The sequence below is a fragment of the Cellulosimicrobium cellulans genome, assembly GCF_016921195.1.
Lineage (GTDB): Bacteria > Actinomycetota > Actinomycetes > Actinomycetales > Cellulomonadaceae > Cellulosimicrobium > Cellulosimicrobium cellulans_F.
Map to the genome: position 1 here is coordinate 1 of NZ_JAFGYF010000009.1, position 55,115 is coordinate 55,115.

The 55,115-nt window shown below is 75.0% G+C and carries 56 protein-coding genes and 1 riboswitch; of the genes, 24 read left to right on the forward strand and 32 right to left on the reverse strand.

What is annotated here, in order from left to right; translation table 11 throughout:
• Positions 1-243: 243 nt before the first annotated feature.
• From JN535_RS16315 to JN535_RS16335, 5 genes are all read right to left on the reverse strand, one after another.
• Positions 244-2,028 carry an AMP-binding protein gene (locus tag JN535_RS16315; RefSeq protein WP_205206663.1) on the reverse strand — a complete coding sequence of 595 codons (1,785 nt, stop codon included), beginning with the start codon at positions 2,026-2,028 and terminating at the stop codon, positions 244-246.
• Between the two features lie 127 nt (positions 2,029-2,155).
• Positions 2,156-3,058: a phosphotransferase gene (locus JN535_RS16320; protein WP_205206664.1), complete on the reverse strand. Its 903-nt coding sequence runs from the start codon at positions 3,056-3,058 to the stop codon at positions 2,156-2,158.
• A gap of 15 nt (positions 3,059-3,073) precedes the next feature.
• Positions 3,074-4,570 carry an amino acid permease gene (locus tag JN535_RS16325; protein WP_205206665.1) on the reverse strand — a complete coding sequence of 499 codons (1,497 nt, stop codon included), beginning with the start codon at positions 4,568-4,570 and terminating at the stop codon, positions 3,074-3,076.
• A gap of 82 nt (positions 4,571-4,652) precedes the next feature.
• Positions 4,653-4,940 carry a hypothetical protein gene (locus tag JN535_RS16330; protein WP_205206666.1) on the reverse strand — a complete coding sequence of 96 codons (288 nt, stop codon included), beginning with the start codon at positions 4,938-4,940 and terminating at the stop codon, positions 4,653-4,655.
• Positions 4,941-4,943: 3 nt separating this feature from the next.
• A complete protein-coding gene (locus JN535_RS16335) occupies positions 4,944-5,489 on the reverse strand; it encodes a hypothetical protein (protein ID WP_205206667.1) in 546 nt (181 codons plus the stop codon).
• Between the two features lie 161 nt (positions 5,490-5,650).
• Here JN535_RS16335 and JN535_RS16340 point away from each other — a divergent pair, with 161 nt between their 5' ends.
• On the forward strand, positions 5,651-6,715 hold the full coding sequence (locus JN535_RS16340) for a C2 family cysteine protease (protein WP_205206669.1): 1,065 nt from the start codon (positions 5,651-5,653) through the stop codon (positions 6,713-6,715).
• A 3-nt stretch (positions 6,716-6,718) separates the two neighbouring features.
• On the forward strand, positions 6,719-6,994 hold the full coding sequence (locus JN535_RS16345; RefSeq protein WP_205206671.1) for a hypothetical protein: 276 nt from the start codon (positions 6,719-6,721) through the stop codon (positions 6,992-6,994).
• A gap of 22 nt (positions 6,995-7,016) precedes the next feature.
• Here the strand turns inward: JN535_RS16345 and JN535_RS16350 are convergent, their stop codons facing one another.
• On the reverse strand, positions 7,017-7,634 hold the full coding sequence (locus JN535_RS16350; RefSeq protein ID WP_205206673.1) for a class I SAM-dependent methyltransferase: 618 nt from the start codon (positions 7,632-7,634) through the stop codon (positions 7,017-7,019).
• 96 nt (positions 7,635-7,730) lie between these two features.
• Between JN535_RS16350 and JN535_RS16355 the strand changes: the two genes are divergently transcribed.
• Entirely contained in the window at positions 7,731-8,495 is a 765-nt protein-coding gene (locus JN535_RS16355; protein ID WP_205206675.1) for an MOSC domain-containing protein, read from the forward strand.
• 4 nt (positions 8,496-8,499) lie between these two features.
• Here the strand turns inward: JN535_RS16355 and JN535_RS16360 are convergent, their stop codons facing one another.
• Both JN535_RS16360 and JN535_RS16365 read right to left on the reverse strand, forming a co-directional pair.
• On the reverse strand, positions 8,500-9,057 hold the full coding sequence (locus JN535_RS16360) for a PH domain-containing protein (protein ID WP_205206676.1): 558 nt from the start codon (positions 9,055-9,057) through the stop codon (positions 8,500-8,502).
• Positions 9,058-9,166: 109 nt separating this feature from the next.
• Positions 9,167-9,814 carry a histidine phosphatase family protein gene (locus JN535_RS16365; protein ID WP_205206677.1) on the reverse strand — a complete coding sequence of 216 codons (648 nt, stop codon included), beginning with the start codon at positions 9,812-9,814 and terminating at the stop codon, positions 9,167-9,169.
• A 306-nt stretch (positions 9,815-10,120) separates the two neighbouring features.
• Between JN535_RS16365 and JN535_RS16370 the strand changes: the two genes are divergently transcribed.
• From JN535_RS16370 to JN535_RS16380, 3 genes are all read left to right on the forward strand, one after another.
• On the forward strand, positions 10,121-10,747 hold the full coding sequence (locus JN535_RS16370; RefSeq protein WP_205206679.1) for a DinB family protein: 627 nt from the start codon (positions 10,121-10,123) through the stop codon (positions 10,745-10,747).
• A gap of 50 nt (positions 10,748-10,797) precedes the next feature.
• The gene (locus JN535_RS16375; protein WP_205206680.1) at positions 10,798-11,496 is read left to right on the forward strand and encodes a DsbA family oxidoreductase; all 699 of its coding nucleotides are present in this window, start codon (positions 10,798-10,800) and stop codon (positions 11,494-11,496) included.
• Positions 11,497-11,652: 156 nt separating this feature from the next.
• Positions 11,653-11,832 (forward strand): hypothetical protein, encoded by a 180-nt coding sequence (locus JN535_RS16380; protein ID WP_205206682.1) that lies wholly within the window; start codon positions 11,653-11,655, stop codon positions 11,830-11,832.
• 77 nt (positions 11,833-11,909) lie between these two features.
• Here JN535_RS16380 and JN535_RS16385 read toward each other — a convergent pair whose 3' ends face one another.
• On the reverse strand, positions 11,910-12,884 hold the full coding sequence (locus JN535_RS16385; protein WP_307868840.1) for a DNA-3-methyladenine glycosylase family protein: 975 nt from the start codon (positions 12,882-12,884) through the stop codon (positions 11,910-11,912).
• A gap of 119 nt (positions 12,885-13,003) precedes the next feature.
• Complete coding sequence (locus tag JN535_RS16390; protein WP_205206684.1) at positions 13,004-13,591, reverse strand: ribonuclease H family protein; 588 nt, start codon at positions 13,589-13,591, stop codon at positions 13,004-13,006.
• A 192-nt stretch (positions 13,592-13,783) separates the two neighbouring features.
• On the opposite strand from JN535_RS16390, the gene JN535_RS16395 reads away from it, so the two are divergent.
• Positions 13,784-14,515, forward strand: coding sequence for a DedA family protein (locus tag JN535_RS16395; RefSeq protein WP_205206686.1), 732 nt, complete (start codon positions 13,784-13,786; stop codon positions 14,513-14,515).
• 84 nt (positions 14,516-14,599) lie between these two features.
• Here JN535_RS16395 and JN535_RS16400 read toward each other — a convergent pair whose 3' ends face one another.
• Entirely contained in the window at positions 14,600-14,980 is a 381-nt protein-coding gene (locus JN535_RS16400; RefSeq protein WP_087470098.1) for an FKBP-type peptidyl-prolyl cis-trans isomerase, read from the reverse strand.
• Positions 14,981-15,117: 137 nt separating this feature from the next.
• Between JN535_RS16400 and JN535_RS16405 the strand changes: the two genes are divergently transcribed.
• From JN535_RS16405 to JN535_RS20910, 3 genes are all read left to right on the forward strand, one after another.
• Positions 15,118-16,284 carry a VIT1/CCC1 transporter family protein gene (locus JN535_RS16405; protein ID WP_205206688.1) on the forward strand — a complete coding sequence of 389 codons (1,167 nt, stop codon included), beginning with the start codon at positions 15,118-15,120 and terminating at the stop codon, positions 16,282-16,284.
• A 104-nt stretch (positions 16,285-16,388) separates the two neighbouring features.
• Complete coding sequence (locus tag JN535_RS16410; RefSeq protein WP_205206690.1) at positions 16,389-17,552, forward strand: hypothetical protein; 1,164 nt, start codon at positions 16,389-16,391, stop codon at positions 17,550-17,552.
• Positions 17,553-17,636: 84 nt separating this feature from the next.
• The gene (locus JN535_RS20910; RefSeq protein ID WP_240201324.1) at positions 17,637-19,100 is read left to right on the forward strand and encodes a hypothetical protein; all 1,464 of its coding nucleotides are present in this window, start codon (positions 17,637-17,639) and stop codon (positions 19,098-19,100) included.
• Positions 19,101-19,165: 65 nt separating this feature from the next.
• On the opposite strand, the gene JN535_RS16420 is transcribed toward JN535_RS20910, so the two are convergent.
• Positions 19,166-20,548: a GntP family permease gene (locus JN535_RS16420; protein WP_205206692.1), complete on the reverse strand. Its 1,383-nt coding sequence runs from the start codon at positions 20,546-20,548 to the stop codon at positions 19,166-19,168.
• A gap of 50 nt (positions 20,549-20,598) precedes the next feature.
• Positions 20,599-21,174, reverse strand: coding sequence for a gluconokinase (locus JN535_RS16425; protein ID WP_205206694.1), 576 nt, complete (start codon positions 21,172-21,174; stop codon positions 20,599-20,601).
• A 165-nt stretch (positions 21,175-21,339) separates the two neighbouring features.
• Here JN535_RS16425 and JN535_RS16430 point away from each other — a divergent pair, with 165 nt between their 5' ends.
• Complete coding sequence (locus JN535_RS16430) at positions 21,340-22,038, forward strand: FadR/GntR family transcriptional regulator (protein WP_205206696.1); 699 nt, start codon at positions 21,340-21,342, stop codon at positions 22,036-22,038.
• Positions 22,039-22,079: 41 nt separating this feature from the next.
• Here JN535_RS16430 and JN535_RS21605 read toward each other — a convergent pair whose 3' ends face one another.
• The 3 genes from JN535_RS21605 to JN535_RS16445 are packed head-to-tail and all read right to left on the reverse strand — an operon-like array spanning position 22,080 to position 25,589.
• Positions 22,080-24,281, reverse strand: a complete 2,202-nt coding sequence (locus JN535_RS21605; RefSeq protein WP_205206703.1) for an ABC transporter permease — start codon at positions 24,279-24,281, stop codon at positions 22,080-22,082.
• A 25-nt stretch (positions 24,282-24,306) separates the two neighbouring features.
• The gene (gene modA / locus JN535_RS16440; protein WP_205206705.1) at positions 24,307-25,188 is read right to left on the reverse strand and encodes a molybdate ABC transporter substrate-binding protein; all 882 of its coding nucleotides are present in this window, start codon (positions 25,186-25,188) and stop codon (positions 24,307-24,309) included.
• A complete protein-coding gene (locus tag JN535_RS16445; protein WP_205206707.1) occupies positions 25,185-25,589 on the reverse strand; it encodes a TOBE domain-containing protein in 405 nt (134 codons plus the stop codon). The genes modA and JN535_RS16445 overlap by 4 nt, the downstream gene beginning before the upstream one ends.
• Before the next feature lie 114 nt (positions 25,590-25,703).
• Here JN535_RS16445 and JN535_RS16450 point away from each other — a divergent pair, with 114 nt between their 5' ends.
• Both JN535_RS16450 and JN535_RS16455 read left to right on the forward strand, forming a co-directional pair.
• Positions 25,704-26,678: an alpha/beta hydrolase family protein gene (locus JN535_RS16450; RefSeq protein WP_205206709.1), complete on the forward strand. Its 975-nt coding sequence runs from the start codon at positions 25,704-25,706 to the stop codon at positions 26,676-26,678.
• 29 nt (positions 26,679-26,707) lie between these two features.
• Positions 26,708-27,196, forward strand: a complete 489-nt coding sequence (locus JN535_RS16455; protein ID WP_307868845.1) for a GNAT family N-acetyltransferase — start codon at positions 26,708-26,710, stop codon at positions 27,194-27,196.
• 118 nt (positions 27,197-27,314) lie between these two features.
• Here the strand turns inward: JN535_RS16455 and JN535_RS16460 are convergent, their stop codons facing one another.
• The 5 genes from JN535_RS16460 to JN535_RS16480 form a co-directional block, all read right to left on the reverse strand.
• Positions 27,315-27,881 carry a DoxX family membrane protein gene (locus JN535_RS16460; protein ID WP_205206711.1) on the reverse strand — a complete coding sequence of 189 codons (567 nt, stop codon included), beginning with the start codon at positions 27,879-27,881 and terminating at the stop codon, positions 27,315-27,317.
• Between the two features lie 150 nt (positions 27,882-28,031).
• Entirely contained in the window at positions 28,032-28,790 is a 759-nt protein-coding gene (narI, locus tag JN535_RS16465; protein WP_205206713.1) for a respiratory nitrate reductase subunit gamma, read from the reverse strand.
• Complete coding sequence (narJ, locus tag JN535_RS16470; RefSeq protein WP_205206715.1) at positions 28,787-29,542, reverse strand: nitrate reductase molybdenum cofactor assembly chaperone; 756 nt, start codon at positions 29,540-29,542, stop codon at positions 28,787-28,789. The genes narI and narJ overlap by 4 nt, the downstream gene beginning before the upstream one ends.
• The gene (gene narH, locus JN535_RS16475; protein WP_307868846.1) at positions 29,539-31,395 is read right to left on the reverse strand and encodes a nitrate reductase subunit beta; all 1,857 of its coding nucleotides are present in this window, start codon (positions 31,393-31,395) and stop codon (positions 29,539-29,541) included. The genes narJ and narH overlap by 4 nt, the downstream gene beginning before the upstream one ends.
• A gap of 67 nt (positions 31,396-31,462) precedes the next feature.
• Positions 31,463-35,398, reverse strand: coding sequence for a nitrate reductase subunit alpha (locus JN535_RS16480; RefSeq protein WP_240201325.1), 3,936 nt, complete (start codon positions 35,396-35,398; stop codon positions 31,463-31,465).
• Positions 35,399-35,619: 221 nt separating this feature from the next.
• Between JN535_RS16480 and JN535_RS16485 the strand changes: the two genes are divergently transcribed.
• Positions 35,620-36,129: a MogA/MoaB family molybdenum cofactor biosynthesis protein gene (locus JN535_RS16485; protein ID WP_205206717.1), complete on the forward strand. Its 510-nt coding sequence runs from the start codon at positions 35,620-35,622 to the stop codon at positions 36,127-36,129.
• Between the two features lie 10 nt (positions 36,130-36,139).
• On the opposite strand, the gene JN535_RS16490 is transcribed toward JN535_RS16485, so the two are convergent.
• Genes JN535_RS16490 through JN535_RS16510 form a run of 5 tightly spaced genes read right to left on the reverse strand, consistent with a single transcriptional unit; the run spans position 36,140 to position 39,251 of the window.
• Entirely contained in the window at positions 36,140-36,376 is a 237-nt protein-coding gene (locus JN535_RS16490; protein WP_205206719.1) for a MoaD/ThiS family protein, read from the reverse strand.
• Between the two features lie 3 nt (positions 36,377-36,379).
• Positions 36,380-36,673, reverse strand: a complete 294-nt coding sequence (locus tag JN535_RS16495) for a DUF6457 domain-containing protein (RefSeq protein ID WP_205206721.1) — start codon at positions 36,671-36,673, stop codon at positions 36,380-36,382.
• A complete protein-coding gene (gene mobA / locus JN535_RS16500; protein WP_307868848.1) occupies positions 36,670-37,395 on the reverse strand; it encodes a molybdenum cofactor guanylyltransferase in 726 nt (241 codons plus the stop codon). Before mobA ends, JN535_RS16495 begins: the two co-directional genes overlap by 4 nt.
• Positions 37,392-37,862: a cyclic pyranopterin monophosphate synthase MoaC gene (moaC, locus tag JN535_RS16505; protein ID WP_205206723.1), complete on the reverse strand. Its 471-nt coding sequence runs from the start codon at positions 37,860-37,862 to the stop codon at positions 37,392-37,394. The genes mobA and moaC overlap by 4 nt, the downstream gene beginning before the upstream one ends.
• Positions 37,863-37,919: 57 nt before the next feature.
• Positions 37,920-39,251: a molybdopterin molybdotransferase MoeA gene (locus tag JN535_RS16510; protein ID WP_205206724.1), complete on the reverse strand. Its 1,332-nt coding sequence runs from the start codon at positions 39,249-39,251 to the stop codon at positions 37,920-37,922.
• Positions 39,252-39,356: 105 nt separating this feature from the next.
• Between JN535_RS16510 and JN535_RS16515 the strand changes: the two genes are divergently transcribed.
• The 3 genes from JN535_RS16515 to JN535_RS16525 all read left to right on the forward strand — a co-directional run bounded on the left by JN535_RS16515 (position 39,357) and on the right by JN535_RS16525 (position 42,129).
• A complete protein-coding gene (locus JN535_RS16515; RefSeq protein ID WP_205206726.1) occupies positions 39,357-40,115 on the forward strand; it encodes a PAS and ANTAR domain-containing protein in 759 nt (252 codons plus the stop codon).
• 28 nt (positions 40,116-40,143) lie between these two features.
• Complete coding sequence (locus JN535_RS16520) at positions 40,144-41,004, forward strand: SDR family oxidoreductase (protein ID WP_205206728.1); 861 nt, start codon at positions 40,144-40,146, stop codon at positions 41,002-41,004.
• 303 nt (positions 41,005-41,307) lie between these two features.
• Entirely contained in the window at positions 41,308-42,129 is an 822-nt protein-coding gene (locus JN535_RS16525; protein ID WP_240201326.1) for a GAF and ANTAR domain-containing protein, read from the forward strand.
• Between the two features lie 24 nt (positions 42,130-42,153).
• On the opposite strand, the gene JN535_RS16530 is transcribed toward JN535_RS16525, so the two are convergent.
• Positions 42,154-42,894: a PAS and ANTAR domain-containing protein gene (locus JN535_RS16530; RefSeq protein WP_205206730.1), complete on the reverse strand. Its 741-nt coding sequence runs from the start codon at positions 42,892-42,894 to the stop codon at positions 42,154-42,156.
• 92 nt (positions 42,895-42,986) lie between these two features.
• Between JN535_RS16530 and JN535_RS16535 the strand changes: the two genes are divergently transcribed.
• On the forward strand, positions 42,987-43,478 hold the full coding sequence (locus tag JN535_RS16535; protein WP_205206732.1) for a DUF6328 family protein: 492 nt from the start codon (positions 42,987-42,989) through the stop codon (positions 43,476-43,478).
• Between the two features lie 631 nt (positions 43,479-44,109).
• On the opposite strand, the gene JN535_RS16540 is transcribed toward JN535_RS16535, so the two are convergent.
• Positions 44,110-45,354 (reverse strand): MFS transporter, encoded by a 1,245-nt coding sequence (locus JN535_RS16540; RefSeq protein WP_205206734.1) that lies wholly within the window; start codon positions 45,352-45,354, stop codon positions 44,110-44,112.
• 118 nt (positions 45,355-45,472) lie between these two features.
• On the opposite strand from JN535_RS16540, the gene JN535_RS16545 reads away from it, so the two are divergent.
• The 6 genes from JN535_RS16545 (at position 45,473) to JN535_RS21615 (ending at position 49,584) form a co-directional block, all read left to right on the forward strand.
• On the forward strand, positions 45,473-46,177 hold the full coding sequence (locus JN535_RS16545; protein ID WP_205206736.1) for a DUF1361 domain-containing protein: 705 nt from the start codon (positions 45,473-45,475) through the stop codon (positions 46,175-46,177).
• Between the two features lie 33 nt (positions 46,178-46,210).
• Positions 46,211-46,909 carry a hypothetical protein gene (locus JN535_RS16550; RefSeq protein ID WP_205206738.1) on the forward strand — a complete coding sequence of 233 codons (699 nt, stop codon included), beginning with the start codon at positions 46,211-46,213 and terminating at the stop codon, positions 46,907-46,909.
• Positions 46,906-47,574 carry a hypothetical protein gene (locus tag JN535_RS16555; RefSeq protein ID WP_205206740.1) on the forward strand — a complete coding sequence of 223 codons (669 nt, stop codon included), beginning with the start codon at positions 46,906-46,908 and terminating at the stop codon, positions 47,572-47,574. Before JN535_RS16550 ends, JN535_RS16555 begins: the two co-directional genes overlap by 4 nt.
• A complete protein-coding gene (locus JN535_RS16560; RefSeq protein WP_205206742.1) occupies positions 47,571-48,137 on the forward strand; it encodes a hypothetical protein in 567 nt (188 codons plus the stop codon). Before JN535_RS16555 ends, JN535_RS16560 begins: the two co-directional genes overlap by 4 nt.
• A gap of 80 nt (positions 48,138-48,217) precedes the next feature.
• Complete coding sequence (locus JN535_RS21610) at positions 48,218-49,177, forward strand: hypothetical protein (protein ID WP_205206743.1); 960 nt, start codon at positions 48,218-48,220, stop codon at positions 49,175-49,177.
• On the forward strand, positions 49,174-49,584 hold the full coding sequence (locus tag JN535_RS21615) for a GntR family transcriptional regulator (RefSeq protein WP_205206745.1): 411 nt from the start codon (positions 49,174-49,176) through the stop codon (positions 49,582-49,584). The genes JN535_RS21610 and JN535_RS21615 overlap by 4 nt, the downstream gene beginning before the upstream one ends.
• On the opposite strand, the gene JN535_RS16575 is transcribed toward JN535_RS21615, so the two are convergent.
• From JN535_RS16575 to JN535_RS16590, 4 genes are all read right to left on the reverse strand, one after another.
• Positions 49,573-51,009, reverse strand: a complete 1,437-nt coding sequence (locus JN535_RS16575) for a hypothetical protein (protein WP_205206747.1) — start codon at positions 51,007-51,009, stop codon at positions 49,573-49,575. The two genes, JN535_RS21615 and JN535_RS16575, sit on opposite strands and share 12 nt — an antisense overlap.
• Positions 51,010-51,041: 32 nt before the next feature.
• Positions 51,042-51,317, reverse strand: a complete 276-nt coding sequence (locus tag JN535_RS16580; RefSeq protein WP_205206749.1) for a DUF4235 domain-containing protein — start codon at positions 51,315-51,317, stop codon at positions 51,042-51,044.
• A gap of 110 nt (positions 51,318-51,427) precedes the next feature.
• Positions 51,428-53,965 (reverse strand): ABC transporter permease, encoded by a 2,538-nt coding sequence (locus JN535_RS16585; RefSeq protein ID WP_307868850.1) that lies wholly within the window; start codon positions 53,963-53,965, stop codon positions 51,428-51,430.
• On the reverse strand, positions 53,962-54,822 hold the full coding sequence (locus JN535_RS16590; protein WP_205206751.1) for an ABC transporter ATP-binding protein: 861 nt from the start codon (positions 54,820-54,822) through the stop codon (positions 53,962-53,964). Before JN535_RS16590 ends, JN535_RS16585 begins: the two co-directional genes overlap by 4 nt.
• Before the next feature lie 176 nt (positions 54,823-54,998).
• Positions 54,999-55,103: riboswitch (TPP riboswitch) on the forward strand.
• Positions 55,104-55,115: the final 12 nt, after the last annotated feature.

A 55,115-nucleotide genomic window follows, 5' to 3' on the forward strand; every position in this document is an offset into this window, starting at 1 on the left:
TACCATCCGCCGCTCGTTCCTCGCGGCTCCCGCCAGGCCCGCCACGACGCGGCACCACCACCCACCCCGCCCGGCGTCGTCTCGCCCTGGTCCTCACTCACCCGGGTGACCGCAGGTCCCGCATGACCAGGGTTCTACCTCGTGTGACCAGGGTTCTATCTCGCGTGGCCGCAGTTCTACTTCGACCGACCAGGGTTCTATCTCGCGTGGCCGCGGTCCCCTGGGGGCGGGGGGGCGGGGCGGTCAGGCGCAGTGGTGCTCGACGTCGTCGCGACCGAGGAGGTCCTCGCGGACGACGCGGCGCAGGACCTTGCCGATCTGGGAGCGCGGCAGCTCCGGCACGACGGCGAGGGTGCGCGGCAGGGCGTAGCGGGCGAGGCGCTTCTCGCCCCACTCGCGCACGGCGGCGAGGTCGACGCGTGGCGGCGAGGCGGCGTCGTCCGTGTCGTCGAGCACGACGACGGCGGCGACGTGCTCGTCCGAGCCGCTGCCCGGCACGCCCACGACGGCGACGTCCCGGACGCCCGGCATCGCGCGCAGGTGGTCCTCCACCTGGGACGGGTACACCTTGAACCCGCCCGTGACGATCATCTCCTTGATGCGGTCGACGAGCGTGACGAGGCCGGCGTCGGGACCGTCGAGCGCGACGCGCACGACGTCGCCGGTGCGCAGCCAGCCGTCGTCGAGCAGCTGGTGCGCGGTCTCCTCGGGCCGGTTCCAGTAGCCGCGGAACACCTGCGGGCCGCGCACGAGCAGCTCCCCGCGCACGGTGCGCGCGCCGTCGTCGGACGGCTCGGCGTCGCGGAGCGCGCCCGCGTCGAGCGCGTCCGCGTCGACGACGCGGATGTCCGTGCTGGGGAAGGGCAGCCCGAGGGTTCCGGGCCTCCGGTCGTCGGAGCACGGGTTGCCGAGCGAGATCGGCGACGTCTCGGTCATGCCGTAGCCCTCGATGAGCAGCCCGCCGGTGGCGTCCTCCCAGCGCTGCGCGGTCTCGGCGGTGATGGGCATGGCGCCCGCGAACGCGAGGCGGATCGAGGTGAGGTCGGAGCCCGCCCCGGGCGCGTCCGCGGCGGCGGTGACGATGCGGTCGAACATGGGCGCGACACCCGGGAGGAACGTGGCGGGACGGCGCGCCTGCGCGGCGACGAACGCCTGCGGGTCGAACTTGGGGAACGCGACGAGCGTCGCGCCGATGCGCGCGGGCAGCGTGAGGCAGAACGTCAACCCGAACGCGTGGAAGAAGGGCAGCACGCCGTAGACCGTCTCGGCGCCCTCGGCGAAGCCCGCCCAGGCCTGGCCCTGCACGACGTTCGCGACGAGGTTGCGGTGCGTCAGCACGGCACCCTTGGGCGTGCCCGTGGTGCCGCCGGTGTACTGCAGGAGCGCGACGTCGTCGGCCCCCGGGTGGGGGAGCGCCGGCGGGAGGGCTCGGGCGCGCCGGACGAGGTCGTGCCAGTCGGGCACGCCGGCGGGGACGCGGCCGCGCAGCGCGTCGCGCTGGGCCCGCGCGCGGGCCACGGGCAGGCGGAGCGCGAGGCGGCTCCCGCGGGGCAGGTCGCGCGCGATGTCGAGCCCGACGACGGAGCGCAGGCCGGTCGCGTGCGCGCGGGCCTCGAGCACGGCGGGGACGGTCTTGGTCCACACCACGGCGACGCTCGCGCCGGAGTCGGCGAGCTGGTGGGCGAGCTCGTCGGCGGTGTACGTGGGGTTGTGCTCGACGACGACCGCGCCGAGGCGCTGGACGGCGTAGAACGCGACGACGTGCGACGTGCCGTTGGGCAGCACGAGCGCGACGCGGTCGCCGCGGCGCACGCCCAGGTCGTGCAGGGCGCTCGCGGCACGCTCGACCTGCGCGACGAGCCGGGCGTAGGTCGTGGTCGCGCCGAAGAAGTCGACCGCGACGCGGTCCGGCCAGCGCTCGGCAGCGCGGTAGAGGGCGGCCGTGACCGGCTCGTCGGGGACCTCGACGTCCGTCGGGACGCCGGGGGCGTAACGGCCGGTCCACGGCCTCGTCGCCAGAGTGTTCACTACGCCACCGTAACCTACGGTTGCGTAGGTTCTGTGCGACCCGGGTGCCGAGCCCGGAGAGCCGCGGCAGCGGACGTCGCCCGCGACGCGGCGGGTCACGCACGGGCAGGCGCCGCCTGCGGAGTCGTCAGCCTGCCAGGACGCGGTCGAGCGCCGCCCGGCCCGCGGGCCCCCAGTGGGCCTTGCCGCCGGGCAGGCCGCGGTCGCCGTTCTGCCCCATGAGCAGGAGGAAGAGGGCCTTGAGCGCCGCCAGCCCACGGGCGCGCCGGACCGTCGCGTCGTCGGCGCGCGCGTAGGCGCCAAAGAACCGCGCTGCCGTGCCGGCAGGCAGGAGCACCCAGGCGGCGGCGAGGTCCCACGCCGGGTCGCCCGCGAACAGGTCGCCGAAGTCGACGACGCCCGCGAGCGTGCCGTCCGCGACGACGACGTTCGCGGGGTGGAGGTCGCCGTGCACCCACACGGGCGGTCCCTCCCACGCGTCGGCCGCGACGGCGTCTGCCCAGACGGACCGGACGGCGGCCGCGTCACCGGGCGCGACCGCGCGGAGGAATCCCTCGAAGCCGTCCGTGCTGTCCCGGGGATGGGCGCCCCGGTCCGCCGACGCCGGCGCGTCGGCCGGTGCCGGGACGTGCAGCGACCGGAGGAAGCCCGCCAGCGCCTCGGCGGCGTGCGCGCCCCGCGTGATGGCGCCGTGGTCCAGCGGCTCGCCGGGCACCCACGTCATCACCGTCCAGTGCCGGGGGAGGCGCGCGGACGGCTCCCCGTGCCGCACGGGCGTGGGGACGGGGAGCGGCAGGCGCGGGGCGAGCACGGGCAGCCACCGTCGCTCCTTGAGCTGGAGCTCCGGCGTCGGGTCCATGCGCTGCACCCGCACGGCCAGGTCGTCACCGAGCCGCCACATCTGGTTGCCCCAGCCGCCCGCGACCGCGCGGACCGGCAACCCGGCGAGGTCGGGGTGCTGCTCCGCCAGCGCCTCGCGGACGAGGTCGGCGGTGATCTCGGTGCCGGTTCCTGTGCCGGTGGCGCTCATGCGCGCCCACTGTACCTACGCGGCGACGTCGCCCTTCAGGGTGTCGCGGGCCGCGACCGAGTGCCGGTAGCCGTAGGACGCGTAGATGACGAGGCCCACGACGACCCACCCGAGGAACCGGAGCCACGTGAGCGTCGTGAGGTTGGCCATGAGCCACAGGCACGCGACGCCGGACACGATCGGCAGCACGGGCGACCACGGCACCCTGAACGAGCGCTGCAGGTCCGGCCGCGAGCGGCGCAGGATCGGGATGCCGAAGCTCACGAGCACGAACGCGGAGAGCGTCCCGATGTTGATCATCTCCTCGAGCAGCTCCACCTGGGAGAGCCCGGCGATGAGCGCCACGACGACGCCCACCCCCACCTGGAGACGGACCGGTGTGTGGTACCGGTGCGAGGTCCGGGAGATGCCGCGCGGGAGGAGCCCGTCGCGGCTCATCGCGAACACGACCCGCGTGAGGCCGAGGAGCAGCACCATGATCACCGTCGTCAGCCCGACGAGGATGCCCACGGAGATCACGCGCCCGGCCCAGTCGGCGCCCACGAGGACGAACGCGGTCGTGAGCGACGGCGCGTCGGACTCCGCGAGCTCGGTGTACGACACCATGCCCGTCACGACGAGCGTCACGAGGATGTACAGGACCGTGACGATCGCGAGGCCGCCGAGGATGCCGCGCGGGAGCGTGCGCTGCGGGTCCTTGGCCTCCTCGGCCGTCGTCGCGACGACGTCGAACCCGATGAACGCGAAGAACACGAGCGCCGCGCCCGCGAGCAGGCCCATGACGCCGTACGTCGTCGGCTCGAGCCCCGTGAGGAAGCCGACGAGCGGCTGCTCGAGCGCCGACCGCTCCGGCGCGGGCCGGGCGGGCGGCAGGAACGGCGAGTAGTTCGACGCGTCGACGAAGAAGAAGCCGACGACGATGACGAACAGCGTGATGCCCACCTTGATGACCGTGAACACGCTGTTGACGCGCGTGCTGAGCTTGGTGCCGATCGCCAGCAGCGTGGTGAACACCGCGACGATGAACACCGGTCCCCACTCGAGGTCGACGGGCCCGAGCGGGATGCTCAGCGGCAGGTCGAGGCCGAAGAGCCCGAACGCGTCGCCCAGGTACACGCCCCAGAACTTCGCGATGACGGCCGATGCGAGCAGCATCTCGAGGATGAGGTCCCACCCGATGATCCACGCGACGAGCTCGCCCATGGTCGCGTAGGAGAAGGTGTACGCCGACCCGGCGACGGGGATCGCCGACGCGAACTCGGCGTAGCACATGACGGCCAGCGCGCACACGATCGACGCGATGACGAACGAGACGATGACGCTCGGTCCGGCATAGTTGGCGGCGGCCGTCGCGCCGACGGAGAAGATGCCCGCGCCGACCGCGACCGCGACCCCCAGGACCGCGAGGTCCCACGACGTCAGGCTGCGCTTGAGCGAGCGCTCGGGGTCGTCGATCGCCGCGAGCGAGTCCTCCACGGACTTGCGGCGGAACAGCCCGGTCCTCGTGGCCACGGGTGCGCCTCCCCGGCGTCGACGACAGGTCCGTCCATTGAACCGGTCCCGCGCCCACGTCGCGCGGCGGGAGGTGCCTCGGTCAGGCCGGGTGCCAGCGCGCTCCCCACCGGCGGGTCAGCCGGCCGCCCGACGTCGCGGCGAGCGCGCGCACGCCGGCCTCCACCGCGTCGGCGACCGTGTGCGCGGCGGCGTCCGTGTCGGCGAGGAAGCGGACCGTGACGCGGGCCTCGCCGCGCACCACGCCGACGTCGTACGCCTCCACCGTGGTGAGGGCCCGCGCCGCCGCCGCGGCGGCGGGCAGCACGGCCTCGGGGTCGACGCCCGGGCGCAGCAGTCCCACGGCGAGGGTCACGCGGTACGACGGCACGGCTCAGCCGAGCTCCGGCAGCCCGGCCCCGTCGCACGGGTCGAGGTCGACCGGGCCGGACACGTCGAGGCGGACCAGGTCGCCGTCGGCGGTCACGCGCACCGACCACCCCGCCGGGTCCTCGGCCTCGACGGAGGCGGTCCCGCCGTGCTCCGCCTCGACGACGTCGGACGGCTCGCCGAACCCGTGCTCGTCGAGCACCGGGGCGAGCGCGTCGGGGACGTCGGCGAGCAGGTCGTAGGCCTCGGCGTCCGCGCGTGCGGCGCTCGCGTCGGGGAGGAAGACGACGCAGCGGCCGTCGTCCTGCGCCGTCGCCGTGGCGTTCTCGTCGTCGTCGGCCCAGCCGTCCGTGCCGTAGACGTCCTGGACGGCCGCGAGGACGTCCTGCCGGGTCTGCTCGTACTCCGCGACGGCGTCCGGCGCCGGCGGCGGCTGGGCCGGGTCGTCGGCGCCGCACGCGGCGAGCGTGGCGAGGGCAGCCAGGACGAGCACCGCCCCCGCGGCCGGCGTGGTCGCGCCCTCGCGCCGTGTCGTGGCCTGCTCCGTCATGGTCCCCCTCGGTCGTCGCGTGCGCGTCCGCGGGGGACGCTACCAGCGCGGTCGGACGCGCGGTCGGACGTGGGGCCACCGCGTGGATGGGGAGCACGACCCATGGACCCGCGGGGGCGTACGGCGGTACCGTCTCGGCGACCTGCGGGCGAGGGGGAGACATGAGCGGGATGTACGGGGCGGACGTCGCACAGCTGCGACAGCTCGGACAGCGGTTGTCCGAGGCCGCCGACAGGCTGGCGTCGCTGCGCGGCGAGCTCGACGCGCTCGTGACGTCGAGCCCCTGGGAGGGGCCGGACGGCGACGCGCTGCGCGGAGAGTGGTCGACGTCGCACGGCCCGGCCGTCGCGGCCGTCGGGGCGGTCCTCGGCGACGCGGCGACCGCCGTCGTGCGCCAGGCGGACCAGCAGGAGAGCGCGAGCACCGACGGGGTCGGTGGTCCGGGCGGGGGCGGGCCGGGCGGAGGCGGCGGTGACCGCAGCACGCCGGGCGAGGACGGCGACCGGCCCGGCGACCCGGACCTCACCGACGACCTCGGCGACTACGAGGACGTCCCGCCGATCGACCTCGAGAACGAGGACTTCTCGCTCGACGACATCAACCAGGGCCAGGTCGGCGACTGCTGGTTCCTCGCCGGCCTGGGCGCGGTCACGACGACCGACCCCAACTTCCTGCGCGAGCACATCCGGCTCAACGACGACGGCACGTACACCGTGACGATGTACAAGGACGGCGAGCCCGTCGAGATCGTCGTGGAGCCGACCGTGCCGGAGAACGGCGTCGGCGGCCAGAACGGCGAGCCGAACTGGGTGTCGATCTACGAGAAGGCGGCGGCCGAGTACTTCGGCGGCGACTACCAGGACATCGACGGCGGGCACTCCGACGACGCGTTCGAGGCCATCACGGGCCGCCCCGCCGAGCGGTCGGGCGAGCTCAGCCTCTCCGACATCCAGGACCGGCTGAAGGACGGGCCCGTCGCCGTGGGCACGGAGGACGACGACGCGTTCTGGTTCTGGGAGGACGAGGTGGACGACAGCCGCATCGTCCCCAACCACGCGTACGTCGTCACCGAGGTCAAGGAGGTCGACGGCGAGCTGAAGATCCACGTCGTCAACCCGTGGGGACCCGGCGGCGGCATGCTCGACGGCGAGCAGAAGGTCGGCGACCTCTGGCTCACCGAGCAGGAGTACAAGGAGAACTTCGACTCGGTCTACACGGGAGGCTGACGCATGGCAGGCAACGACGAGGTGCGCCGGGCGCGCGTCCCGCAGGGAGCACAGGCGGAGTTCGCCGACGTGCGGGTGGGCGTGATGCGCGTCGGCGTCGGCGCGGGGCGCGCGCTCGCGCAGCTCGCGGTCCGCTCGCCGCGCGGCGAGGACGTCCTGCGGGCGGATCTCGGGGACACGATCGACCTGCACGGCGCGGGCATGCTCCACGTCGACGACGTGGAGGGAGAGCCGGGCAGCTCGAGCGGGGCGGTCACGTTCACGTTCACGCCTGCCTGACCCGTACGACGGGTCCGAGCCGTCAGCCGTCGGCGGCGGCGAGCACGGCGACGAGGAAGTCGGCCTCCGGCGACCAGGGGCGCAGGTCCCACGTCGCGAGGGCGACGTCGAGGCGCAGCCCCGCCTCCGCGGCGTCGGCCAGGAACCGCTCGGGCGCGTAGCCGCGCCCGGTGCCGAAGCCGACGACGGCGCGACCGTCCGGGGCGAGGTGCGCACGGAAGCGGCGCAGGACCTCGACCTCGGTCCCGGGCGCGAGGAACGTCATGACGTTGCCCGCGCACACGATCGCGTCGAACGGCTCGGCGACGCCCTCGGCGGGCAGGTCGAGCTCGGCGAGGTCGCCCACGCGCCAGTCCGGTCCCGGGTGGTCGGCGCGCGCGGCCTCGACGAGGACGGGGTCGACGTCGACCCCGACGACCACGTGGCCGCGTGCGAACAGCTCCGCGCCGACGCGTCCCGGCCCGCACCCGGCGTCGAGCACCCGCGAGCCGCGGGGCAGCATGGCGTCGACCAGCCGCGCCTCGCCCGCGAGGTCGGCGCCGCGGGCCGCCATCGCCCGGAAGCGTTCGACGTACCAGGTGGAGTGGGACGGGTCGGCGGCGGTCCTCTGCTCCCAGCGCGAGGGACGTGTGGCGCTCATGCCGACGACGCTACCTGTGCGGGGCCGGAGCGGTCCCGAGACCTTGGTCCCCCGAAACCCTGTGCTGCTCGGGTCGCGCGCTGCGAGAATCGAGGGATGCCTCCCGCCGCACCGCCCGTCTCGCCGACCGACCTGCCCGTGGCCCCCGGCACCGCGCCCGTGACCGACCTCGCCTCGAGCGCCCCGACGGGCGAGGTCCTCGCGGTGTGCCGCGTGCACGCGCTCCTGCCTGACGCGGGGCCGGTCGGCGTCACGGCGATCGACAAGCGGCCGGTCGACGGGCCCGTGAAGGTGCGACGCCTCGGCCTCTACGCCGACCTCCAGGCCGACCGTGCCAACCACGGCGGCGAGGAGCAGGCGGTGTACGCGTACGGGCAGGACGACACCGACTGGTGGGTCGGGCAGCTCGAGCGCGAGATCCCGCCGGGCCTGTTCGGCGAGAACCTGCGCGTGCGGGGCATCCCCGTGAGCGCGGCCGTCGTGGGCGAGCGCTGGTCCGTGGGCAGCGCGCTGCTCGAGGTGACGCAGCCCCGCACGCCGTGCTCGACGTTCGCGCGGCGGCTCGGCGAGGACCGGTGGGTCAAGCGCTTCACGGTCGCGAACCGGACGGGCGCGTACCTGCGGGTCGTGCGCAACGGCGAGCTGCAGGCCGGGGACACGGTCACGGTCTGCTACCGGCCCGAGCACGGGGTGACCCTCGCCGACTGGTTCGGGGCGTGGAACGGGCGCGGCACGGACCCCGAGCGTGCGGCGGGTGTCGCGCGGCGTCTCCTCGCCGCGCACCTCGAGGGAGACGTCACGCTCAGCGACGAGATGCGGGCCCGCGCCGAGGTCGCGGCCGGACGCCGGATCGAGGACTGAGGCGTCAGCGCTCCGCGCGGGGGATGCGGGGCGCGCGCGGACCGCGCGGCGGCTCGTTCGGCGGCCACTCGCCGTCGTCGGACCCGTCGTCGGCGGTGAAGAGCAGGTCGTGCAGGCGGACCTGGACGTTCTCGACGTCGGGCACGTCGTGCAGGTTTAGGCCCGGCTTGTCGGTCGCGTCCGAGATGACGAGCGTCCCGCAGCCGAAGAGGCGGTCGATCGGGCCCTTCTCGTAGTTCACGTCGTTGATGCGGTACAGCGGGATGTCCCGCCCGGTGCGCGTGATGATGCCCGAGCGCATCGCGATGCGCTTGGTGGTCACCGTGTACTCCGTAGTCCGCCACCGCAGCCAGGGCACGAAGACCCAGACCACCGCCGCGACCAGGGCGACGCCCGCGACGACCCAGCGCACGGCGTCGTTCGGGACCAGCACGACCGTCACGACGACGGCGGCGACGAGCACGACCAGCAGCACGAACGGCCAGAACAGCGCCTTCGCGTGCTCCTTGAGCTCCATGACGACGTGCTCGCCCTCGGTGAGGTGCTTCTCGCTCAGACCCATGCGGAGCATGGTGCCACCTCGCGGTCCGCACGGGGAGGTCGTCCCGCGGTTCGTCGGTCCTCCTGCCTCTGCGCCGTCCGACCCCGGACCGGTCCCGGCCGGCGCGTGCTCAGGGGAGCGCCGAGAGGTTCCAGCCCTCGACCGTCCGCAGCCCGTGCCCGTACCCCAGCAGGCAGATCGCGGCCGTGCCGAGCTCGAGCCGCGCGCCCAGGCCCGGGTCGACGCCGAGCCACACGGTCGCGAGGACGCGCAGCAGGTGCCCGTGCGCGAACAGGACGACGTCGTCGCCGCTCTGCAGCGTGGGCTCGACACGCCCGACCACGCGCGCCGCCCGGGCCGCCACGTCGGCGAGCTCCTCGCCGCGGTGCCCGTTCGCGGCGGACAGGACGTTGACCCCGTCCCGGAAGATCAGCCACTCGTGGCCGAGCTGCTCGCCGACGTCGACGGCGGTCCTCCCGTCGACGGGACCGTAGTCCCACTCGGCGAGGTCGTCGTCGGTCTGCGCGTCCGGGAAGCCGGCGAGGTCGGCGGTGCGTCGCGCGCGCTGGCGCGGGCTCGAGAGCACGACGGCGGGGCGTCGTCCCCGGCGGTCGGCCCACCGCTGCAGCCACACGCCGGCAGCGACGGCCTGCTGCTCGCCCGCGACCGTGAGCGGGATGTCGGAACGCCCGGTGTGGCGGCCGCTCGCGCTCCACTCGGTCTCGCCGTGGCGCACGAGGACGAGCTGCGGGTCGGGGGAGGTGTCGTTCGCGGTCACGGGTCGGCCTTCCTGGTGGGGTCCTCCAGCAGGATCACCCCGCGACGCCCGGAGCGCGCGTCGGCCGGGTCAGCCGGGGACGCCGTCGACCCCGTTGATCGCCAGGAACACGACGAGGGCGCCGAGCAGGACGACGGCGATCCCGGTCGCGACGAGCAGGACGGTGCGGGGGCGGACGCGCACGGGGACTCCGGGGGTCAGGGGCGGGGCGGTCGATCCCATTCTCGCGCGCCGGCGTCGGTGGTCCCCGTTAGCGTCGGTACCGAGACGACGGGCGGCGACGGCGCCGCCGGAGGGGGGAGCCGGATGGTGCACGAGGCGGCGGACGGGGAGATCGCGTACGGGAGCCCGGAGTTCGACTGGACGATCCTCACGGTCCCGACCGCGCTCGCGGTCGTGCGCGGCCAGCTCGGGTTCTCGTGGCTCGAGGTCGCGGAACGGCTCGCGACCCTCACCCAGGCGGAGCTCGAGTGGGAGCCCGGCCCGGACGCGCTGCGCGTCGTGCGGCGCGGTACCGAGCGCTCTCCGCGGACGCTCGGGGCGGGCGAGTGGGTCATGGAGTGGCCCGAAGGACCGGACTCGCCGCAGCCACGGACGATCGCGTGGCTCGTCGCGCACCTCACCGAGGCCTTCTTCGAGCGGTGGGAGTGGACGTTCGGGCCCCACGAGCGCCGTCGCGACGCGGTGGTGTTCTCGGGGGAGGTGGGTCCCGCGGTCGCAGGGCTGCGGCAGGAGGTGGACCGGTGGCGTGCGGGCGTCGACGCGCTGCCGGACGAGGGGGCGTTCACCGTCGGGCTCAGCCAGGCGACGGAGATCGACGCCCAGGCGCCGTTCGTCCACCTCGTCGCGCACATGAACCGCGAGCTCATCCACCACGGCGCGGAGATCATGGTGCTGCAGGACCTCTACCGCGCGGCGCACGTCACGGGGTGACCGTCGCGCGTCGGGGAATCGTGCGGTGGTCCAGATGGTTGAACGGTCACATGACCACGAACAGCCCCGCCGCGCCGGGAACGCCGGCCGCCACGGTGAAGATCGACATCTGGTCCGACGTCGCGTGCCCCTGGTGCTACGTCGGCAAGCGGCGCCTCGAGACGGCGCTCGGGCGTCTCGCCGAGGCCGGTGACGGCCCGCAGGTCGAGATCGAGTACCACTCGTTCGAGCTCGCGCCGGACACCCCGGTCGACTTCGACGGCACCGAGGTGGACTTCCTCGCGGGGCACAAGGGCATGCCCCGCGCGCAGGTCGAGCAGATGCTCGCCCAGATGACGCAGCTCGCGGCCGCCGAGGGACTGTCCTACGACTTCGACGCGCTCCAGCACACCAAGACGCTCACCGCTCACGAGCTGCTGCACCACGCGAAGGCGCACGGCAAGCAGGTGGAGATGAAGGAGCGCCTCCTCAAGGCGTACTTCGAGGAGGGCCGGCACGTGGGCCGGGTCGAGGAGCTCGCGGACCTCGCGGCCGAGGTCGGGCTCGACCGCGCCGAGGTCGTCGCCGCCCTCGAGGACGGCCGCTACGCCGAGGACGTGCAGGCCGACATCGACCAGGCGCGCGCCTACGGGATCAACGGGGTGCCGTTCTTCGTCGTCGACGGCCGGTACGGGGTCTCGGGCGCCCAGGACCCCGCGGTCTTCGTCCAGGTGCTCCGGCAGGCCGTCGCCGAGCGCGACGCCGCCTGACCGGTCCGCTCTGCGAGACCAGGTTCGGAGAGCGACGTATCTCACACCCGGTGCGGTGGACCTGCGACTCGGTATCACCGAGACTGGGACGCAGCCCGCACCGACGCCGGCTCCACACGTGCACCGGCGCCCGTGATTCCCACGAGGAGGCCTCAGATGACCGACACCACGACGAACGTCTACCACTCCATCGCGAACCCGCGCCGCACCACGCTCATGAGCGTGAGCGCCGCAGACGCGGCCGCCCCGCACCGCGAGAGCGCACCGCCGCTCACGCTCGTGGGCGCGGACGACGCCGCGGTCTGCGTCGACGGGGCCTGCGCGCTCCCGGAGTAACCCGTGGGTGCATGAGAGAGTCGCCGGAACGGCACGTTCCGGCGACTTCTTCATGCACTCAGCGAGGTGCGTGGACGTCAGTTGGGGCGGTGGTCCTGGATCGAGAGCCGCGGCCCGCGGCGCGGGGCGTGCGCCCTGCCGGAGATCTCCAGGAGCCGGACGACGCGGTAGCGGTGCGGGGAGTAGGGCGCGAGGAGCTCGAGCATGCGCTCGTCGTCGACGCGCTCGCCGACGAGCGCCCAACCGACCGCCTTGGCGAGGTGGTAGTCGCCCACGGACACGGCGTCGGCGTCGCCGAGAGCCCGCTGCGCGACCTCGGCCGCGGTCCACACGCCCACGCCCGGGACCGCCTGGAGCCGGGCGTGCGCCGCGGCGGCGCCCCAGGCGTCGAGCAGCGCGCCGCACTCCTCCAGACGGCGGGCGACGCGCGCCGCCGCGACGACCGTCCGCGCGCGACCCGGGTCGACGTTCGCCCGGTGCCAGTCCCACGACGGCACGCGCGCCCACGTGGCGGCGTCGGGCACGACGAGCATCCCGGCCTCGCCCGCAGGACCGGGCGCGCGCTCGCCGTACCGGCGCAGGAGCCAGCCCCACGACCGCCACGCGGCGACCGTCTGGACGCGCTGCTCGAGGATCGCGGGGACGAGCGCCTCCAGCACGCGCCCGGTGCGGGGGATGCGCAGCCCGGTGCTGCGCCGGTGCGCGTCGCGCAGGGGCGCGGGCGGGGTGAAGCCGGTGTCGTCGTCGTGCTCGCCCAGCAGGTGGGGGAGGGCGTCGAGCGCCTCCTGCGCCCCCGGTCCCCAGGCGTGCCCGACGACGTCGCGCGGCCCGGTCTGCGCGAGGCGGCAGGTCGCGGGGCCGGCGGGCATCCGCGTCGTGCGCCAGACGTCCCCGGACGGCGTGCGGCGGAACGTCGGGTCGTACGGCCCGCGGGAGAGCCGACCGAGCGTGAGGTGCAGGTCCAGGGGTCGGTCCGACCGGACCCGCCGGACGAGCGGCTCGCCGACCACGTGCTCGGCGGACGCTGGGCCCGAGCTCGGAAGGACGGTCACCGGACCATCGTCGCACCCGCCGCCGACGGCCGAGCACGACGTCGAGCGGCGTCGAGCACGGCCTCGGTGTCGTCGTCCACGCGACAGCGAGACCCAGGTCGTGCCCGGCGAGGGCCGCGTCAGTCGAACAGGGTGTCCATGTCCCACGTCGGCTCGGGCACCGATTGCTTCGGCGCCGAGGCGTGAGACGCGGCGGGTGCGGTCGCGGGCACCCGGCCGACCGGTCGCGTGGGGTCGCCGAGCTCGGGGACGAGAGTGCCGTCGAGGTCGCCGCGTCCGGCGGCCCAGTCCTGGGCTGCGAGTCCGGCGAGCTGGTCGGCGCGCTCGTTGAACGGGTCGCCGACATGGCCGCGCACCCAGCGGAACCGCACCGGTCCCGCGCGCTCGGTGATGACCCGGTCGATCGCCTGCACGAGCTCGAGGTTCTTCACGGGCTGGCCGCCCGCGGTGCGCCACCCCTTGCGCTTCCAGGCGACGACCCACTCGGACGCGCACTTGATGGCGTACTGCGAGTCGGACTCGATGAGCAGCGGCTCCGCGCCCGGGTGCGCGCGGACCGCCTGGAGCAGCGCGGTCAGCTCGGCGACCTGGTTGGTCCCGCTCACGGCGCCGCCGGAGTCGAACGTGCCGTCGTGGTTGATCCACGCCCACCCGATAGCGCCGCCCGGGTTGCTCAGGCACGAGCCGTCGGTGCTGACAGTGATCACAGCGCTCCTCGATCACGGACGTCCCCGCCCGCCGGCTGCGGCGCGGGGAGGCGAATGCGTCGGGCCACATTGTCCCCCGGACCGGAGCGTCGTGGGACCACGTGTCCGCGGGCGCGGGGTCGGGGTCGCCTCAGGGGAGAACCGGGGGGATACCCCATGGTGGCGGGCGGGCGTCCGGTCGAGGCTGGACGCATGGTCGCGTGGGTCGTGGAGCTGTGGGGACAGGTCGAGGCGTGGTTGCTCGCGCTCGTCGACTCCGTGTGGGCGCTGCCGACGCTCTTCGCGACGACCGCCGGCGACGGGTTCTTCCCGCCGATCCCCGGCGAGACGGTGATCGTCATGCTCGCGGTCGGCGCCCAGTCCGGCGGAGGCGTCGCGTGGGGCCTCGTGCTGCTCGTCGCGGCGCTCGGCGCGTGGTGCGGGGACCAGCTCGCCTACGCGCTCGGGCAGGCGCTGGGTACGCGAGCGCTGCCGGCGCTGCGCGGCCCGCGCGGTCAGCGCGCCGTCGCGTGGGCGACGCGGTCCCTCGACCGGCGTGGAGCGTCCGTCGTGCTGGGCGCTCGGTTCGTGCCCGTCGGGCGGACGGCGGTCAACGTGACGGCGGGGGCCGTGGGCTTCTCGCGCCGCCGCTTCATGGCGCTCTCCGCGGTGGCCTCGGCGGCGTGGGCCGCCTACTCCGTCCTCATCGGCACGCTCGCCGCGGCCTGGGTCGGCGACAGCCCGCTCCTCGCGGTCGTGGTGGGAGTGGTCGGCGGGATCCTCCTCGGCGTCCTCGTCGACACCGTGGTCCGCCTCCGGGCGGCCCGCCGGGAGCGGGACGCCGCCCTGGTGCCCGTACCCGCCGCGAGCCCGGAGCCCGTCGAGGAGGCCCTCGCCCCGGAGCCGGACGCTGACCTGGTTCCGTGCCCCGGACCCGTGAGCTGACGCCGCGGCAGCGGGCGCCGGAGGGCTGCGCACGACGACGGAGGGCCCCGGTCGACGACCAGGGCCCTCCGCGGTGAGCGTCGGTCAGGAGACGCCGAGCAGGTCGATGACGAAGATCAGCGTCTTGCCGGACAGGCGGTGGCCGCCGCCCGCGGGCCCGTAGGCGAGCTCCGGCGGCACGACGAGCTTGCGCCGTCCGCCCACCTTCATGCCGGGGATGCCCTGCTGCCAGCCCGCGATGAGACTCCGCAGCGGGAAGTTGATCGACTGCCCGCGGTTCCACGAGGCGTCGAACTCCTCGCCCGTCTCGTACTCGACGCCGAGGTAGTGCACGTTCACGGTCGCGCCCGGCGTGGCCTCGGGGCCGTCGCCGACGGTGATGTCCTCGACGACGAGCTCCGTGGGCGCGGGGCCCTCCGGCGCGTCGACCTCGGGGCGGGACAGCTCGTTCTCTCCAGTGGTCATGCTCCGATCCAACCACGACGGTGGACGACGGGGCCGGTCCGAGGTTGGGGACGCCCGGAACGCGGGTCGGGGAGACCCCCGGGACCTCGTTCGGCCGCGCGCAACACGGCGAGGCCGGAGATCGCCATCATGGAGGCATGCCCACGACACCCGCGCAGCCGTCCGGCACGCCTCCCGAACCCCCGGTGGGGGTCCCGACGGGTGCGGCGCCACTGCCCGGCTCGTCGTCCGCCGGAAGGGGCGCCCCGACGCCGCAGGAGGTGCGACGGTGGCGCCGGTTCCTCGCCGACGAGCGTGCGGAGGCTGCCGTCTACCGCGACCTCGCGAGCCGGCGGAGCGGGGAGGAGCGCGACATCCTGCTGGCGCTCGCGGACGCGGAGAGGCGGCACGAGCAGCACTGGCTCGACCTGCTCGGCGACGACGTCGGCAAGCCGCTGCGCGGCGACTGGCGCACGAGGACGCTCGGCTGGCTCGCGCGCCGCTTCGGCGGCGTGTTCGTGCTCGCCCTCGCCCAGCGGGCGGAGGCGCGCTCGACCTACGCCACCGACTCCGACGCGACCGCCACGATGGCCGCGGACGAGCGGATCCACGAGGAGGTCGTGCGCGGGCTCGCGACGCGCGGGCGCAACCGGATGTCCGGCACGTTCCGCGCCGCGGTGTTCGGCGCGAACGACGGGCTCGTGTCCAACCTCGCGCTCATCCTCGGCATCGGGGCGTCCGGGGCGTCGAACAGCACGGTCCTGCTGTCCGGGCTCGCGGGCCTGCTCGCGGGCGCGCTGTCCATGGGTGCGGGGGAGTACGTGTCGGTGCGGTCGCAGCGCGAGCTGCTCGACGCCTCGACCCCCAGCCCGCAGGCCTCCGCCGCGCTTCCCGACCTCGACGTGGACGCGAACGAGCTGGCGCTCGTCTACCGGGCACGCGGCATGGCGCCGGCGGAGGCGGAGGAGCACGCCGCCGACGTCCTCGCGACCTACACGCAGCAGACCGTCATCGCCCCGCCGCCCCGCGCGGACGAGCACGAGACGCACGGGACCGCGATCGGCGCGGCGGTGTCGTCGTTCCTCTTCTTCGCGTCCGGCGCGCTCGTCCCGGTGCTGCCCTACCTCCTGGGACTCACGGGCTTCGTCGCCGTGGGCGTGGCCGCACTCCTCGTGGGGATCGCGCTCCTCGCGACCGGTGCCACGGTCGGCCTGCTCTCGGGGACCTCGCCGCTCACGCGCGCCCTGCGGCAGATCGCCATCGGTTTCGGCGCGGCGGCGGCGACCTACCTGCTCGGCCTCGTGTTCGGGGCGACCGTCGGGTGAATTCGGACGTCCCGGTGGTGAGCGTCACACGGCATGCCTACCGTGACCTCGGACGGGCCTGCCGGCCCGCCCCTTCGCTGCACCGACGACCCACGGGGCACACGATGGACGCGACGCACGACGCGCAGGGCAGGCGCGCACCAGCCGCCCGTCGCTGGTTGGTGCGTGCGCTCGTCGCCGGTGGCGGTCTCGGCGCCGGTCTCGCGTTCGCCGTCGCGACCGCGGGCGGCGCGTCCGCCGCGGACGACCCGCTCGGTCTCGGCAAGGCCCTGTCTCCCGTGACCTCGACGGTCCAGACCGTCGTCGACCCGGTCGTGCAGGACGTCGTCAAGCCCGTCGTGCGCGATGTCGTCGGCCCCGTCGTCCAGCCGGTCGCCCCGGTCGTCGAGAAGGTCGTGACCCCCGCCGCTCCCGCGGTCGAGGAGGCCGTGCGGCCCGTCGCCCCGGTGGTGGAGCAGGTGGTCGAGCCGGTCGCTCCCGTGGTCGAGCAGGTCGTCGCGCCCGTCGAGCCCGTGGTGCAGCCCGTGACCGACGCCGTCGCACCCGTGACCACGCCGGTCCTCGACGCGGTCGTGCCGGCCGCGACGCCGGTCGTCGAGGCGGTCGCTCCCGTCGTGAATCCCGTGCTCGAGACCGCGGCGCCGGCACTCGACCCGGTCACGCCCGTCCTGGAGGCGCTCACCCCGGTCCTCGACGTGCTGGCGCCGGTCACCGACCCGGTGCTCGGTCCCGTCACGGGGCCGCTCGCGCCGCTGGACCCGCTCGCGCCCGTGCTCCCGGAGACGCCCGCGACGGGCCCGGAGGCTCCGGGCCCGGCCGGCCCGGCGGAGCAGGGAGGCTCCGTACCGAGCGCTCCGGACCTCGGCCAGGCGGCTCCGCCGGCGGCGCTCCCGACGGTCGGCGCGCTGCTGCCCGCACCGGCGTCCGGTGCGGACCGAGCGGGCCCGACGGCATCGGTCGGCGCCCGGTCCGGCGTGCCGCACCCGGGGCTCGACGGCGCGGTCAGCCTCGCCGCGGTCGACGCCTCGCCGGGTACGGTCGCGCCGCCGGGCGGTAGCGCGACGCCCGACGGCGTCCCCGCCGACGGCGGCCTCGGCACCACGCCCGCGCCCTCCGGCAGCGCCCAGCGCGCCGGGTCGGGCGGCGACCTCGCGGCGGTCGGCCACGGCGCCGACACCCCCGCGCTCTCGTCCTGGACCGCCGTCGTCGACGATGCTCGGTCGAAGCACCCCTCGACGTTCTTCGAGGTCCCCGTCTCTCCTGCCTGAGGTGGTCCGCCGCCGCGCGTCGCGCGGCAGACGCGACCCGGCGCCGTCGTGCGCCACCACTTCTGAGCAGGAAAGAGAACGATCATGCACACCTTCGTTCGGCGCGCGCTGCGCACAGCGCTCGTCACAGGCGGCCTCGTGGTCGTCGGGGCCGGAGCGGCCCACGCAGCCGAGGGCGACCTCCTCGGCGACCTCGGGCTGGACGTGTCGGTCGAGGCTCCGCTGAGCCAGGTGACCGAGGTCCTGCCCGACGTGTCGGTGGACGTGCCCGTGCACGTCCCCGTGACCGTGTCCGACGTCGCGGTGGGCGTTCTCGGCGACGCGACCGTGACCTCGCCCCCGGCGCCGGCCGCCGAGCCGGAGCCCGCGCCCGCTCCGGAGCCCGCCCCGGCGGGTCCGGCGGACATCGACGTGGACGTGCCGGTGACGGTCCCCGTGGACGTGTCGGGCGTCGCCGTCGGCGTCCTGGGTGACGCCGCCGTGGCACCGGCCGCAGCCCCGGAACCGGCGCCCGCACCTGCACCGGCTCCCGCCCCCGCGGGCGCGGCGGACGTCGACGTCGACGTGCCGGTGACGGTCCCCGTGGACGTGTCCGGCGTCGCGGTGGGCGTCCTGGGCGACGCCGCGGTCACGCCGGCCCCGGTGGTTCCTCCGGCCCCCGCCCACGGTGCCTCGGACGGCGCCGACGGCGGCACGGCCGGGTCCGGCCCCGACGTGGACGTCGACGCGCCGGTGACGGTCCCCGTGAACGTCTCGGGTGTCGCGGTCGGGATCGGCGGCGACGCGACGGTCGGGGGTAGCACCGGCGGCGGAGCGGGCTCCGACGGCTCGGGTCTGCTCGACGGCGTCCTGGGCGACGGCGGGCTCGTAGCCGACCTGCTCGGCGACGGTGTCCTGGGCGACGGGCTGCTCGACGGCGCGCTCGGCGGCGACGGCCTGCTGGGCGGCGACGGGCTGCTCGACGGTGTGCTGGGCGACGACGGCGTGCTCGGCGCGCTGCCGGACCTCGACGTCGATCTGCCGGTGACGGTCCCCGTCACGGTCTGCGGCGTGAGCGTGGGAGTTCTGGGTGACGCCTCCGCCGCGTGCCCGACGGCGGCGGTCCCGACGGACCCGACGGACCCGACCGATCCCACGGACCCGACGGACCCCACGGACCCGACGGACCCGACGGACCCGACGGACCCCACGGACCCGACGGACCCGACGGATCCCACTGATCCCACGGACCCGACCGACCCCACGGACCCGACCGACCCCACGGACCCCGCTGACCCGGGGACCGGGGACGGCACGGACGGCACGGTGATCCCCGTGCTCAACCCGGTCGGTGGCGGCAACGGCGGCACGACGGCGACGGCCGTCGGGACGCCCGTCGCGGCGTCGGGCCCGACGGCCCTGGCCACGACCGGCGCGGGCGGTGACCTCGGCCTGCTCGTGATGGCCGGGCTGCTCACGCTCCTCGGCCTGGCGCTCCAGCGCTTCCGCCGGAAGTCCTGGGTCGCCGACCGCGACGCCTACGCCCCGGTCTTCGCCGACCGGAGCTGACGACCAGGACGACGTGGACCGCCCGGGTGTCGTGCCCGGGCGGTCCTCGCGGTGCGCGCCGCGCGCTATGCGACGGCGAAGACGAGCGCCGCGATGGCGAAGCCCATGACGCCGATGGCGGTCTCCATGACCGTCCAGGTGCGGAGCGTCGTCTTGACGTCCATGTCGAAGAACCGGCCGACCAGCCAGAACCCGGAGTCGTTCACATGACTGAGCACCACGGAGCCCGCCGCCACGGACACGACGACGGCGGCGAGCTCGATCGCGTTGAAGCCGCCCGCCTCCACGGCGGGGGCGATGAGCCCGGCGGCGGTCGTCAGCGCGACGGTCGCGGACCCCTGCGCGACGCGCAGGATCGCCGCGATGAGGAACCCGGCCACGATGACCGGCAGCCCCAGGTCGCCGAGCACGTCGGCGAGCGCGTCACCGATGCCGGTCGCGCGCAGCACGCCCCCGAACATGCCGCCGGCGCCGGTGATGAGGATGACCGAGCACACCGGGCCGAGCGCGGAGTCCAGGGTCTTCTCCAGCGCCGTCCCCGAGACCCCGCGTCGTCGGCCCAGCACCCAGGCCGCGACGAGCACCGTGATGAGCAGCGCGACCGGCGTCGCCCCGACGGCGCGCAGGGTTTGCACGGCCGGGTTCTCCGCGTCGACGGTCCCGGCGGCGCGGAGCGCGTCGAGCCCGGTGTTGGCGAAGATCAGCACGAGCGGGAGCAGGAGGATCGCGACGACGGTGCCGAACTTCGGCGGGTTCTCGAGCTGGTCCTCGTCGGCCTCGCCGAGGATCGTGGGGATGGGTAGCTCGATGCGGCGCCCGACGTAGCGGCCGAACAGGTAGCTCGTCACGTACCAGGTGGGGATCGCGACGACGAGCCCGAGGAGGATGACGATGCCGACGTTCGCGCCGAGGAACTCGGTCGCGGCGACGGGTCCGGGGTGCGGCGGCACGTAGATGTGCATGACGGAGAACGCACCCGCCACGGGCAGCCCGTAGAGCAGGAGGGAGCCACCCAGCCGGCGGCCGACGGAGAACACGATGGGCAGCATGACGACGAGGCCCGCGTCGAAGAAGATCGGGAAGCCGAAGATGAGCGACGCGAGGCCGAGCGCGAACGGCGCGCGCTTCTCGCCGAACTTCCCGATGAGGAAGTCGGCCATCACCTTCGCGCCGCCGCTCGTCTCGACGAGCCTGCCCAGCATCGCGCCCAGCCCGACGAGCAGGGCGACGGTCGCGAGCGTCGTGCCGAACCCGGCCGTGAGCACCTCGACGACCGAGCCCGTGGGGATGCCCGCGACGACCGCGGTGAGCAGGCTGACGAGCACGAGCGCGAGGAACGCGTGCAGCTTGAGCTTGATGATGAGGAACAGCAGCAGCGCGATCGCGCCCGCGGCGATCGCGAGCAACGGTCCGGCGGTCAGGGTCTGTGTCCAGTCCTCAGGGGGCATGGGTGTGTCTCCGTCGACGGTGTGGGTCGGTGGTCGGGTGGTCCGCGCGCTCAGCGGGCGCGGGGCGCGCTGCTCAGCCGCGTGCGCGCGAGGATCTCGTCCACGATCTGCTCGGGCGTGGAGGCGACGTCGAGCGTGAAGCCGGGCTCGTCGTCGGCCAGGGGCTCGAGCGTCGCGAGCTGTGAGGGCAGGAGCGAGGTGGGCATGAAGTGGCCGCTGCGGTGCTGCATGCGCTCGGCGAGGAGCTCGGGGCTGCCGTCGAGGTGGACGAAGCAGACCTGGCCGCGCGCGGTGCGCAGCAGGTCGCGGTAGGAGCGCTTGAGCGCGGAGCAGGTCACGACGCCCGAGCGTCCGGCGTCCGCCTCGGCGCTCAGCCAGTCGCGGATCGCCTCGAGCCACGGCCAGCGGTCCTCGTCGGTGAGCGGCGTCCCGGCGCTCATCTTGGCGATGTTGGCCTCGGGGTGGAACTGGTCGGCCTCGGCGTACTCGGTGCCGAGGTGCCGGGCGAGCAGGGTCGCGACGGTGGTCTTGCCCGAGCCGGCGACGCCCATCACGACGAGGTGCTGCGGCAGGGGGATGCGTCCGGCGTCGTCGGGCCGATCGGTGGTGCTGACGTCCGTGTCCATGTGTCGACTTCCGTGTCGGGCGGGGCGTCCGGGGCGGGTCGGCGCCGTGCCGGCCTCTCCCCGGGCGACGACCGTCGTGGTCGTCGCTGGCCACCACTCTGGGCTATTGGTAGCACCTTTGGCAAGTGATTGATAGCACCATTCTCCGCCACTAGGCTGCGAGGCATGGCGACGACGGTCCTGCACACCACCGTGCTCGACTCCCTGGGTCGTCGCATCACCAGCGGCGACGTCCCGCCCGGCACGCCGCTCACGCTCGAATCGATCGGGTCGGAGTTCGGCGTCTCGCGCACCGTCGCGCGCGAGGTCATGCGGCTCCTCGAGGGGCTCGGCCTCGTGCGGTCCAGGCGGCGCGTCGGGCTCGTGGTCCTCGGCATCGAGGAGTGGAACGTGCTCGACCCGCGCGTCATCCGCTGGCGGCTCGAGGGACCGGGCCGCGATCCGCAGCTCCGCACGCTCACCGAGCTGCGCCACGCCGTCGAGCCGCTCGCCGCGGCGGGTGCCGCGGTCCATGCGACCGACGACGAGCGCGCCGAGCTCGTGGCCGCGGCGGCCCGCATGCGGATGCTCGGCGAGGCCGGCGACCTCGAGGAGTTCCTCGCGCTCGACGTGCGCTTCCACGAGCTCCTTCTCCGCGCGAGCGGCAACGAGATGTTCGGCGCGCTCGCCGGGGTCGTCGCCGCGGTGCTGAGCGGCCGGACGCACCTGGGCCTCATGCCCGCCTCGCCCGTCCCCGAGGCGCTGGACCAGCACGAGGCCGTCGCGCACGCGGTCGCGGACGGCGACGCGCGCGCCGCCGAGGCGGCGATGGCGGCGATCGTCGGCGAGGTCCGCACCGCGCTCGGCGGGGTCGATGACGCCTAGCCGACCGGAGGCACCGGCCGCCGTCTGACACGTTCGGCGTGTCAGCGGGGGTGGATGCGGACCTCGGCCGCCTTGACGACGAACCATGCGCGCTCGCCCGGGACCAGGTGCAGCTCGGCGACGGCGCGCGGCGTGAGGTCGGCGGCGAGGTGCGGGGCGTCGTGCCCGACGGCGTGCGTCGCGCCCGCGCCCGGGTCGCCCGGGCCCTCGCCGGTCACGTGGCCCCACACGCGCAGCAGCGGACCGTGCGGCTCGACGCTCGTCACGACGACGCGGTACGCGTTGCGCGGACTGCCCTCGGGTGTCGCCCGGTGGACGGCGACGGTGCGCGGCTCGAACACCGCGACGGCCCCGTCCCCGGCGACGAGCGGCTCGCTCGCCGTCCCGTGCACGCGGACCTCCGTGCCGTCGACGGCGACCGTCACCTCGCGTGCGGCGGCCTCCTCGTCCGGGCGCGCCTCGGTCGGGACGAGAGCCGCGTCCGCCCCACCGGCGCCCGGCCCGCCCGGTTCCGCCCCGAGGCTTCCCGCCGTGAGGAGTTCCGCCTCGGCCACGTGCACGACGGTCCCCGCGAGGAGGTTGACACCCGCGAGGCGGGCCGCGAATCGTGACCGGGGCCGGATGAGCACCTGGTCTACGGGTCCGTCCTCGACGACGCGGCCCGCGTCCAGCACGACGACGCGGTCGGCCAGCAGGAGCACGTCGAGCAGGTCGTGGGTCACCAGGAGCGTCGTGCGCGGGTGCTCGCGCTGCGCGTGGTGCAGCACCGACCGCACGTGCTGCGCGACGCCCACGTCGAGCGAGGCGAGCGGCTCGTCGAGCAGGAGCACGCGCGGGTCGGTGACGAGCGCTCGGGCGATCGCGACGCGCTGCGCCTGACCGCCGGAGAGGTCGGTCGCGCGCCGGGGGGCGAGGTCGGCGGCCCCGACCCGCGCGAGCGCGTCCCGGGCGTCGCGCCGGGCCCGCGAGCGCGGCACGCCCCGCACCCGGAGGCCGAACGCGACGTTGTCGACGACGGAGAGGTTCTCGAACAGCAGCGGTCGCTGGCTCAGCCACGCGAGCCGGCGACGGCGTGGCGCGGCGCGCGTGACGTCGTCGTCCCCGACGGCGATCCGGGCGTCGTGCGCGTCGCCGGACGGGAGGAGGCCCGCGACCACCTGAACGAGCGTCGACTTGCCCGCGCCGTTCTCGCCGAGCACCGCCACGACCTCGCCCGGCGCGAGGGTGAGGTCGACGTCGAGCCCCCGCTCCGGCACGACGGCACGCACGGCGAGCGCGGCGGGGTTCGTGCCGACGCGCGGCATCGGGTCGACCGCAGGTGCCGCCGCCCGGTCGTCCGCACCCCCGGGCGAGTCGTCCGCGCGGGCGTCCCGACCGCCGTCGGGCAAAGTGCCCGACGCTCCGGGGCCCTGGGCGCCTCGCCGCGGACGGGTCGAGCGCGCGCCCGGACCCCCGAGGGCGCGCGGGCCGTGGACGGCCGCCGTGATGAGCACCGCGACGACGACGAGCACGAACGACAGCGCGACGGCGGCGTCCGGGTCGGCGCTGCGCCGGAGGTAGATCTCGAGCGGCAGGGTCTGCGTGACGCCCTGGAGCGCGCCCGCGAACGTGATGGTCGCGCCGAACTCGCCGAGCGCCCGCGCGAACGCGAGCACCGCGCCCGACAGCAGACCCGGCAGGACGCGAGGGAGCGTGACGCGGCGCAGCACGGTCGTCGGCCCGGCGCCGAGCGTCGCGGCGACGTCCTCGAGGCGCGTGTCCTGCGTGCGCAGCGCGCCCTCGAGGCTCAGGACGAGGAACGGCAGGGCCACGAACGTCTGCGCGAGCACGACGGCCGTCGTCGTGAACGCGACCTCGATCCCCAGCACCTCGAGGTGCTGGCCGATCAGCCCGCGACGCCCGAACGTGTGGAGCAGCGCGATGCCCCCGACGACCGGCGGCAGCACGAGCGGCAGGAGCACGAGGGCGCGCGCGACGCGCTGGCCGGGGAACGTCGTGCGCGCGAGGACGAGCGCCATGGGCGTGCCGAGGACGACGCAGCAGAGCGTCGCGACGAGCGCGGTGCGCACGGACAGCCCGAGCGCGTCGAGCGCTTCCGGTGACGTCACGAGGGCCCGGAAGCCGCCGGTCCCGTCCGGACCCGGCGTGAGCTCGACGCGCGCGACCATCGCCGCCACGGGGACGACCACGAACAGGGCGCCGAGCAGCGCCGGGACGAGGGCCCAGCGGGGGAGCCCGCGCATCAGGGCCTGCGAGGCGGGGCGGACGTCATGGTGCCGTCGCGTCCGGGGCGCCGAAGCCCGCGGCGGCGAGCGCCGCCTGGCCGGCGTCGCCGGTCACGAGGTCGATCCACGCCTGCGCGAGCTCGACCTGCTCGGGGCCGGCCTCCTCGGCCGCCGCGACGAGCGCGATCGGGTACACGTTGAGCGCGGCGGCGGTCTCGGGCACGTCGACCACGTCGACGTCGTCGCCCGCGAGGGTCGCGTCCGTGACGTACACGAGGCCCGCGTCGGCCTCGCCCGACGTCACCTTGGCGAGCACGTCGGTGACGCTCGCCTCCTCGCTCACGCGGTGGACGGTGACGCCCGCGGCCTCGGCGACCGTGTCGGTGGCCGCGCCGCACGGGACCTCCGGCGCGCACACGACGACCTTGACGTCCTCGCGCCCGAGGTCGGCGAACGCCTCGACGCCCGCGGGGTTGCCGGGCGGGGTGACGATCGTCAGCGTGTTCGTCGCGAACGCGACGGGGTCGGACGCGTCTCCCGCGTCGACGACCCGGGTCATGGTGCGCTCGTCCGCGGACGCGAAGACGTCGGCCGGCGCCCCGGCGAGGATCTGGTCGCCCAGGTCGGACGACCCGGCGAACGACAGCGTCACGGTGACGCCCTCGTGCTCGGCCTCGAAGTCCGCCGCGAGGTCCGTGAACACGTCGCGCAGCGACGCCGCGGCGAGGACCGTGAGCGTGCGCTCCTCGGCCGGCGTGCTCGCGGAGCCTGTCGCCCCCTCCGGCGCCGCGGCGTCGTCCCCGGCGTCCGCGCCGGTACCGCACGCGGCGAGCGCGGCGACGAAGGTCGCTGCCCCGAGCGCGGCGAGGGCGCCTCGGACCCGGTTCGGCGAGGAGGTCGTGCGAGGGCGTGCGCCCGCGTTCACGCGGTCCCTCCCGGGGTCTCGACGATGACGGTCGTCGCCTTGACGACGGCGACGGCGAGGCTGCCGGGCTCGAGCCGCAACTCTCGCACGGCCTCGGTGCTCATGAGCGACACGACACGATGGCCGCCGCAGAGCATCTCGACCTGGGACATGACCGTGTCGCTCACGACGCCCGTCACGATCCCCACGAACCGGTTGCGTGCCGAGCGCGCGACGCCCGACGGGTCGGGGGTCGGGTGCGACTGGGCGACGGCGAAGCGCGCGAGCTCCGCGCCGTCGACGACCTTGCGCCCGGCGTCGTCGGCGCTCGCGGCGAGGTCGCCCGCGTCGACCCAGCGGCGGACGGTGTCGTCGCTGACCCCGAGGAGGCTCGCGGCCTCACGGATCCGAAAGTGCGGCATGAAGGCGACGATAGACCCGCACCTGCGGAGTGTCATGTCGCGGGATCGCGAGCAACGGCGCAGCGGCGAGCGGGCGCGCACCGTGCTTCGCCACCGCGCTCGCTAGGGTGACGCATGGCCCTCCGACGACGCGCCCGTCCCGCCGCCATCCCCACGGATCGACGGGGGGCGCTCGCCGTCCTCGCGGTCGCCGTCGTCGCCCTGACGCTCGCCGCGTGCACCGCGGGCGCGGCGCCCGACGACCCGACCACCGCCCCGACGTCGGGCACGCCCACCGACGGGCCGACGCCGACGTCGCAGGTCACGACCCGGGAGACCGCGTCGGAGGGGTTCCCCGGGGTCTACGCGGTCCCGGACAGGCTCTCCGCCCACGACCCACGGCCCGCCGTCCTCGCGTTCGGCGGGTCCGAGGGCGGGTCGCAGACCGGCCGGATGGTCGCCGAGGCGGTCGCCGGACTCGGGTACCCCGCGCTCGGCATCGGCTACTTCAAGAACGTCGACCAGCCGTCGTCGCTCGAGGAGGTGCCGGCCGAGACGTTCCTCGACGCCCTCGCCTGGCTCCGGGAGCAGCCGGGCGTGGACGGCGACGCCGTCCTCGCGTTCGGCGTCTCGCGCGGTGGGGAGATGGCGCTGTGGCTCGCGGCGAACCGGCCGGAGCTCGTCCACGGCGCGGTCGCCCCGGTCGGCGCCGACGCCGTGATGTGCGGGTACCCGGACGTCTCGCGCTCCGCCTGGACGTTGGGCGGCGTGCCGCTCCCGTGCTCCTCGGACGTGCACGCGCAGACCGCGGCGAGCCCCGAGGCCCGGATCCCGGTCGAGCAGATCGACGGTCCCGTCGTGCTCGCGTGCGGGACCGAGGACGAGCTCTGGGACTCCTGCGCGTTCCTGCGGCGCGCGGAGAGCAGCCTCGCGGAGCGGGACGCCGGGACGACCGTGGCGATCCACGGCGACGGCGCGAGCCACTTCGTCGCGACGCCGCCCTGGTTGGACCAGCCCTGGGGCGACCCGGACACGGAGACGGCGGACCTCGCCGTCCGCCGCCAGCTCTGGGCCGCCGTCGACGAGGCGCTCGCGTCGCTCGACTCCTGACCTCGCGCACGGTGTGGCACGCTCGGGGCGTGAGCGAGACGACGACCCGGGACGCCGTGCGCGTCGCCGTCGAGAACCCGACGACCGCCGACGTGCTGGCGCTGCTCCGGGAGCACCTGGACGACATGTACGCGACGTCGCCGCCCGAGAGCGTGCACGCGCTCGACGTCGAGCGCCTGCGCGCACCCGACATCACGTTCGTCACGGCGCGGTCCGCTGACGGACACCTCCTCGGGTGCGGCGCGCTCAAGCAGCACGACGCGACGCTGGGCGAGCTCAAGTCCATGCGCACGACGGCGGCCGCGCGGGGCCGGGGCGTCGCCGCCACGGTCCTCGCGCACCTGCTCGACGTCGCCCGCGACCGCGGCCTCGACCGCGTGAGCCTGGAGACGGGTACCGAGGACTACTTCGCGCCCGCCCGCCGGCTCTACGCGCGTCACGGGTTCGTGCCGTGCCCACCGTTCGCGGACTACACGGACGACCCGAACAGCGCGTACCTGACGCTCCCGCTCGCCTGACGGGGCGGCTCCACCAGGCGACGGTGAGATCGGCACCCCGACAGACAGGACCCCGTGACCGGTACCGGTCACGGGGTCCTGTGCGTCGGGTCAGGGAAGGCGTGGGAGCGCCGAGGTGTCATGCGTCGAGCTTCAGGCGAGCCCCGAGGGCGACGGCGGCGACGACGGCCGCCCCGGCGACGAGCACGAGGTCCTTGAGCACGTACTGGCCCAGGAGGGTCATGCCGTGGCCGAAGAGCTCGCCGGCGAACAGCACGATCGGCGACAGGATCCCGGCCATCGCGACGGCGAGGGCGATCAGGCCGGTGCGCAGCAGCCGTCCGGTGACGAGCGTCAGACCGATGAACGTCTCGAGGACCGCGGTGAAGATCACGGCCGCCGTCCCGCCGACGAGGCCGAGCGTGAGCGTCTCGACGGTCCGCGCCGCGATCGACTCCGCCGGGCTCGCGCCGGGGAAGAACTTCAGGACGCCGAACCCGAGGAACACGAGGCCGAGGGCGACGCGCAGCGCGGGGACGGACCAGCGGGTGAGGAACCGTGCCGTCGCGGTGACGGCCGCGTCGACGCGACCGGTCAGGCGCTCGGTCAGGCCGGTGGCGCGACGCGCGGCAGGGGACGGGGCCGACGCCACGGTCGGGCGGACGGCGCGGGGACGACCGGTGGTCGTCGGGGCGGTGGTGGACATGCTCGAACCTCTTCCGGTGACGGTCGCGGTCGGGGTGACCGCCCCTGGAAGGAGGGCGTGGTCGGACGTCCGGTGGGCATCGACGCCGCGTTTTCACCCGCTGCGTCGCCGTGACCTGGTAGGTCGTCCGGTCTCGCGGGTGGCTCCGGGTCAGCGGGCGCGCGGTCGCTCCGACGGGTCCCAGCCCGGCCGCGGGGCACGCGCGGCGACGGACGCGTCGCGCGCGCGGTAGACGACGTAGGGCCGGAAGAGGTACGGCACAGGCGCGGAGAACGCGTGCACGAGCCGCGTGAACGGCCACAGGATGAACAGCAGGTTGGCGGCGACGACGTGGAGCTGGAACGCCGCGGGCACGCCCTCCATGAGCGCGGGCTGCGGCTGGAGGTACCACAGCGAGCGGAACCAGGGGGAGATCGTCTCCCGGTAGTCGTACCCGTGACCGCCGGCGAGGAGCTGCGTCTGCACCGTGGCCCACGACCCGAGCACGATCGACGCCGCGAGGAACACGTACATGGTCTTGTCCATGCGCGTCGTCGCGCGGAAGACGGGGCCGGACGTGCGGCGGCGGTAGATGAGGATGAGCAGGCCCGCGACGAGCACGACGGCCGCGACCGACCCCATGTACGTGGCGACGAAGTGGTAGGCCACCTCCTTGATGCCCACCGCCTCGGTCCACGACTTGGGGATGACGAGCCCCATGAGGTGGCCGAGGATCACGAACAGCAGCCCGAAGTGGAAGAGCGGGGACCCGAGCCGCAGGAGCCGCTTCTCGTAGAGCTCGCTCGACCGGGTGGTCCAGCCGAACTTGTCGTACCGGTACCGCCAGATCGACCCCACGACGAAGACCGCGAACGTCACGTACGGGAACACGACCCACAGCAGGATCTCGCCCGTGCTCACCCCGCTCATCGCCCCGCACCTCCGGCTCGGTCGGCCCCGGCGCCGTACGGCTCCAGCGCGAACGGCTCCATCCCCACGAGCTCGGCGGGCGGTCCCGCCGTGACGAGCTCGACGTACCGGCGCTGCGTGCGCTCGTCGAGCGGCGGCAGCGTGAGGCACACCGCCTCGACCAGGCCGGTCCACGGGCTCGCCATGCTCTCCAGCGCGGTCCGCAGCACCTCGATCCCGTCACGGTGGGAGGCCAGCAGACCCGCCGCGATCGTCGCGTCGTCGCCCTCGGTGCGCGCCGAGAACTCGAGCACGGTGGGCAGGTAGTCGGGCAGCTCCGAGCCCGTGACCTCCCAGCCCGCGGCCCGGTACGCCTCGACGAACGCGACGAGCGCCGTCCCGCGCCGCCGGGTGTCGCCCGCCGCGTAGTACGACAGGTACATCGAGCACCTGCGCTTGAGGTCGAACGTCGCGACGTAGCGCGCCTGGAGCTCGCGCAGGCCCCTCGCGTCCGAGGAGGCCGACAGCACGTCGCAGAACGCGTCGAGGCGCTCGCGGACCGGCGCGGGCAGCCCCGGCGTCGACGCCCGGACGGCGACGGCCGCGTCGAGCACGTCCGCGTCGGGGTAGGCGAGCAGCACGGACGCCGCCATGTGGGTCGTGCGGCGCTGGGTGCCCGACGCCGCGACGGGGGCCAGATGGTCGGGCTGCGGCCCGCGAGGCCGCGCCCCGGGCCGCAGCGCGGGGGTCGGGAGCAGGGAGCGCGCCCTCATCGGGTGCCCCCGTCGGGCTCGACGCCGGGACCGCTGCCGGGCGCCGGACCACCCGTCGGCCCGCCGGGCGCCGGTCCACAGGGCGCCGGTGGACCGGGGATCGTGTCGTGCCGCGCGTCCTGGCGCCCGCCCGGCAACGAGCCCGGGCCGCCCGGCGTGACGCCGCCGGGCGCGCCCGACACGTCGCCCGGCTCGGGCCCCTCGCCCGGCGGGAAGAGGCCGGGCGGTCGCCCGTTGCCGTCCCAGTTGAGGAGGTTGACGCGGCCGGGGGTCGACGGCCCGTACGGCGAGTCCGCCGTCTGCCGCGCCTGGAGCACGTGGAAGTTCTCGACCGCGACCGGCACCGGGCTCCCGGACGTCTCGCCGAACGGGCCGCCGCCCGTGAGGCCCATGCCGCCCATGCCGGGGCCGCCGTCGTAGTCGAGGGAACATGAGAGCTCGTCGAGCTCGCGCGCGATCTCGGTGTGCGCGGTCGGGATGACGTACCGGTCCTCGTACTTCGCGACGGCGAGCAGGCGGTACATCTCCTGGACCTGGGTGCCGGTCATGCCGACCGCGGCCGCGGTCCGCTCGTCGGCCTCCCGACCGAGGTTGATGTCGCGCATGTACGACCGCATGGCGGCCAGGCGGCGCAGAACACGCTCCACCGGGGCGGTGTCGCCCGCGGTGAACAGTCCCGCGAGGTACTCGAGCGGGATGCGCATCTTCGAGATCGCGGCGAACAGCGTGCGCCCGTCCTCGCCGTCGTTCCCCGAGGCGGCGACGACGTCGACGACGGGGGACAGGGGCGGGATGTACCAGACCATCGGCAGCGTGCGGTACTCGGGGTGCAGGGGCAGCGCGACCTCGTAGCGCGAGATGAGGTCCCAGATCGGCGAGCGCTGGGCGGCCGTGATCCAGTCGTCGGGGATGCCCTCGGCACGCGCGGCGGCCACGACCTCGGGGGCGTTCGGGTCGAGGAAGACGGCGCGCTGCGAGGCGAGGAGCTCGTGCTCGTCCTCCACGCTCGCGGCCTCGGTGACCTTGTCGGCGTCGTAGAGGACGAGACCGAGGTAGCGCAGGCGGCCGACGCACGTCTCCGAGCACACGGTGGGCAGGCCGACCTCGATGCGGGGATAGCACAGGGTGCACTTCTCGGCCTTGCCGGTCTTGTGGTTGAAGTAGACCTTCTTGTACGGGCAGCCGGTGACGCACATGCGCCAGCCACGGCACTGGTCCTGGTCGACGAGGACGATGCCGTCCTCGGCCCGCTTGTACATGGCGCCGGAGGGGCAGGACGCGACGCAGGCGGGGTTGAGGCAGTGCTCGCAGATGCGGGGCAGGTAGAACATGAACGTCTTGTCGAGCTCGGTCGCGACGTGCTCGGACATGTGCTGGAGCACGGGGTCGTCCTGCATGGTCGCGGTCGAGCCGCCGAGGTCGTCGTCCCAGTTCGCGGACCACGAGATGTCGATGTCCTGGCCCGTGAGCAGAGACTTCGGCCGCGCGACGGGCGTGTGCTGCCCCTGCGGCGAGGAGAGCAGCATGTCGTACTCGTAGGTCCACGGCTCGTAGTAGTCGTGGATCGAGGGGAGCTTCGGGTTGGAGAAGATCGTCGCGAGCTTCTTCAGCCGGCCCCCGGCGCGGAGCCTGAGCCTGCCCTTCTTCGTCCGCACCCAGCCGCCCTGCCAGCGCTCCTGGTCCTGGTAGGTGCGCGGGTACCCCAGCCCGGGGCGGGTCTCGACGTTGTTGAACCACACGTACTCGACCCCGGTGCGGTTGGTCCACGCCTGCTTGCACGTGACCGAGCACGTGTGACACCCGATGCACTTGTCCAGGTTCATCACCATCGACATCTGCGCCATCACCCGCACGACGCCACCCCCTCCCGTGCCGACGACGCCCCGCCCGCGCCCTGGCCCCGCGCCGTCCCGGTCCTGCTCACGAGTACCGCACCTCCTGGCTGCGTCGGCGGATGACGGTCATCTCGTCGCGCTGGTTCCCGGTGGGCCCGAGGTAGTTGAACGCGTAGGAGAGCTGGGCGTACCCGCCCGCGAGGTGCGTCGGCTTGAGGAGGATGCGCGTGAGCGAGTTGTGGATGCCGCCGCGCAGCCCGGACGTCTCGGCGAGCGGGACGTCGATCGTGCGGTCGGTCGCGTGGAACATGTAGACCGTGCCCTCCGGCATGCGGTGGCTGACGATCGCACGCGCCACGACGACGCCGTTGCGGTTGTACGCCTCGATCCACTCGTTGTCCGCGACGCCGATCTTGGCGGCGTCCGCCGGGCTCATCCAGATGCCCGGACCGCCACGGGACAGCGAGAGCATGAAGAGGTTGTCCTGGTACTCCGAGTGGATGGACCACTTGTTGTGCGGGGTGAGGTACCGGACCGCGACCTCCGCGTGGCCCGCGGAGCCGGGGTAGCCGGACGGGGACGTGTCACCCACGACGGGCGAGTCGCCGAAGAGGCGGTGCATGTCCAGCGGCGGCCGGAAGATCGGCATGTGCTCGCCGAGCTCGATCATCCAGTCGTGGTCGAGGTAGAGGTGCTGGCGACCCGTCAGGGTGTGCCACGGCTTGAGCCGCTCCACGTTGACGACGAACGCCGAGTACCGGCGACCCCCGTGCTCGGAGCCGGACCACTCGGGAGACGTGATGACCGGCGTCGGGCGCGACTGCACGTCCGGGAACGTCACGCGCTTGCCCTGCTCGTCGAGCGCGAGGTCCGCGAGCCGGGTGCCGGTGCGCTGCTCGACGTGCTCGAACCCCTGCACCGCGAGCCGGCCGTTCGTCGTCCCCGAGAGCGCGAGGATCATCTCGCACGCGTGCGTGTCCCGGTCCAGGCGCGGGCGCCCGGCCGCCGGGCCGTCCTGGACGAGGCCGTTGCGACGCCCGAGGTCGGCGACCTCGGGAGCCGGCGAGAAGTGCACGCCCTTGGTGACCATGCCCGCCTTCTCGGTGAGCGGCCCGAGCGCGGCCATGCGCGCGGCGAACGCCGGGTAGTCGCGCTCGACGACGACGAGCTTCGGCATGGTCACCCCGGGCACGAGCTCGCGCTCCGTCACCGGGAGCCCGGAGTCGGTGAGCGCGCCGTGCGGGACGGCCATCTCGTCCGGGGTGTCGTGCGCGAGCGGCGCCGCGACGAGGTCCTCGCGGACGCCGAGGTGCGTCGACGCGAGCTCGGACACCTTTCCCGCGAGCGTGTGGAAGATGTCGAAGTCCGTGCGCGTCTGCCACGGCGGGTTGATCGCGGGGTTGAACGAGTGCACGAACGGGTGCATGTCCGTCGAGGACAGGTCGTGCTTCTCGTACCAGGTCGCGGCGGGGAGCACGACGTCCGAGAACAGCGTCGTCGACGTCATCCGGAAGTCGAGCGTGACGAGCAGGTCGAGCTTGCCGCGCGGTGCCTCGTCGCGCCACGTCATCGACCGCGGGCGCCGCTCGGGACCGGACTCCGCGGCGTTGACCGCGGCGTCCGTGCCGAGCAGGTGCTGGAGGAAGTACTCGTTGCCCTTGCCCGACGAGCCGAGGATGTTCGCGCGCCACACCGTCACGACGCGCGGGAAGTTCGCCGGGTCGTCCGGGTCCTCGCACGCGAACCGGAGGTTCCCGGCCTTGAGCTCGTCGACCACGTGCTGCGCCGGGTCCTTGCCCGCCGCGCGCGCCTCGTCCACGAGGTCGAGCGGGTTGCGGTCGAACGTCGGGTAGCTCGGCATCCAGCCGCGCTGCGCCGACTCGACGAGCGTGTCCGCCGTCGTGCGCCCGGAGAACTGCCCTTGCGCGAGCGGCGACGCGAGCGCGTCCGCGGGCAGGCCGTCGTAGCGCCACTGGTCCGTCGCGAGGTACCAGAACGCGGTGCCGATCATCTGGCGCGGCGGGCGCGACCAGTCCAGGCCGCCCGCGTACTGCGCCCAGCCCGTGACGGGGCGGCACTTCTCCTGCCCCACGTAGTGCGCCCACCCGCCGCCGTTCACGCCCTGGCAGCCGGTGAGCGTCGTCAGCGCGAGCATCGCGCGGTAGATCGTGTCGGAGTGGAACCAGTGGTTCGCACCCGCGCCCATGATGATCATCGAGCGCCCGCCGGAGTCGAGCGCGTTCTGCGCGAACTCCCGACCGATCCGCTCGGCCGCAGCGGCGGGCACCCCCGTGAACCGCTCCTGCCACGCCGGCGTCGCGGGCGTCGCGTCGTCGTCGTAGCCCGCGGGCCACTCGCCGGGCAGCCCCAGCTCCGGGCGGTTCACGCCGTACTGCGCGAGCAGCAGGTCCAGCACCGTCGTGACGAGCCGCCCGCCGACGCGCCGCGCCGGCACGCCGCGCACGACGACGCCCGCGCCGCCCAGGTGTGCGCCCGCCTCGTCGCCCGGTGCCGGGTCGAGGTCGAACCGCGGCAGCGCGACGGCGACGGTCTCGTAAGTGAGACCTGCCGAGGCAGAACCCTGGTACCGCGAGGTAGAGCCCTGGTCTGCCGAGGTAGAGCCCTGGTCGGCCGACGACGGGCGCTCGGGGACGGTGTCGCGGGTGGGGGCGGCCTGCGGGGCGCCCCAGAAGACGCCGTGGGGATCGGCGACGGAGAGCAGCGGGTCGATGTCCCCGAGGTCGAGGTTCCAGCGGCCCGCGCCGGCCTCGCCGTAGCGGTGGCCGAGGCTGCCGTTCGGGACGCGCGGCGTGCCGTCGGCATCGAGCACGACCGTCTTGAAGCGGGCGTTCGAGGAGGAGGCGTCGTCGTCGCCGGGCCGCCCGACGCCGTCGGGCAGGTCCGCGGCGGTGAGGAACTTCCCGGGCACGTACGCCGCACCGGACCCCGGGCCGCCGTCGTGCTCGTCGAGGACGACGAGGTGGGGGAGGTCGGTGAAGCGGGCCGCGTAGTCGGCGAACTGCGGGGTGCGGCGCTGCGCGTAGTGCTCGGTGAGGATGACGTGGCCCATGGCCTGGGCGAGCGCGCCGTCGGTGCCCGGGTGCGGGGCGAGCCACTCGTCGGCGAACTTCGTGTTGTCCGCGTAGTCGGGCGACACGACGACGACCTTCTGGCCGCGGTAGCGGGCCTCGGTCATGAAGTGGGCGTCGGGGGTGCGGGTCACGGGGACGTTGGAGCCCCACATGATGCAGTAGGTGGAGTTCCACCAGTCGGCGGACTCCGGGACGTCGGTCTGGTCGCCGAACACCTGCGGGGACGCGACCGGGAGGTCGGCGTACCAGTCGTAGAACGACAGCATCGTGCCGCCGAGCAGCTGGACGAACCGCGCGCCGACCCCGTGGGAGACCATCGACATCGCCGGGATCGGGGAGAAGCCCGCGACCCGGTCGGGACCGTAGGCCTTGATGGTGTGCACGTGGGCGGCGGCGACGATCTCCGCGGCCTCGTCCCAGGTGGCGCGCACGAGGCCGCCCTTGCCGCGCGCCGCCTTGTAGGCGCGAGAGGTCTCGGGGTCCGTCGTGACCTTGCGCCACGCGAGCACCGGGTCGCCCGTGGCGGCCCGGGCCGCGCGGTAGGCGTCGAGCAGCGCGCCGCGCACGTAGGGATAGCGCACGCGCGTGGGGGAGTAGGTGTACCAGGAGAACGCGGCCCCGCGCGGGCAGCCTCGGGGTTCGTACTCGGGGGAGTCGGGGCCGACGGAGGGGTAGTCGGTCTGCTGGGTCTCCCAGGTGATGATGCCGTCCTTGACGTAGACCTTCCAGGAGCAGGACCCGGTGCAGTTCACGCCGTGGGTGGAGCGCACGACCTTGTCGTGGGACCAGCGGTCGCGGTAGAACACGTCACCATGGCGCCCGCCGGTGAGGAACACCTGCCGCAGGTCGTCGGACACCTGGCCGCGCTTGAGGTGCTTGCCGAGCCGCAGCAGCGCGTCCTCGACCGGCCCGTCCGACGTCGTCGTCATCCCAGGCTCCCGCCGCCCGCGGGGACGGGACGCGCCGCGCGCGACCGCGGGCTGCGCACCGACGACGACGGCACGGACAGGTACGACATGAGGCCTCCTGGGCGAGCAGGTGCGGCGGTCGGTCCACAGCCACTATGCCCAGGTCGTCCGGATCGCGCGCGGCGAGCGCGCGCCACGCTCCCGTCTCCGTCGGGCCGCGCCCGGCTCGCTACCGTGGCGCCATGAGCGCACCCACCGGACGGCCCGCGGACGCGACCGTCGCCGTCGTCACCGTGTCGGACCGCTGCTCGCGCGGCGAGGCGGACGACCGCTCGGGGCCGCTGCTCGCGGGGCTCCTCGAGTCCGCGGGCTGGGCCGTCGTCACGGACCTCGTGCCCGACGGCGTCGTCTCGGTGCGCGACGCCGTCGCCCGGGCCGCGGCGGGGGGAGCGCGCGTCGTGCTCACGACCGGAGGGACCGGCGTCGGCCCGCGCGACCTCACGCCCGAGGGGACGCGCGAGGTCCTGGAGCAGGAGGTGCCCGGCATCGCGGAGGAGCTGCGCCGGCGCGGCGCGGCGCACGTGCCGGCGGCCGTGCTGTCGCGCGGGCTCGCGGGGATCGCGTCAGGGCCGAAGGGTCGGGTGCTCGTCGTGAACCTGCCCGGGTCGACCGGCGGCGTGCGCGACGGCTGGTCGGTGCTCGAGCCGCTCCTGCCGCACGTGCTCGCCCAGCTCGACGGCGGCGACCACTGACGCCGGGCGGTCAGCCGCCCGCGAAGGGCGGGAGCACGTCGACCGTCTGGTCGGGGCCGACCGGCGTGTCGTCGCTCGACGCGCGCACGCCGCCGACGAGGAGCGAGCAGCGCGGGAGCACGTCCCGGAGCGCCGCGTGGCGCGCGACGAGCGCCGCGTGCAGCTCGCCGACGGTCGTCGCGTCGACGGTCTCGGTCTCGGTGCCCGCGGCGTCACGGGCGCCGGCGAAGTAGCGGACGGTCGCCATCTCTCAGCCCTGCGTCTCGTCCCGCGCGGCGGTGCCGGGCAGCTCGGGCTCCGGCGTCCACGCGAGCGCGAGCTCGGCGGCGCGGTCGAGGACGTCCTGCACGGTGCGGCCGGAGCCGTCGTGCGCGGCGAGGCCGGCGACGTAGCCCGCGACGAACGTCGTGAGCGGCGCGGCGGGGCGCTCGATGCCGTGCGCGGCGTCACGCGCGAGGTCCAGGATCGCGCCGATGTCGACGACCTGCGGGTCCAGGTCGAGGTCGCTCGCCAGCGCGTCGACCCAGCGCTCGAGGTTCGTCATCGCGGCCTCCTGCGGTCCGTCGGGGTGTCGTCGGGCGGCGGTACCGCACGCGCGCCCAGGCGGCGGTCCTGCTCGCGGGCATCCTCCCACGTGTCCACGTCGGCGGTGGCGCCGTCGTCGTCGGGGACCGCGAGCGCGGGCAGCCCGGCGAGCAGGCGGCGCACCGACGCGCCGTGCACCGCGGGGAGCGCCGCGAGCGCGTCGGCGAGCGCTGCCCGCTCGTACAGTCCGACGAGCCACTGCTCGCGCCCGTCCCGGACCGCGAGCACGGCGCGCACGCGGTCCGCCCGTCCGCGCGCCGCGGCGAGCAGCGCGGGCACCGCCTCCGCCGCTCGGGGGACGTCGCACGCGAGGACGAGCACCCAGGGCGCGCGGCCGTCGTCGGGCAGCGCGGCGAGGCCCGCGGCGAGGGCGGCGACCGGCCCGCCGAACGGCGGCTCCTCGCGCGTCAGGGTGTAGCGGGCGGGGTCGGCGAGCTCGTCCGGCCCGACGACGACCGTCCGCCCCGCGCCGGCGGTCGCCGCGAGCGCGTGCTCCAGCAGCGGACGACCCCCCACGACCACGCCCGGCTTGGGCGTCCCCAGCCGCTCCGCCCGGCCCCCGGCCAGCACGACGGCGTCGAAGGGGAGGGACGGTTCGGCACCCCGTGCGCGGATCGGCAGCGCGGGGTGCCGGTCCGGCCCGTCGGGTGCCGACCCGTCGTCGGGACGGGGATCCGTCACGGCTCGCGGTGCCAGTCGCCGGACTTGCCCCCGGTCTTGGCGACGAGGCGGACGTCCGTGAGCTCGACGGACTTGTCGAGCCCCTTGACCATGTCGACGACCGCGAGCCCCGCGACGGCGACGGCGGTGAGCGCCTCCATCTCGACGCCCGTGCGGTCCGCGGTCCGGACGGTCGCGGTGACGTCCACGCCGTGGTCGCCGACGGCGAGGTCGACGACGGCGCCGTGCACCCCGATGACGTGCGCGAGCGGCAGCAGCTCCGCCGTGCGCTTGGCGCCCGCGATGCCGGCGATGCGCGCGACGGCGAGCACGTCGCCCTTGGGGACGGTCCCGTCGCGCAGCGCGGCGACGATCTGGGGGGAGCAGCGCACGACCCCGGTCGCCGTCGCGGAGCGGACGGTCGGCTGCTTGGCGGTGACGTCGACCATGCGCGCGTGCCCGCGCTCGTCGAGGTGCGTGAAGGTCATGGCGCCACTCTCGCACGCGTGGCCCGCCGCGCGGACGGGCCGGAGGACCCCGGCGGGTCAGTCCAGGAGCAGCACCCGGACGGCGTCGCCGGGTTCGACGGCCGTGACGTCGGCGGCGACGACGGCGAGCGCGTCGGCGTGCGCGAGCGCGCTCACGCGGTGGGAGCCGGAGCCGCGCGCCCTCGCGGGGTCCGACCCCCGGTCGCGGCGCCGGCCCGCGGGGACGACGTGCGCGCCGTCGGGCGCGGTGTGCCGGACGAGCACGAGCTGCTCGCGCCCGGGCGGCGACGACCAGCCCTCCCCGGCGACGCGCTCCACGAGCGCGCGGCTCGTGGCGGGGACGCCGCGCAGGCGGTCGAGGACGGGCCGCACGAACAGCTCGAACGAGACGAACGCGCTCACGGGGTTCCCCGGCAGCGCGAGCCACGGGACGCCGCGCCACCGCGCGAGCCCCTGCGGCTTGCCGGGCTGCATCCCGACCGCGACGAGCCGCGCGTCGTCGACCGCGCCCTCCCACGCCGTCCCGGCGCGCGTCGCGGGGTCGAGGACCTCGCGCACGACGTCGAACGCGCCCGCGCTCACGCCGCCCGTGCTGACGACCAGGTCGGGCGGGACGCCGTCGAACGCGGCCAGCAGGTCGTCGAGGGCCGCGACGAGCACGGCGGCGGCGTCGCCGACCGCGCCCCGCCGCACCACGCGCGCCCCGGCCGCGCGGGCCGACGCGGCGAGCAGGACGGAGTTGGAGTCGGGGATCCGGCCCGGGCCGGGCGCGGTCCCCGGTGCCACGAGCTCGCTGCCCGTGGAGAGCACGGCCACGCGCGGCGCCCGGTGCACGCGCACGGTCGCGTGCCCGGCGGACGCCGCGACGGAGACGTGCCGCGCGGTGAGCACGACCCCCGCCCCCACGACGACGTCCCCGCGGCGCACGTCCTCGCCCCGCGCGCGCACGTTGCTCCGCGCCGCGTCGTGGATCTCGACCGTCGCCGGACCGTTCCCGTCCGCCCCGGGCGTGAAACGCCGGGCAGACGTGCGCTCGACCGGCACGACGAGGTCGGCACCGGCCGGCACGGGGGCGCCGGTCATGATCCGGGCCGCCTCGCCCGTACCGAGGCGGGTGTCGAGACCCGTCGCCCCGGCCGCGACGTCCCCGACCACGCGGAGCGTGACAGGCGAACCGGTCGTCGCCCCCGCCACGTCGGCCGCCCGCACCGCGTAGCCGTCCATCGCGGACGCGTCGAACGCGGGCGCGTCGAGCGTCGAGACGACGTCCGCGGCGAGGACGGACCCGACCGCGTCCTCGAGCGGGAGGTCCGTGGCCTGCGTCGGACGGACGAGCGCGAGCGCGTCGTCGGCGTGCTGGGCGATCGTCCGGCGCGGCTCGCGGGTCATGCCCGCACCGTAGCGGAGCCCGGGTGCCGACTCCGGACGAGTGGGCTAGGTTGGAGAACGGAGTCATGAAGCGGCCCGAAGCCCCCCGAAACTTGGGAGGACACCATGGCCTCGAACTCCGTGACCACCCTCAGCCCCGACCAGTCCGCGCCCGTGCGGCCCGCAGCCCTCGCCGAGGTGCTCGCCGTGGGCACGCACCTCCTCGTCGGGCAGTACCGCGTCGAGCTCGGTTCCGGGACGTGGTGGTGGTCGGACGAGGTGTACGCGATGCACGGCTGGACGCCGGGGGACGTCGAGCCGAGCCTGGACGCGCTGCGCTCGCGCAAGCACCCCGACGACCGCGCCCGCGTGGTGCGGGCCGCGACGGAGGCGATCCGGTCCGGCCGGCCCTTCTCGTGCGCGCACCGCATCGTCGACGGGCACGGCAAGGCCCGCTCCGTCGTCGTGACGGGGCAGGGGCGCCGGGACGCGCGCGGACGCGTCGTCGAGATCGCGGGCTACGTCGTCGACGTCAGCCCGACCCACAAGGAAGCGCTCGAGCGCGAGTCGCAGCGGGCCGTGACGCGTGCGTTCGTCAGCCAGGCCGCCGTCGAGCAGGTCAAGGGCGTGCTCATGGCCGTGCACGGCGTCGACGACGTCGCGGCGGGCCACCTCCTCGCGGAGGCCGCGGGCGAGGCCGGCGTCCCGGTCCAGGAGACCGCGGCGCAGGTCATGCGTGCGCTGAGCAAGGCCGGCGGGGTGGGCCCGACGGCGGAGGCGACGCTCGCGGGGGCGTTCGCCGCCGTGCGCCCGGTCGCCCGCCCGCGCGCGCACGACGCCCAGCTCGCGCGCCGTCGCGAGCCGGCGCGCTCGCGAGTCGCGTGACAGGACCCCGACGGAACGGAGGAACCACATGACGGACGAGACCGCCGTCCCGGCCCAGCAGCAGGAGCCCCCGGGCCTCACCGGGCCCATGGACCCCGCACCGGACCACGGCGAGGAGTCGTACCGCGGGAGCGGGCGGCTCGAGGGGCGCCGGGCGCTCGTGACGGGTGGCGACTCGGGGATCGGGCGTGCCGTCGCGATCGCGTTCGCGCGGGAGGGCGCCGACGTCGCGATCGGCTATCTGCCCGAGGAGCAGGAGGACGCCGAGGAGACGGCGCGCTGGGTCCGCGAGGCGGGCCGCACGTGCGCCCTCCTGCCCGGCGACCTGACCGACGAGGCGACGGCGCGCGCGCTGCCGGGGCGCGCGGTCGCGGAGCTCGGCGGCCTCGACGTGCTCGTCAACAACGCCGGGTTCCAGATGGCGCGGCGCGAGTCGATCGAGGACGTCACGACCGACGAGATCGACCGCGTCCTCAAGACGAACCTCTACGCGTTGCTGTGGGTCACGCAGTCGGCGCTCGAGCACCTGGGGGAGGGTTCGGCGATCGTCAACAACTCGTCGATCCAGGCGTTCCAGCCGTCGACCTCGCTGCTCGACTACGCGTCGACCAAGGCCGCGATCAACAACCTCACCGTCAACCTCGCGGCCGAGCTCGGGCCGCGCGGCATCCGGGTCAACGCCGTGGCGCCCGGTCCGATCTGGACCCCGCTCCAGCCCGCGACCCAGCCGGAGGAGAAGATCGAGAAGTTCGGGCAGGACACCCCGCTCGGGCGGGCGGGACAGCCCGGTGAGGTCGCCCCGGCGTTCGTCTTCCTCGCCTCCCCGACGGACGCGAGCTACGTCTCCGGCACGGTGCTCGGGGTGACGGGAGGAAAGCCCGTGTTCTAGGGCCGGGAAGAGACCTCCCCGTGCGGGCCACGGACGGGTCGGCCGAGGGCCGCGACCCGCACGGGAGGGTCGGAGGGTGGGCGTGCGCGCCCGCCCGGGGGCGGGTCCGCCGCGAGAGCGACGGTGCCCGTGGGAGATCAGCCGCCACGCCTTGTGCGGGCGAGACGGCCACCGCCCCCGACCCGCCCGGGCGCCCTGCCCGGGCGGGGCCTCCGGCGCGGCCCGCAGGACATCACGGCTGACCTGGCCGGGTATCGGTCGTCCTGAGGACGATCTACGCTGGGCCGGGAAGAGGAGGCCGAGATGGCGAGCATCGAGCAGAGCGTCGAGCGGGGCACGGTCTGGATGCCGGCCGGCCCGGGGGCCACGGTCCCGACGCCGCACGCCGAGACCGTCGCCGGGGTCCCGGAGGTCGTGGGCGGCAGCGAGCAGGCCGTCGCCGAGCTCGTCGCCGACGCCGCCCGGGCGCTCGCCGACGAGCCGACCCTCCAGCAGACGCTCGACCGTGTCGTCGAGCTCGCCGTGTCGATGGTGGACGGGTGCGAGTCCGCGGGCGTCTCTCTCGTCACGCGCGGGCGCATCGAGAGCCCCGCCGTGTCCGACCCCCTCGTCGCGCGCGGTGACGAGCTCCAGTACGAGCTCCGCGAGGGACCCTGCCTGGACGCGGTGCACGACCATGCGCTCGTCGAGTCGGGCGACATCGAGACCGACGCACGCTGGCCACGGTGGGCGCCCACCGCCGCGCGCGAGCTCGGGATCCGGTCGATGCTGTGCGTGCAGCTCTACACGTCCGAGAACGCGCACGGCGCGCTCAACATGTACTCGACGAAGCCCGACGTGTTCGGACCCGACGACCACCACCTCGCGTCGACGTTCGCCGCCGTCGCCGCAGCCGCGATCTCCGCAGCCCGCACCGAGGAGCAGCTCCAGTCCGCCGTGCAGACCCGCACGCTCATCGGGCAGGCGCAGGGCATCATCATGGAGCGCTACTCCCTGAGCGCCGGCCGCGCGTTCGCGGTCATGAGCCGAGTGTCCCAGGACGCGAACATCAAGCTCGTCGACATCGCGCGCGAGATCGTCGAGACGCGTCGCATCCCGGGCCTCGGTGCGCCGCAGGCGGACTGACCGAGCGCCCAGCGGCCGGCGGTCTCACCTGCCGGCGGCCGGCTCGTCGTCGCGCGCCTCCGCGTCGCGGGGAGCGCCGAGCAGGTCGTCGACCAGGCGGCGCGTCACGTCGTCGACCGGCGACTCACGGCCCGCGCCCACCACGCCGTCGACCAACCGCCGTGCGAGTTCGCGGACCGGGACGTTGACGTCGTTCGAGCGGCGGCGCAGCAGCTCGAACGCCTCGTCCGGTCCCGTGCGCAGGGCCGCCATGAGGACGCCCTTCGCCTGCTCGATGACCGATCGCGACGCGTCCGCCGCGCGGATCGACGCCGTCGCCTCCCGCCGCGCCGCCTCGGCGTGCGCCGTCGTGACGTCGACGAAGTAGCCGACGATCTGGGCCCACGGGATGTCCGCGCCCGGGTTCTTCCCCTGCGCCGCCACAGCGAGCGTGCGAGTCGCCCCCGTCGCGTCCACGATGCGGTGCATGGACCCGAACGGCTCCCCGGTGCGCGCCGCCTGCGCGAGCTCGCTCGCGACGCGATCGCGGTCCTCGGGATGCTTGTGGGACAGGACGAGCGCCGTCGTCGGGACGACCTCGCCGGGCGCGAAGCCGTGCATCTCGTACACCTCGTCCGACCACCACCACGTGTCGGTGGCGACGTCGACGCGGAAGCGGCCGACCGGCTGGGGATCACCCGGGCCGAGGGCGGCGAGGAGGTCGGCGAGAGCCGGAGGGACGACGTCGTCGGGTTCCGCGACGTCGGAGGGCAGGGCAGCGTCCATCGATGGGGGTCCCCGGAGATCGATCAGGACGGAGCCGATTCCTGACCCCAGCAGAAGGAAGATTATCCCAGGGGCGGCCAGAGGGAGGACTCATGACCACGCAGGTCAGCGACGGACGTGACGAGTCGGCGGACGAGCGGTCGGACCGCAACTGGGCAGAGCTGCTCCAGGAGCTGCGCGTCATGCAGATGGGCGTGCAGATCCTCACGGGGTTCCTGCTCACGCTGCCGTTCCAGCAGCGCTTCGGCGACCTCGACGCGTTCCAGATCGGCGTCTACCTCACCCTGGTGGCGCTCGCCGTGCTGTCCACCGGTCTGTTCGTCACGCCCGTGAGCCTGCACCGCGCGCTTTTCCGCAAGCACCGCAAGACGGCGCTCGTCACGATGAGCGACCGCATCGCCCGCGTGGGCGTGCTCGTCCTGGCGTTCGTCGTCACCGGGACGGTCCTGCTCGTGGTCGACGTCGTCGTGAACCGTACGGCAGCGCTGTGGTCGAGCGGCTGCGCGCTCGTCCTGCTCGTCGGCCTCTGGTTCCTCCTCCCGCGCCTCGTCGCCCGCACCCCGGCCTCTCCTGCGTCCACCTGACTCGCGAGGTAGAACCGCGGTCGCGCGAGGTAGAACGGTGGTCGCGCGAGGTAGAACCGTGGTCGGCACTCCGGCCCGCGTGGTCGGGTCCGCGGTGGGGGTGGCCTCGGATGCTCGGGGCTGCGGCGCCGTCACCTCGGTCTTTCGGCCGTGGTCTGAGGAGCGCCGCTCTGACGCCCCTTCGCATCCGAGCCCACCCCCACCGCTCGGCCGTCGCCCACCATGACCTTGCCACGGGCCGACCAGGTGGTCCCGGCAAGCCGAACAGGCGACCCGGCTCGTCAGACAACGGGACGAACCGAGACCACCTGTCCGGTGCGGTCCGGGGCGGCGGTGCGGCGTCGTCGCGCCGAGGCCGGACGCGGCAACGGGGACCGGGCCGGCGGAACGGACACCGCGGGCGGCCGCCCAGGTGAGTCACGACCAGGGGGAGACGACGCCGGGCGGGGTGGGTGGTGGTGCCGCGTCGTGGCGGGCCTGGCGGGAGCCGTGAGGAACGAGCGGCGGATGGTAGACGCGGCACCACCACCCACCCCGCCCACCCAACCCGACCACGCGCCGTCGAGCACAAGAACCACAGTTCTACCTCGGCTGACCAGGGTTCTACCTCGGCAGATCGGGGTTCAGGGAATCAGGTCGAGGCGGTGGCGCGGGCCTGGACGCCGCGACGGACGGGGCCGAGGGTGAACAGCAGGGTGAGGAGCGCGGTGAGGGCGAGGAGCGCGAAGCCGAGGCCGTAGGTGCCCTCGAGCTGGTAGACGGCGCCCATGAGGAGCGGCGGGATGAACCCGCCGAGGCCGCCCGCAGCACCCACGAGGCCGGTGACGGCGCCGACCTTCTCGACCGGCGCGACCTTGGAGACGAGCGCGAACGTCGCGCCCGACGACGCGCCGAGGCCGGCGGCGAGGCCGAGGAACGCGATGGTCCCGACCGGCACGAGCCCGGGCTGGAACGCGACGACCGCGGCGAGCGCCGTCACGACGGCGAAGCACGCGACGGAGACGGGCACGCCGCCGAACCGGTCGGACAGCGCCCCGCCCACGGGCCGCATGACGACGGCGAGCACGACGAACCCCGCGGTGCGGGCGGCGGCGTCGGAGGCGGTGAGGTCGTAGGCGTTGACGAGGAACGTGGGCAGGTAGACGGAGAACGCGACGAACCCGCCGAACCCGACGGCGTAGAGCCACGAGAGCTGGAGCGTCGCGGGCAGGCGGAACGTGGCCCACGTGCGGGCCCAGAAGCCGCCGGCGGGGGCGGTCGCGCGGCCGGGCGGGACGCGCAGCAGGAGCCACGACACGACGGCGAACACGGCGAGGATCGCGGCGACGAGGAGGAACGGCGCGGCGTCTCCCCACGCGTCGCGGATGCGCACGGTGGTGAACGCGGAGATCGCGGTGCCGCCCATGCCCATGCCGAAGATCCCGACGGCGGTGCCGCGGCGGGCGGGCGGGTACCAGGCGTTGACGAACGGCACGCCGACGGCGAACGCGGTGCCGCCGAGGCCGAGGAAGAACCCGCCGACGAGCAGCGCGACGAAGTTGTCCGCGACGAGCCCGACGAAGAGCACGGGCAGGATGGTCAGTGCGCTCACGAGGGGGAACATGACGCGGGCGCCGTAGCGATCCGTGAGCGCACCCACCGGGATGCGCCCGAGGGACCCGACGACGACGGGGACGGCGACGAGGACGGAGACTTGCACGTCCGTGAGGTCGTAGAGCTGCCCGTACGCCGCGCCCAGCGGGCTGATGAGCGCCCAGGCCCAGAAGTTCACCGCGAACCCGATGGTCGCCAGGACGAGCATGAGGGTCGGGGAGGTGGACGTCGACGTCGTCGTCGCGGCGGGTCCGGCGGCCCTGCCCGCGTCCTGCTGCGCCATGGCGACTCCTGGAGGGAGGTGCCCGTCGCCGGGCACGGGGGAGATCGTTGCGTCGAGCACCTCCACGCTAACGACGCTCCCCGCGCCGCGCGCGGGGAACCCCCCGTACCGTGGGGGCGTGCTCGACTGGCTCTTCGGGGGCGTGGCCCTGCTCAACGTGTACGCGCTCGCCCTCGTGGTGCTGCGCGCCCCGCTCTACCGCACGCGCCTGTACCGGCCGATGCTGCTCAACATCGGGCTGTCGATCGCCCCCGTCCTGGTGCTGGGGCTGGTCGTGCTCGTGGACGCCGTGCTCATCGCGGGCGGGGCGCCGCCGTGGGTGGTCCTCACGGTCGCGGTCGCCGGGTTCCTCGTGTGGCTCCTGCTGCTGCCCAACGCCGGGTACCTCGTCACCGAGCTCAACTACAGCCACCGGCAGGAGGGCGAGGACGTCCCGCTCTGGTACGACATCGTCGCGGTCCTCACGCTGGCGATGTCGGGCGTCATGAACACCGTGGTCAACGTGTTCCTCGCGCAGGCGCTGTTCGTCCTCGTGCTGTACCCGAACGACGACGACCCGTTCCACCGGCCGGCGTCGTGGATCGCCGTGCTCGCCGTGCTCGCGCTCGTGTCCGTCGGCATCTACCTGGGTCGGTACGTGCGGTTCAACAGCTGGGACCTGGCCCACCCCGTGGAGTTCGTGCGCAAGCTCGTCTCGCACTTCCGGGCCCGGGGCGCCGTGCGCAACGCCCTGCTGTTCGTCGTGCTGCACACGCTGTTCTTCGCGTTCATGTACGCGATCGTCATGGGGCCGGTCACGACCCTCCTCGTCCGCGGGGCCTGACGGGGCCGTCGCCCGCCCCGTAGGATGCGCGCCGTGACGTCGACCGAGCCGAGGGCCGCCCGCAGCGTCCCGGTGCTCCGCGCGGTCGTCGGGACGTGGCCGCGCCGCATCGCCCTGGTTGTCGTGGTCGGTGTCGTGGCCGGGACGGCGGCGGCCGGGGGGTTCGCGCAGCACGTCGCCGCCGACGCCGGCCCGACCCGCGCCGCCGCGGGGGAGCCGGTCCCGACGGGACCGTTCGACCTCACGGTGCGGTCGTGGTCCGTGACGGACGCCGTCCAGGTGTCCGCGCTCGAGGACTCCGGCGCGGACGCCTGGCTGGTCGTGGTCGTGGGCGCGCTCGACACCGACCGCGAGCCGCGCCGTCCGGACCGCACCGCCGTGACGCTCCCCGACGAGCTGCCCGGCGGCCTGGCGCTCGCGGGCGACGCCGAGCCGGACCGCCCCGACCCGACGCTGCTCGTGCGCGACGCCTCGGTCTACCCCGTGCTCCAGCCCGGGCTGCCCGAGGACGTCGCGCTGCTCTGGCCGGTGACGGTCCCGGAGGGCGGCGCCACGTCCGTCGCGCCGGACGAGCCGCTCACGGTCACGCTCCCGACGTTCCGCTACCGGGACATGACGGTCGGCGGGGGACGGCGCTGGGCGGAGACCGGGTCCGTGGTGCTCGTCGACGTCCCGCCCGGCGACGTGCCCCCGGGCATCGTGGACCCGCCCGAGGACGAGGAGGCGTGGTGACCGAGGAGACCGTCGAGGCGACGTCGCCCACGACCGCCGCCGCGAGCGCCGTCGGGACCGGGGCGCGGGCGGACGCGCGCCCGCGCCGCAGCCGCGTCGTCGTGACCGTGCTCCTGCTCGTCCTCGCCGTGGGCGCCGGGGCGGCCGTGTCGCGCGTCGACTCGTGGTGGCCCACGCTCACGGCGACGACGTCGCGCGGCGCCGTGGGCGACGTCGTCGCCGCCGGGCCGCTGCGCGTCCGCGTCGACGACGTGCGCACCGGCACGACGTTGGAGGACGGGTTCGACACCCTGACGACGGACGGCGTCTGGGTCGCGGTGGACCTCGCGGTCTCCGGCACGACGGCGGAGGCGGGCATCGAGGCGCTCGAGCTGCGCGACGCCGAGGGGCGCGACCACGCGGCGTCGCACCGCGTGAGCAACTCGATGATGAGCACGTTCGTGGACCCGGACGTCCCCGAGGCGGGGACCGTCGTCGTCGAGGTCCCCGCGCGAGCGCTCGACGGGGGCGTCGTGCTGCGGGTGCTCACGGAGCACGACGACGCGGACGTCGACCGTCCGCAGGCGATCGCCGAGATCGACCTCGGACGCCTCGAGCGCCCCACGGCGGACGCCGTCGTCGAGGTGCTGGAGCCCGCGCTCGTCCCGGGTGGGTGGGACGCATGAGCGGCGGACCGAGCGTGGGATGGTGGCGCGCGAACCGGTGGTGGCTGGTCGTGCTCGTGGGCGCGCTCGCGGCGCTCGGAGTCCTGACGTGGCGCTCCGACACCGTGCAGGGGTGGTGGACGTCGGAGCCGCGCAGCGCCCCGGCGGCGGACGCCGAGGGCTGGGTGCAGGTCGGCGAGGTCCGGGCGCGACTCGTCGGTCTCGAGGCGGTCGACTGGCTCGACGACGGGTACCGGGAGCGCGTCGAGGCGCCCGAGGGCTACACGCTCTGGGCCGCGGACGTGTCGCTGCGGTCGGACGCGCCCGACGCCCCGGCGAGCGAGGAGGAGACGTACTCGGCGTGCGAGGTCGTGCTGCTCGACGCGGCCGGACGGGAGTTCACCGCGGGAGCGTCGTCGATCCCGGGCATGCCCTACCCCGAGGCCCCGGCGTGCACGGGCGCAGTCTCGAGCCGCAGCACCCAGTACTTCCTCACGCCCGACGACGCCCAGCCCGCCGAGGTGCGCCTCGTCGAGCCGGAGCTCCTCCCCGCCTTCTGGTCGCTGCCGGCCCCCGCGGCGTAGCCGCACCTGCTCGACGCGGTTGACATCGCTCCTTTTAATGAACATAGTTCATGATCAATGAACTCAATCGGAGGTGCGCCGTGAGCTGGGTGTCGTGGATGCTGGGGAACCCGTTGCCGCTCCCGGTGGCGCTCGCCGCCGATCTCGTGCTGCTGGCCGTGGCGGTCGTCGTCGCGCTCCTGTGGTGGGACGGGCGGCGCGCCGTCGTCCCGAGCTCGGCGGGCCGACGCGCGGTGCGTCACGCGGCGGTGACGAGCGCCGGGTCGGGGCTGCTCGTCACGGCGGGGATCCTGGTGCCGCCGCTGTACCTGTATCTCGGGCTCGTCCCGCTCGGAGCCCGGGCGACGGCTGTGCTGCCGCTCGCCGCGCTCGTCGGAGCCCTGGCAGTCCACGCCGTGGGCGAGCTCACCTGGCCGCGCCCGCGGCACCGGCAGCGCGAGGCGCGGCTCGTCGCGCGCTCGACGGTCGACGTCGTCCCGACGGCCACCCGTCGCCTCGCGTGGGTCTGGGCCGGGGGCATCGCCGTCGCGAGCACGGCGTTCGGGCTCCTCTCCGACGGCCCGCGCTCGATCTCCCGCGTCGTGGGCCCGTACGAGGCGTACACGGTCGCGCCCTTCCCGGGATGGCTGTGGACCGTGCCGCTCGTCGTCGCTGCGGTCGTCGCCGTCGTGGCCTCCGAGGTGGTGCTGCGCCTCGTCGTGTCGCGACCGGCGGTCGAGGACGTGGGCGAGGAGTGGGACATGTGGCTGCGTCGCCGGGTGGCCCGCCGTGTCGAGCGCGCCACCCAGCTCGTCCTGGGCCTGACCCTCGGCGGCCTCGCCGCGATGGGAGGGCTCTCCTTGCGCTGGCTCGGGCTGGGGAACGGCGGCGGCGTCCGACCGGGCCCCGGGCTCAGCCCGGGCTACCTCCATGCCGGGAACGTGCTGCTCCTCGTGGCGATGGCGGTGGTGGTCGCGGCCCTGGCGGCCCTGGTGTGGCCGGCGCGCGACCCGGCGCCGACCGAGACGGCGGCGCACGAGTCCGCGGGGGTCGCCGCGTGAGCCTCGCCGTCCGCATCGACCTCGACTCCTCGGTCCCGCAGTACGAGCAGCTCCGCGCGCAGCTCGCGGCGCTCGTCGCGGCGGGCGACCTCGCGGACGGGCAGCGTCTGCCGACCGTGCGCGCGCTCGCGAACGACCTCGGCATCGCGTCCGGGACCGTCGCGCGGACCTACCGCGACCTCGAGGCGGCAGGGCTCGTGACCACCCGCAGGCGCGTCGGGACGGTCGTCACGGCGCCCCCCGCGACGCTCGACCGCGCCGCGGTGACCGACGCCGCCGCGCGCTTCGTCCGCCTCGCGCGGGACCACGCCCTCACGGACACCGAGATCCGTGACGTCGTCGCCGCCGCCCTGCTCGTCGACGCCAGGCCGGGCGACGAGCGCGCCGCAGCCGTCTCAGCCGAGTGACGGGCCGCCGGTCGCCGCGTTCGCCGCGCCGATCCCGCTGTCGGCTCCCGTGCGGGCCTCGGCGTCGGTCTGCGTCCGTGACCGCGCCACGCGCCGCGTGCGCAGCGCCGACGGCAGGCCGAGGCTCGCGAGCAGCGCGTCCGCCGCGGCGGCGAGCAGCACGGTGGTGAGCACCTGCACGACGACCGTCGCGACGATGTCGAGGGGACCGACGAGCGCGCGCCACGCGACGATCCCCGGCTGGCCGACGAGCGCCTGCGCCACGGTGTAGACGACCTGCTCGGCGAGCGTCAGGAGCGCGAACGCGACGCAGAAGAGCAGCACGGCGCTCCACCGGCTGCGCCAGAGCATGCCGAGCGCGCCCACGAGCCCGCCGAACCGCCGGCCGGGGTCGAGCATGAGCTCCCAGGCCTTGCGCGCGCCGCTCTCGCCGAGGGTCCGGTTGAACCGGTCGACGACGCGCGTCGCGCGGCCCGCGGGCTCGGTGCCGTCCACGGTCGCGTGCGCCGGGTCGACGACGTCGATCGCCTCGACGCCGTAGACGATCGTGCCGAGCGTGAGCCAGGCGAGCGGCACGACGAGCCCGGTGACGACGCCCGCGAGGAGGAGGGACGTCACCGGGCCCAGGGCGTCGACGAGCGGCTTGAGCACGTCGACGCGCGCGACGACGCCGTCCCACCAGGTCGTGGTCTCGACGACGACCACGCGCGTCGTCCACCACTCACGAACCCGCCCGACGACCGCGGTGACGGTGAACGCGCCGACGACGATCCACACGACCTCGCAGTAGCCCGCCGCGATGCGGACGGCGGCGGAGCGCGCGCTGCGCCGCGCGTCGCCGCCCGCCGCGGAGACGCCGCGGTCGACGCGCCGGGCGAGGCGTTCGAGCAGCGTGCGGGCGAGCAGCGCGCCCGCGACGACGAGCACGACGGTGAGGCCGAACCCCTCGGGGACCGGGCTGGCGGTCTCGATCCCGGACCCGGCCGCGAACGCGTGCTCGAGCGCGGCGGCGTCGATGTACGCCTGCCAGTCGGACGACAGGCCGCCGTAGAACTCGTAGATGACGAGGTAGGGCACGAGGACGGACGCGATCGAGCCGAGCAGCGACCGGACCTCGAGGCGGTCACGCTCGGTCCGCGGCTCGCGGCGCAGGACGTGCAGCATGACCACGATGCCGACGACGGTCGCGAGCGGCGAGAAGCACAGCACGAGCAGGCCGAGCACCCCAGACGACGGCGCGACGGCGAGCGCGGCCCGCAGCGCGAGCTCGTGGACGACCTCGGCGAGGACGGCGACCGCGACGAGCGCGGGCCAGTGCCGGGCCAGCAGGCGTCCCGCGTCGGCGAGCACGCGCCGGCCCGAGCGCAGGACGGGGTCCGCGGGTGCCGTCGTCGGGCTCGCGGGGGTCGCCGATGGGGCCGTCACGCGCGCCAGGGTACCGGTGCGCGTGACGGAGGCTACGCGCGCGACGCGAGGCGGGCGACGACGCGCTTGGCCTCCTTGCCGGCGAACCGGCGCGCGAGGACGCCGACGCCTGCGGCGACCGCGGCGAACGTGACGGCCGAGACGATGCCGACCTCCTCGTCGTCGAGGTCCTTCGGGGCGTCGTGGCCCGTGACCTTCGCCCAGACGAACGTGACGAGCTTCTGCGCGGCCCAGCCCGCCGCGAAGGTGAGGGCGACGGTCCCGACCTTCAGGGCCAGGGTCTGCTCGGTCTCGTTCGTGTCGGCCACGAGGGGTCCTCCGTCGGTCGGGGCGCCGGTCGGCGCGGGGCGTGCTCCCACCGTAGTGCGAACCGTGGACCCTTCGCCGCCCGGCACGCGCCGGGCGGCGAAGGGCGCGGTCAGTCCTGGCTCACCGCGTCGAGCACGGGCAGCCGCGCCGCGCGGACCGCGGGCCAGACGGCGGCCACGACCCCGACGACGGCTGCGAGCGCGAGCATCGCGCCGAGCTGCGCCCACGGCACGGCGAGGGTCGTGAAGCCCTCCTCCGCGAGCACCGAGGGCAGCGCGGCGGCCAGGCCCGTCCCCACGACCAGCCCGACGGCCGTCCCGAAGACGGCGACGAGCACCGACTCGATGACGATCGTCGCCGAGAGCTGCGCCCGGCCGAGTCCGACGGCGCGCAGGAGCCCGATCTCGCGCGTGCGTTCCACGACGGACAGCGCGAGCGTGTTGACGATCCCGAGGACGGCGACGAGGACGGACAGGCCGAGCAGGGCGTAGACGATCGCGAGGATCGACTCGACCTGGGACGCGACCTGCCCGGCGAACTCGTCGGCGTCGAGCACGCTCGCCACGACGTATGGCGCGACGGCGTCCGACACCCCCTCCCGGACGGCCGCGAGGTCGGCACCCGCCTCGGCGTCGAGGAACAGCATCTCCGGGGTCGTTGCGCCCACCGCGGCGGCGACGTCCGGCGGCAGCAGCATGTCGACCGAGAACGCGTGGGAGTCGATCACGGCGCCGATGCGGACGTCGCGCGCCGGGAGGTCGGGCCGGGTCGGGTCGGCGACCCGCACCACGTCGCCGAGCGCCCAGCCGTGCTCGTCGAGCGCGTCCTCCATGACGGCGGCCTCCCCGCGGGCGTACGCGTCGAGGTCGCCCTCGACCGCCGTCGTGCGGACCGACCGGCCGAAGCCCTCGGCGGGGAACCCGACGACGAGCTGCGGCTCGTCGTCGACGACGACCTGCCCGTACGTCGTGAGGTCGACGGACGCGACGCCGGGCACGGCGCGGACGTCGCCCGCGACGCCCGCGGGCAGGTACGGGGTCGCGGACCGGACGACGAGGTCCGCAGCGGTCTCCTCGTCGACGATGCCGGTCACGGACTCGCGTGCCGAGAGCGCGAGGACCGACGTCGTCGACACGAGCGCCATGCCGACCACGAGGGCCCCGGCGGTCGCGGCCGTGCGGCGCGGCTGACGCGTCACGTTGCCGCGCGCGAGCCCGCCGAGCGGGCGGGCGAGCGCGACGAACGGCGCGGCGAGGACGCCGAGCACGGGGCCGACGGCGAGCGGGGAGAGGAGCAGGACGCCCGCGACGACCCCGACCGCGCCGAGCCCGAGGAGCGGCGCTCCGCCGCTCCCCACCCCCGCCGCCCCGACGACGAGGCCCGCGCCCGCGACCAGGGCCAGCGTGCCCGCGACCACCCGGGCCACGCCCGCGCCCGCGGGCCGCACGACGTCGGCCCGCATGGCCTCCACGGGCCGGACGAGCGCCGCGTGCCGCGCGGGCAGTGCCGCCGCGACGACGGACACCACGACCCCGACGACGAGGGGGACCACGATCCCGGCGGTCGTCACGGGCAGCGACCCGGCGAGCTCCATGCCCACCGCGCCGAGCCCGGCCCGCGCGAGCTCGGCGAGCCCGAACCCGGCCGCGACGCCCAGCACCGCGCCGACCACCCCCACGACCGTGGCCTGCCCCAGCACCGAGGCGAACACCTGGGCCGGCGACGCCCCGACCGCGCGCAGCAGCGCGAGCTCGCGCGTGCGGCGGCGCACGTGCATCGCGAACGTGTTGGTGATGATGAACGTGCCGACGAACAGCGCGAGCGCGGCGAACACGAGCAGGAACGTGGACACGAAGCCGAGCTGGTCGGCGATCGCGCTGCTCGTCTCCTCGCGCAGCTCCGCGCCCGTCACGGCCTCGGTGCCGTCCGGGAGGGACGTCGCGACGGCGTCGCGCAGCGCCTCGGGCGAGACGCCGTCGGCGGCGTACAGGGCGACGGACGGCACCAGGCCGTCCGGCGCGTACGTCGCGGCGGCCGTCTCGGCGTCGAGCAGGACGATCGTCGCGCCCGCCATCGGCGCGGACAGCGAGAGCTCGCCGACGACGCGCACGGGCCGCACCTCGTCGCCGAGCACGACGTCGGTCGTGTCGCCCACCGCGAGCCCCGACGCCTCGAGCGTCGCGGACTCGAGCGCGACCTCGTCGACGCCCTCCGGCGCGCGGCCCTCCACGATGCGCGGCCCGGGGTCCCGGGGGTCGTAGCCGACGGCCATGCTCGGCGCCTGCGTGCTGAGCACCGCGGTGCCGTCGGCGCCCACGAGGACGGCGGGGCCGCTCACCTCCGCGAGCGCGAGGTCGACGTCGTCGCGCGCGTCGAGCGCGCCCGCCAGGTCCGCCGGGACGAGGCCGCGGGCCCCGCCGAGCTGCGCGGACGACGACTCGAGCGCGGACCCGGCGGAGGCCGCGCCGCGCACGTACGCGTCGGCCTGGACCGACGACGCGACGATGCCGTCGAACGTCGTCGCGAGCATCGCGCGCAGCGCGAACGTGCCGGTGACGAACGCGACGCCGATCGTCACCGCGAGCACCGACAGCACGAGCTGGGCACCGTGCGCGCGCACGCCGCGCAGCGCGATCCGTCCCATCATCGGACGGCCGCCGGTTCGTGCGCGGCCGGGGCGGCGTGCGCGCCCGCGGGCGCCGCCGGCGTGAGGGCCCCGAGCGTGTCGAGGACGGCCTGCGGAGTCGGGTCGCGTAGCTCGGTCACGAGGCGGCCGTCGGCGAGGAACAGGACGCGGTGCGCGTACGACGCCGCCGTCGGGTCGTGCGTGACCATCGCGACGGACTGGCCGAGGTCGTCCACCGAGGCGCGCAGGAAGCCGAGCACCTCGGCCGCGGCGCGCGAGTCGAGGTTGCCCGTCGGCTCGTCCGCGAACACGACCGCCGGCCGGGACACGAGCGCCCGCGCGCACGCGACGCGCTGCTGCTGCCCGCCCGAGAGCTCCGCCGGGCGGTGCCCGAGCCGCGGGCGCAGCCCCACGGCGTCGACCACGCGCTCGAACCACTCCCGGTCCACGGGACGCCGTGCGATCGCCAGCGGGAGCACGATGTTCTCCTCCGCGGTCAGCGTCGGGACGAGGTTGAACGACTGGAAGACGAACCCGATGCGCGTGCGCCGCAGCCGGGTCAGTCGCCGCTCGCTCATCGCGGAGACGGTCTCCCCGTCGACCACGACGGTCCCCGCGGTGGGGGAGTCCAGCCCTGCGAGGCAGTGCATGAGGGTCGACTTGCCCGACCCGGACGGGCCCATGATCGCGGTCAGGCGCCCCCGCTCGAGGTCGACGTCCACGCCGTCGAGCGCGCGGACGGTCGCCTCGCCGCGCCCGTACGTCTTCACGAGGCCGCGGGCGGTCGCGATCACGGGACGTGTCGTCGCGCCCCCCGCGATCTCGGCGGACGCGGTGGCCGTCGTCGCCGTACCGTCCGTCTCAGGTCTGCTGCTCATCGTTCCTTCCCCTTCTGCGGTCGTCGGCAGGGTCTCCCGGCCGGTCGCCACGACCCTCCCGTGGCGGCGGTCCCCCCGGCATCGGGGACCGGCCCGGACCGCCCCCTGGTCGCTGCACGGCGGCTCTCAGGGTTCTCTCAGGGGCCTTCCCCAGGGACGGGCCGGTGTAGGCTCGATGAGAACGACAGGGGAGCTCCTGGAGGAGCTGAGAGTGCGGACCACCGCAGACCCTCGAACCTGATCCGGTTAGCACCGGTGGAGGAAGTCGGGAATCTCGATCACCTGCTCGTGCG

Excerpts from the sequence above, each read along its gene's own strand:
- JN535_RS16535 (WP_205206732.1), top strand. The coding sequence starts at position 42,987 with ATGACCACGCAGGTCAGCGACGGACGTGACGAGTCGGCGGACGAGCGG.
- JN535_RS16345 (WP_205206671.1), top strand. The coding sequence starts at position 6,719 with ATGGCAGGCAACGACGAGGTGCGCCGGGCGCGCGTCCCGCAGGGAGCA.
- JN535_RS16370 (WP_205206679.1), top strand. The coding sequence starts at position 10,121 with ATGGTGCACGAGGCGGCGGACGGGGAGATCGCGTACGGGAGCCCGGAG.
- JN535_RS16375 (WP_205206680.1), top strand. The coding sequence starts at position 10,798 with ATGACCACGAACAGCCCCGCCGCGCCGGGAACGCCGGCCGCCACGGTG.
- JN535_RS21605 (WP_205206703.1), bottom strand. The coding sequence starts at position 24,281 with ATGCGCGGGCTCCCCCGCTGGGCCCTCGTCCCGGCGCTGCTCGGCGCC.
- JN535_RS16540 (WP_205206734.1), bottom strand. The coding sequence starts at position 45,354 with ATGGCGCAGCAGGACGCGGGCAGGGCCGCCGGACCCGCCGCGACGACG.
- JN535_RS16480 (WP_240201325.1), bottom strand. The coding sequence starts at position 35,398 with ATGACGACGACGTCGGACGGGCCGGTCGAGGACGCGCTGCTGCGGCTC.
- JN535_RS16510 (WP_205206724.1), bottom strand. The coding sequence starts at position 39,251 with ATGACCCGCGAGCCGCGCCGGACGATCGCCCAGCACGCCGACGACGCG.
- JN535_RS16410 (WP_205206690.1), top strand. The coding sequence starts at position 16,389 with ATGGACGCGACGCACGACGCGCAGGGCAGGCGCGCACCAGCCGCCCGT.
- JN535_RS16430 (WP_205206696.1), top strand. The coding sequence starts at position 21,340 with ATGGCGACGACGGTCCTGCACACCACCGTGCTCGACTCCCTGGGTCGT.
- JN535_RS16360 (WP_205206676.1), bottom strand. The coding sequence starts at position 9,057 with ATGGGTCTGAGCGAGAAGCACCTCACCGAGGGCGAGCACGTCGTCATG.
- JN535_RS16515 (WP_205206726.1), top strand. The coding sequence starts at position 39,357 with ATGGCCTCGAACTCCGTGACCACCCTCAGCCCCGACCAGTCCGCGCCC.
- JN535_RS16520 (WP_205206728.1), top strand. The coding sequence starts at position 40,144 with ATGACGGACGAGACCGCCGTCCCGGCCCAGCAGCAGGAGCCCCCGGGC.
- JN535_RS16450 (WP_205206709.1), top strand. The coding sequence starts at position 25,704 with ATGGCCCTCCGACGACGCGCCCGTCCCGCCGCCATCCCCACGGATCGA.
- JN535_RS16490 (WP_205206719.1), bottom strand. The coding sequence starts at position 36,376 with ATGGCGACCGTCCGCTACTTCGCCGGCGCCCGTGACGCCGCGGGCACC.
- JN535_RS16495 (WP_205206721.1), bottom strand. The coding sequence starts at position 36,673 with ATGACGAACCTCGAGCGCTGGGTCGACGCGCTGGCGAGCGACCTCGAC.
- JN535_RS16400 (WP_087470098.1), bottom strand. The coding sequence starts at position 14,980 with ATGACCACTGGAGAGAACGAGCTGTCCCGCCCCGAGGTCGACGCGCCG.
- moaC (WP_205206723.1), bottom strand. The coding sequence starts at position 37,862 with ATGACCTTCACGCACCTCGACGAGCGCGGGCACGCGCGCATGGTCGAC.
- JN535_RS16405 (WP_205206688.1), top strand. The coding sequence starts at position 15,118 with ATGCCCACGACACCCGCGCAGCCGTCCGGCACGCCTCCCGAACCCCCG.
- JN535_RS16340 (WP_205206669.1), top strand. The coding sequence starts at position 5,651 with ATGAGCGGGATGTACGGGGCGGACGTCGCACAGCTGCGACAGCTCGGA.
- JN535_RS16350 (WP_205206673.1), bottom strand. The coding sequence starts at position 7,634 with ATGAGCGCCACACGTCCCTCGCGCTGGGAGCAGAGGACCGCCGCCGAC.
- JN535_RS16355 (WP_205206675.1), top strand. The coding sequence starts at position 7,731 with ATGCCTCCCGCCGCACCGCCCGTCTCGCCGACCGACCTGCCCGTGGCC.
- JN535_RS16395 (WP_205206686.1), top strand. The coding sequence starts at position 13,784 with ATGGTCGCGTGGGTCGTGGAGCTGTGGGGACAGGTCGAGGCGTGGTTG.
- narI (WP_205206713.1), bottom strand. The coding sequence starts at position 28,790 with ATGAGCGGGGTGAGCACGGGCGAGATCCTGCTGTGGGTCGTGTTCCCG.
- JN535_RS16335 (WP_205206667.1), bottom strand. The coding sequence starts at position 5,489 with ATGACGGAGCAGGCCACGACACGGCGCGAGGGCGCGACCACGCCGGCC.
- JN535_RS16420 (WP_205206692.1), bottom strand. The coding sequence starts at position 20,548 with ATGCCCCCTGAGGACTGGACACAGACCCTGACCGCCGGACCGTTGCTC.
- JN535_RS16560 (WP_205206742.1), top strand. The coding sequence starts at position 47,571 with ATGAGCGGCGGACCGAGCGTGGGATGGTGGCGCGCGAACCGGTGGTGG.
- JN535_RS16445 (WP_205206707.1), bottom strand. The coding sequence starts at position 25,589 with ATGCCGCACTTTCGGATCCGTGAGGCCGCGAGCCTCCTCGGGGTCAGC.
- JN535_RS16320 (WP_205206664.1), bottom strand. The coding sequence starts at position 3,058 with ATGAGCGCCACCGGCACAGGAACCGGCACCGAGATCACCGCCGACCTC.
- JN535_RS16380 (WP_205206682.1), top strand. The coding sequence starts at position 11,653 with ATGACCGACACCACGACGAACGTCTACCACTCCATCGCGAACCCGCGC.
- JN535_RS16590 (WP_205206751.1), bottom strand. The coding sequence starts at position 54,822 with ATGAGCAGCAGACCTGAGACGGACGGTACGGCGACGACGGCCACCGCG.
- JN535_RS16425 (WP_205206694.1), bottom strand. The coding sequence starts at position 21,174 with ATGGACACGGACGTCAGCACCACCGATCGGCCCGACGACGCCGGACGC.
- JN535_RS16485 (WP_205206717.1), top strand. The coding sequence starts at position 35,620 with ATGAGCGCACCCACCGGACGGCCCGCGGACGCGACCGTCGCCGTCGTC.
- JN535_RS16460 (WP_205206711.1), bottom strand. The coding sequence starts at position 27,881 with ATGTCCACCACCGCCCCGACGACCACCGGTCGTCCCCGCGCCGTCCGC.
- narJ (WP_205206715.1), bottom strand. The coding sequence starts at position 29,542 with ATGAGGGCGCGCTCCCTGCTCCCGACCCCCGCGCTGCGGCCCGGGGCG.
- JN535_RS16530 (WP_205206730.1), bottom strand. The coding sequence starts at position 42,894 with ATGGACGCTGCCCTGCCCTCCGACGTCGCGGAACCCGACGACGTCGTC.
- JN535_RS16525 (WP_240201326.1), top strand. The coding sequence starts at position 41,308 with ATGGCGAGCATCGAGCAGAGCGTCGAGCGGGGCACGGTCTGGATGCCG.
- JN535_RS16585 (WP_307868850.1), bottom strand. The coding sequence starts at position 53,965 with ATGATGGGACGGATCGCGCTGCGCGGCGTGCGCGCGCACGGTGCCCAG.
- JN535_RS20910 (WP_240201324.1), top strand. The coding sequence starts at position 17,637 with ATGCACACCTTCGTTCGGCGCGCGCTGCGCACAGCGCTCGTCACAGGC.